68 protein-coding genes, 2 rRNA genes, 1 pseudogene and 2 other annotated features are annotated in these 56,951 nt (G+C 37.0%); all 71 genes and pseudogenes read right to left on the bottom strand.

The window, feature by feature from the left end; translation table 11 throughout:
• Positions 1–221: 221 nt before the first annotated feature.
• A complete protein-coding gene (gene rpsI / locus LC076_RS20775; RefSeq protein ID WP_226671066.1) occupies positions 222–614 on the bottom strand; it encodes a 30S ribosomal protein S9 in 393 nt (130 codons plus the stop codon).
• 20 nt (positions 615–634) lie between these two features.
• A complete protein-coding gene (gene rplM / locus LC076_RS20770; RefSeq protein WP_146950537.1) occupies positions 635–1,072 on the bottom strand; it encodes a 50S ribosomal protein L13 in 438 nt (145 codons plus the stop codon).
• 151 nt (positions 1,073–1,223) lie between these two features.
• Positions 1,224–1,964, bottom strand: a complete 741-nt coding sequence (gene truA / locus LC076_RS20765; protein WP_226671065.1) for a tRNA pseudouridine(38-40) synthase TruA — start codon at positions 1,962–1,964, stop codon at positions 1,224–1,226.
• A gap of 10 nt (positions 1,965–1,974) precedes the next feature.
• Entirely contained in the window at positions 1,975–2,772 is a 798-nt protein-coding gene (locus LC076_RS20760) for an energy-coupling factor transporter transmembrane component T family protein (RefSeq protein ID WP_226671064.1), read from the bottom strand.
• A complete protein-coding gene (locus tag LC076_RS20755) occupies positions 2,769–3,635 on the bottom strand; it encodes an energy-coupling factor ABC transporter ATP-binding protein (protein WP_226671063.1) in 867 nt (288 codons plus the stop codon). Before LC076_RS20755 ends, LC076_RS20760 begins: the two co-directional genes overlap by 4 nt.
• Positions 3,611–4,450, bottom strand: a complete 840-nt coding sequence (locus LC076_RS20750) for an energy-coupling factor ABC transporter ATP-binding protein (RefSeq protein ID WP_413466017.1) — start codon at positions 4,448–4,450, stop codon at positions 3,611–3,613. Before LC076_RS20750 ends, LC076_RS20755 begins: the two co-directional genes overlap by 25 nt.
• 485 nt (positions 4,451–4,935) lie before the next feature.
• Positions 4,936–5,331 (bottom strand): 50S ribosomal protein L17, encoded by a 396-nt coding sequence (gene rplQ, locus LC076_RS20745; RefSeq protein ID WP_146950532.1) that lies wholly within the window; start codon positions 5,329–5,331, stop codon positions 4,936–4,938.
• Positions 5,332–5,437: 106 nt separating this feature from the next.
• A complete protein-coding gene (locus LC076_RS20740) occupies positions 5,438–6,382 on the bottom strand; it encodes a DNA-directed RNA polymerase subunit alpha (RefSeq protein ID WP_226671062.1) in 945 nt (314 codons plus the stop codon).
• Positions 6,383–6,562: 180 nt separating this feature from the next.
• The gene (gene rpsK, locus LC076_RS20735) at positions 6,563–6,952 is read right to left on the bottom strand and encodes a 30S ribosomal protein S11 (protein WP_066330403.1); all 390 of its coding nucleotides are present in this window, start codon (positions 6,950–6,952) and stop codon (positions 6,563–6,565) included.
• 23 nt (positions 6,953–6,975) lie between these two features.
• Complete coding sequence (gene rpsM, locus LC076_RS20730; RefSeq protein ID WP_226671061.1) at positions 6,976–7,341, bottom strand: 30S ribosomal protein S13; 366 nt, start codon at positions 7,339–7,341, stop codon at positions 6,976–6,978.
• A gap of 22 nt (positions 7,342–7,363) precedes the next feature.
• Positions 7,364–7,477 carry a 50S ribosomal protein L36 gene (rpmJ, locus tag LC076_RS20725; protein WP_003156543.1) on the bottom strand — a complete coding sequence of 38 codons (114 nt, stop codon included), beginning with the start codon at positions 7,475–7,477 and terminating at the stop codon, positions 7,364–7,366.
• A gap of 35 nt (positions 7,478–7,512) precedes the next feature.
• Positions 7,513–7,731 carry a translation initiation factor IF-1 gene (gene infA, locus LC076_RS20720; RefSeq protein WP_040372572.1) on the bottom strand — a complete coding sequence of 73 codons (219 nt, stop codon included), beginning with the start codon at positions 7,729–7,731 and terminating at the stop codon, positions 7,513–7,515.
• Positions 7,709–7,852, bottom strand: a pseudogene (locus LC076_RS20715) (RNA-binding protein); the annotation flags it as partial. The pseudogene LC076_RS20715 and the gene infA, both read right to left, overlap by 23 nt.
• A 182-nt stretch (positions 7,853–8,034) precedes the next feature.
• Positions 8,035–8,781 carry a type I methionyl aminopeptidase gene (gene map, locus LC076_RS20710; RefSeq protein ID WP_226671060.1) on the bottom strand — a complete coding sequence of 249 codons (747 nt, stop codon included), beginning with the start codon at positions 8,779–8,781 and terminating at the stop codon, positions 8,035–8,037.
• Positions 8,778–9,431, bottom strand: a complete 654-nt coding sequence (locus LC076_RS20705; protein ID WP_226671059.1) for an adenylate kinase — start codon at positions 9,429–9,431, stop codon at positions 8,778–8,780. The genes map and LC076_RS20705 overlap by 4 nt, the downstream gene beginning before the upstream one ends.
• Before the next feature lie 58 nt (positions 9,432–9,489).
• Positions 9,490–10,782, bottom strand: a complete 1,293-nt coding sequence (gene secY, locus LC076_RS20700) for a preprotein translocase subunit SecY (protein WP_226671057.1) — start codon at positions 10,780–10,782, stop codon at positions 9,490–9,492.
• Positions 10,782–11,222 carry a 50S ribosomal protein L15 gene (gene rplO, locus LC076_RS20695; RefSeq protein ID WP_226671055.1) on the bottom strand — a complete coding sequence of 147 codons (441 nt, stop codon included), beginning with the start codon at positions 11,220–11,222 and terminating at the stop codon, positions 10,782–10,784. Before rplO ends, secY begins: the two co-directional genes overlap by 1 nt.
• Positions 11,223–11,253: 31 nt before the next feature.
• Positions 11,254–11,436, bottom strand: a complete 183-nt coding sequence (gene rpmD / locus LC076_RS20690; protein ID WP_146950525.1) for a 50S ribosomal protein L30 — start codon at positions 11,434–11,436, stop codon at positions 11,254–11,256.
• Positions 11,437–11,448: 12 nt separating this feature from the next.
• Positions 11,449–11,949, bottom strand: a complete 501-nt coding sequence (gene rpsE / locus LC076_RS20685) for a 30S ribosomal protein S5 (protein ID WP_204956136.1) — start codon at positions 11,947–11,949, stop codon at positions 11,449–11,451.
• A gap of 23 nt (positions 11,950–11,972) precedes the next feature.
• Positions 11,973–12,335: a 50S ribosomal protein L18 gene (gene rplR, locus LC076_RS20680; RefSeq protein WP_226671053.1), complete on the bottom strand. Its 363-nt coding sequence runs from the start codon at positions 12,333–12,335 to the stop codon at positions 11,973–11,975.
• A 33-nt stretch (positions 12,336–12,368) separates the two neighbouring features.
• Positions 12,369–12,908: a 50S ribosomal protein L6 gene (rplF, locus tag LC076_RS20675; RefSeq protein WP_204956138.1), complete on the bottom strand. Its 540-nt coding sequence runs from the start codon at positions 12,906–12,908 to the stop codon at positions 12,369–12,371.
• Between the two features lie 29 nt (positions 12,909–12,937).
• The gene (gene rpsH, locus LC076_RS20670) at positions 12,938–13,336 is read right to left on the bottom strand and encodes a 30S ribosomal protein S8 (protein ID WP_146950521.1); all 399 of its coding nucleotides are present in this window, start codon (positions 13,334–13,336) and stop codon (positions 12,938–12,940) included.
• Between the two features lie 31 nt (positions 13,337–13,367).
• A complete protein-coding gene (locus LC076_RS20665; RefSeq protein WP_204956139.1) occupies positions 13,368–13,553 on the bottom strand; it encodes a type Z 30S ribosomal protein S14 in 186 nt (61 codons plus the stop codon).
• 25 nt (positions 13,554–13,578) lie between these two features.
• A complete protein-coding gene (gene rplE / locus LC076_RS20660) occupies positions 13,579–14,118 on the bottom strand; it encodes a 50S ribosomal protein L5 (protein ID WP_204956140.1) in 540 nt (179 codons plus the stop codon).
• 24 nt (positions 14,119–14,142) lie between these two features.
• Positions 14,143–14,454, bottom strand: coding sequence for a 50S ribosomal protein L24 (gene rplX, locus LC076_RS20655; RefSeq protein WP_226671052.1), 312 nt, complete (start codon positions 14,452–14,454; stop codon positions 14,143–14,145).
• Positions 14,455–14,489: 35 nt separating this feature from the next.
• Positions 14,490–14,858 (bottom strand): 50S ribosomal protein L14, encoded by a 369-nt coding sequence (gene rplN, locus LC076_RS20650; protein ID WP_146950518.1) that lies wholly within the window; start codon positions 14,856–14,858, stop codon positions 14,490–14,492.
• A 40-nt stretch (positions 14,859–14,898) separates the two neighbouring features.
• Positions 14,899–15,162 carry a 30S ribosomal protein S17 gene (rpsQ, locus tag LC076_RS20645; RefSeq protein ID WP_146950517.1) on the bottom strand — a complete coding sequence of 88 codons (264 nt, stop codon included), beginning with the start codon at positions 15,160–15,162 and terminating at the stop codon, positions 14,899–14,901.
• A gap of 20 nt (positions 15,163–15,182) precedes the next feature.
• The gene (gene rpmC, locus LC076_RS20640) at positions 15,183–15,386 is read right to left on the bottom strand and encodes a 50S ribosomal protein L29 (RefSeq protein ID WP_098798317.1); all 204 of its coding nucleotides are present in this window, start codon (positions 15,384–15,386) and stop codon (positions 15,183–15,185) included.
• A complete protein-coding gene (rplP, locus tag LC076_RS20635; RefSeq protein WP_003225801.1) occupies positions 15,376–15,810 on the bottom strand; it encodes a 50S ribosomal protein L16 in 435 nt (144 codons plus the stop codon). Before rplP ends, rpmC begins: the two co-directional genes overlap by 11 nt.
• Position 15,811: 1 nt before the next feature.
• Positions 15,812–16,468 carry a 30S ribosomal protein S3 gene (rpsC, locus tag LC076_RS20630; RefSeq protein ID WP_226671050.1) on the bottom strand — a complete coding sequence of 219 codons (657 nt, stop codon included), beginning with the start codon at positions 16,466–16,468 and terminating at the stop codon, positions 15,812–15,814.
• 3 nt (positions 16,469–16,471) lie between these two features.
• Entirely contained in the window at positions 16,472–16,816 is a 345-nt protein-coding gene (gene rplV, locus LC076_RS20625) for a 50S ribosomal protein L22 (RefSeq protein WP_146950515.1), read from the bottom strand.
• An 18-nt stretch (positions 16,817–16,834) separates the two neighbouring features.
• Positions 16,835–17,113 carry a 30S ribosomal protein S19 gene (gene rpsS / locus LC076_RS20620; protein WP_146950514.1) on the bottom strand — a complete coding sequence of 93 codons (279 nt, stop codon included), beginning with the start codon at positions 17,111–17,113 and terminating at the stop codon, positions 16,835–16,837.
• 57 nt (positions 17,114–17,170) lie between these two features.
• A complete protein-coding gene (gene rplB, locus LC076_RS20615) occupies positions 17,171–18,001 on the bottom strand; it encodes a 50S ribosomal protein L2 (protein ID WP_146950513.1) in 831 nt (276 codons plus the stop codon).
• Positions 18,002–18,029: 28 nt separating this feature from the next.
• Complete coding sequence (gene rplW / locus LC076_RS20610; RefSeq protein ID WP_146950512.1) at positions 18,030–18,317, bottom strand: 50S ribosomal protein L23; 288 nt, start codon at positions 18,315–18,317, stop codon at positions 18,030–18,032.
• Positions 18,317–18,940, bottom strand: a complete 624-nt coding sequence (gene rplD / locus LC076_RS20605; protein ID WP_226671048.1) for a 50S ribosomal protein L4 — start codon at positions 18,938–18,940, stop codon at positions 18,317–18,319. The genes rplW and rplD overlap by 1 nt, the downstream gene beginning before the upstream one ends.
• 27 nt (positions 18,941–18,967) lie before the next feature.
• Positions 18,968–19,597 carry a 50S ribosomal protein L3 gene (rplC, locus tag LC076_RS20600; RefSeq protein ID WP_226671046.1) on the bottom strand — a complete coding sequence of 210 codons (630 nt, stop codon included), beginning with the start codon at positions 19,595–19,597 and terminating at the stop codon, positions 18,968–18,970.
• A gap of 43 nt (positions 19,598–19,640) precedes the next feature.
• Complete coding sequence (gene rpsJ, locus LC076_RS20595; RefSeq protein ID WP_026561219.1) at positions 19,641–19,949, bottom strand: 30S ribosomal protein S10; 309 nt, start codon at positions 19,947–19,949, stop codon at positions 19,641–19,643.
• Positions 19,950–20,762: 813 nt separating this feature from the next.
• A complete protein-coding gene (gene tuf / locus LC076_RS20590; RefSeq protein WP_226671044.1) occupies positions 20,763–21,953 on the bottom strand; it encodes an elongation factor Tu in 1,191 nt (396 codons plus the stop codon).
• Positions 21,954–22,070: 117 nt separating this feature from the next.
• Positions 22,071–24,149, bottom strand: coding sequence for an elongation factor G (fusA, locus tag LC076_RS20585; RefSeq protein ID WP_226671040.1), 2,079 nt, complete (start codon positions 24,147–24,149; stop codon positions 22,071–22,073).
• A 59-nt stretch (positions 24,150–24,208) separates the two neighbouring features.
• The gene (gene rpsG, locus LC076_RS20580; protein WP_111618110.1) at positions 24,209–24,679 is read right to left on the bottom strand and encodes a 30S ribosomal protein S7; all 471 of its coding nucleotides are present in this window, start codon (positions 24,677–24,679) and stop codon (positions 24,209–24,211) included.
• A 40-nt stretch (positions 24,680–24,719) separates the two neighbouring features.
• Positions 24,720–25,139: a 30S ribosomal protein S12 gene (gene rpsL, locus LC076_RS20575; RefSeq protein ID WP_146950507.1), complete on the bottom strand. Its 420-nt coding sequence runs from the start codon at positions 25,137–25,139 to the stop codon at positions 24,720–24,722.
• 108 nt (positions 25,140–25,247) lie between these two features.
• Positions 25,248–25,496, bottom strand: a complete 249-nt coding sequence (locus LC076_RS20570) for a 50S ribosomal protein L7ae-like protein (RefSeq protein ID WP_226671031.1) — start codon at positions 25,494–25,496, stop codon at positions 25,248–25,250.
• A gap of 159 nt (positions 25,497–25,655) precedes the next feature.
• Complete coding sequence (gene rpoC, locus LC076_RS20565) at positions 25,656–29,255, bottom strand: DNA-directed RNA polymerase subunit beta' (protein WP_226671027.1); 3,600 nt, start codon at positions 29,253–29,255, stop codon at positions 25,656–25,658.
• 116 nt (positions 29,256–29,371) lie between these two features.
• Positions 29,372–32,950 (bottom strand): DNA-directed RNA polymerase subunit beta, encoded by a 3,579-nt coding sequence (gene rpoB, locus LC076_RS20560; protein ID WP_226671023.1) that lies wholly within the window; start codon positions 32,948–32,950, stop codon positions 29,372–29,374.
• Positions 32,951–33,305: 355 nt separating this feature from the next.
• Positions 33,306–33,905 carry a class I SAM-dependent methyltransferase gene (locus tag LC076_RS20555; protein WP_226671020.1) on the bottom strand — a complete coding sequence of 200 codons (600 nt, stop codon included), beginning with the start codon at positions 33,903–33,905 and terminating at the stop codon, positions 33,306–33,308.
• A 208-nt stretch (positions 33,906–34,113) separates the two neighbouring features.
• Positions 34,114–34,473, bottom strand: a complete 360-nt coding sequence (gene rplL / locus LC076_RS20550) for a 50S ribosomal protein L7/L12 (protein WP_226671014.1) — start codon at positions 34,471–34,473, stop codon at positions 34,114–34,116.
• Between the two features lie 65 nt (positions 34,474–34,538).
• Positions 34,539–35,039 carry a 50S ribosomal protein L10 gene (gene rplJ / locus LC076_RS20545; RefSeq protein WP_226671011.1) on the bottom strand — a complete coding sequence of 167 codons (501 nt, stop codon included), beginning with the start codon at positions 35,037–35,039 and terminating at the stop codon, positions 34,539–34,541.
• Between the two features lie 45 nt (positions 35,040–35,084).
• Positions 35,085–35,222: a sequence feature (ribosomal protein L10 leader region), on the bottom strand.
• A gap of 50 nt (positions 35,223–35,272) precedes the next feature.
• Positions 35,273–35,971: a 50S ribosomal protein L1 gene (gene rplA, locus LC076_RS20540; RefSeq protein WP_146950500.1), complete on the bottom strand. Its 699-nt coding sequence runs from the start codon at positions 35,969–35,971 to the stop codon at positions 35,273–35,275.
• Between the two features lie 111 nt (positions 35,972–36,082).
• Positions 36,083–36,508: a 50S ribosomal protein L11 gene (gene rplK, locus LC076_RS20535; RefSeq protein WP_141549707.1), complete on the bottom strand. Its 426-nt coding sequence runs from the start codon at positions 36,506–36,508 to the stop codon at positions 36,083–36,085.
• Between the two features lie 243 nt (positions 36,509–36,751).
• Positions 36,752–37,285: a transcription termination/antitermination protein NusG gene (gene nusG, locus LC076_RS20530; protein WP_226671009.1), complete on the bottom strand. Its 534-nt coding sequence runs from the start codon at positions 37,283–37,285 to the stop codon at positions 36,752–36,754.
• 162 nt (positions 37,286–37,447) lie between these two features.
• Positions 37,448–37,630 (bottom strand): preprotein translocase subunit SecE, encoded by a 183-nt coding sequence (secE, locus tag LC076_RS20525; protein WP_146950498.1) that lies wholly within the window; start codon positions 37,628–37,630, stop codon positions 37,448–37,450.
• A gap of 56 nt (positions 37,631–37,686) precedes the next feature.
• On the bottom strand, positions 37,687–37,836 hold the full coding sequence (rpmG, locus tag LC076_RS20520; RefSeq protein WP_226670998.1) for a 50S ribosomal protein L33: 150 nt from the start codon (positions 37,834–37,836) through the stop codon (positions 37,687–37,689).
• 94 nt (positions 37,837–37,930) lie between these two features.
• The gene (gene sigH, locus LC076_RS20515) at positions 37,931–38,587 is read right to left on the bottom strand and encodes an RNA polymerase sporulation sigma factor SigH (protein WP_264191630.1); all 657 of its coding nucleotides are present in this window, start codon (positions 38,585–38,587) and stop codon (positions 37,931–37,933) included.
• Between the two features lie 67 nt (positions 38,588–38,654).
• Positions 38,655–39,164 carry an NYN domain-containing protein gene (locus LC076_RS20510; RefSeq protein WP_226670988.1) on the bottom strand — a complete coding sequence of 170 codons (510 nt, stop codon included), beginning with the start codon at positions 39,162–39,164 and terminating at the stop codon, positions 38,655–38,657.
• 6 nt (positions 39,165–39,170) lie between these two features.
• Positions 39,171–39,914, bottom strand: coding sequence for a 23S rRNA (guanosine(2251)-2'-O)-methyltransferase RlmB (gene rlmB, locus LC076_RS20505; RefSeq protein WP_226670985.1), 744 nt, complete (start codon positions 39,912–39,914; stop codon positions 39,171–39,173).
• Positions 39,911–40,339 carry a Mini-ribonuclease 3 gene (locus LC076_RS20500; protein WP_226670984.1) on the bottom strand — a complete coding sequence of 143 codons (429 nt, stop codon included), beginning with the start codon at positions 40,337–40,339 and terminating at the stop codon, positions 39,911–39,913. The genes rlmB and LC076_RS20500 overlap by 4 nt, the downstream gene beginning before the upstream one ends.
• 122 nt (positions 40,340–40,461) lie before the next feature.
• On the bottom strand, positions 40,462–41,859 hold the full coding sequence (cysS, locus tag LC076_RS20495) for a cysteine--tRNA ligase (protein WP_226670983.1): 1,398 nt from the start codon (positions 41,857–41,859) through the stop codon (positions 40,462–40,464).
• Positions 41,810–42,496 carry a serine O-acetyltransferase gene (cysE, locus tag LC076_RS20490; RefSeq protein ID WP_226671080.1) on the bottom strand — a complete coding sequence of 229 codons (687 nt, stop codon included), beginning with the start codon at positions 42,494–42,496 and terminating at the stop codon, positions 41,810–41,812. Before cysE ends, cysS begins: the two co-directional genes overlap by 50 nt.
• A 97-nt stretch (positions 42,497–42,593) precedes the next feature.
• Positions 42,594–42,838 (bottom strand) — a binding site (T-box leader).
• A gap of 49 nt (positions 42,839–42,887) precedes the next feature.
• On the bottom strand, positions 42,888–44,345 hold the full coding sequence (gene gltX, locus LC076_RS20485) for a glutamate--tRNA ligase (RefSeq protein WP_226670981.1): 1,458 nt from the start codon (positions 44,343–44,345) through the stop codon (positions 42,888–42,890).
• A gap of 489 nt (positions 44,346–44,834) precedes the next feature.
• Positions 44,835–45,311, bottom strand: a complete 477-nt coding sequence (ispF, locus tag LC076_RS20480; RefSeq protein WP_226671079.1) for a 2-C-methyl-D-erythritol 2,4-cyclodiphosphate synthase — start codon at positions 45,309–45,311, stop codon at positions 44,835–44,837.
• Between the two features lie 221 nt (positions 45,312–45,532).
• Positions 45,533–46,210, bottom strand: a complete 678-nt coding sequence (gene ispD / locus LC076_RS20475) for a 2-C-methyl-D-erythritol 4-phosphate cytidylyltransferase (RefSeq protein ID WP_226670979.1) — start codon at positions 46,208–46,210, stop codon at positions 45,533–45,535.
• A 163-nt stretch (positions 46,211–46,373) separates the two neighbouring features.
• On the bottom strand, positions 46,374–47,474 hold the full coding sequence (locus LC076_RS20470) for a PIN/TRAM domain-containing protein (protein ID WP_226670977.1): 1,101 nt from the start codon (positions 47,472–47,474) through the stop codon (positions 46,374–46,376).
• Positions 47,475–47,657: 183 nt separating this feature from the next.
• Positions 47,658–48,737: a DNA integrity scanning diadenylate cyclase DisA gene (gene disA / locus LC076_RS20465; protein WP_226670976.1), complete on the bottom strand. Its 1,080-nt coding sequence runs from the start codon at positions 48,735–48,737 to the stop codon at positions 47,658–47,660.
• A gap of 7 nt (positions 48,738–48,744) precedes the next feature.
• The gene (gene radA / locus LC076_RS20460; protein WP_226670973.1) at positions 48,745–50,118 is read right to left on the bottom strand and encodes a DNA repair protein RadA; all 1,374 of its coding nucleotides are present in this window, start codon (positions 50,116–50,118) and stop codon (positions 48,745–48,747) included.
• Positions 50,119–50,307: 189 nt separating this feature from the next.
• Positions 50,308–52,752, bottom strand: coding sequence for an ATP-dependent protease ATP-binding subunit ClpC (clpC, locus tag LC076_RS20455; protein ID WP_226670971.1), 2,445 nt, complete (start codon positions 52,750–52,752; stop codon positions 50,308–50,310).
• The gene (locus LC076_RS20450; RefSeq protein WP_226670969.1) at positions 52,749–53,846 is read right to left on the bottom strand and encodes a protein arginine kinase; all 1,098 of its coding nucleotides are present in this window, start codon (positions 53,844–53,846) and stop codon (positions 52,749–52,751) included. The genes clpC and LC076_RS20450 overlap by 4 nt, the downstream gene beginning before the upstream one ends.
• A 2-nt stretch (positions 53,847–53,848) precedes the next feature.
• Positions 53,849–54,400 (bottom strand): UvrB/UvrC motif-containing protein, encoded by a 552-nt coding sequence (locus LC076_RS20445; protein ID WP_226670968.1) that lies wholly within the window; start codon positions 54,398–54,400, stop codon positions 53,849–53,851.
• A gap of 15 nt (positions 54,401–54,415) precedes the next feature.
• Positions 54,416–54,877 carry a CtsR family transcriptional regulator gene (locus tag LC076_RS20440; RefSeq protein WP_226670967.1) on the bottom strand — a complete coding sequence of 154 codons (462 nt, stop codon included), beginning with the start codon at positions 54,875–54,877 and terminating at the stop codon, positions 54,416–54,418.
• A gap of 124 nt (positions 54,878–55,001) precedes the next feature.
• Positions 55,002–55,700, bottom strand: a complete 699-nt coding sequence (locus tag LC076_RS20435; RefSeq protein ID WP_226670965.1) for an MgtC/SapB family protein — start codon at positions 55,698–55,700, stop codon at positions 55,002–55,004.
• Between the two features lie 795 nt (positions 55,701–56,495).
• A 5S ribosomal RNA gene (gene rrf / locus LC076_RS20430) occupies positions 56,496–56,611 on the bottom strand.
• Between the two features lie 222 nt (positions 56,612–56,833).
• Positions 56,834–56,951: ribosomal RNA gene (locus LC076_RS20425) — 23S ribosomal RNA — on the bottom strand; the annotation flags it as partial.

Genomic DNA, 56,951 nt, shown 5'->3' with positions numbered 1-56,951 from the left:
TGAACATTTATATACTTGTAACAGACACAATCATTTTTATGAGTTAAATTTGTCATTGACAATATGAAGCCCAACAGTGCTGACAGCGGGCATATTTCAGAAGTACATTGAGCTATGTTTTTTCAGGTTGTATGCATTCAAAAAAATCCGTAATCAAAAGGTCTTTGCGAATATAAAAGACCCCCAAGCCAAAAGCCTGAGAGTCTTGAAAATCTTTTGTATTAACGTTTTGAGAACTGAGGTGCTTTACGTGCGCCTTTAAGACCGTATTTTTTACGTTCTTTCATACGAGCGTCACGAGTTAACATACCAGCACTTTTAAGTGAAGCACGGTATTCTGGATCTGCTTCTAATAAAGCACGAGAGATACCATGACGGATAGCGCCAGCTTGACCAGCATATCCACCACCTGTAACATTTACAAGAACATCATAGTTTCCTGTAGTTTCAGTTATGTTTAATGGTTGTTTAATATCTTCGATTAAAGCTGCTGATGGGATATAGTCTTTAATTTCACGACTATTTACAACAATACGACCTTCGCCAGGAACTAAGCGTACACGTGCTACTGAGCTCTTACGACGGCCAGTACCGTAATATTGAACTTGTGCCAAATTAATAACCTCCTTTTTAATTATCCGCGAAGTTCGTAAACTTCAGGTTGTTGAGCTTGGTGTGGATGTTCACTACCAGCATATACATATAATTTCTTACCGATTTGACGACCTAATGAACCTTTTGGAAGCATCCCTTTAATTGCTAATTCAAGCATTTTTTCAGGGTAGTTCGTACGCATTTCCAATGCAGTTCTAGATTTCAATCCACCAGGGAATTGGCTGTGACGGTAGTAAATTTTATCAGTTAATTTTTTACCTGTTAATTCGATTTTCTCAGCGTTGATAATGATCACATGATCACCAGTATCAACATGAGGTGTGAAAGTTGGTTTATGTTTGCCACGTAGAATTGATGCAATTTCACTTGAAAGACGACCTAAAGTCTTGCCTTCAGCATCAACTACGTACCATTTACGTTCGATAGTTGCAGCGTTTGCCATAAACGTTGTACGCATGTTTTTTCCTCCTAAATAAATAATATAAGATGGTTCCTATTCTATTTCATAACACGATAAGTTTCCGGGGCTTATTCGTGGGGTTGAAATACATACCATTAGATATGATATACTTTATATTAGCGAATGTCAAGAACATGTTACACCTGGTTTAGTTGTCATAATAAACTTTCCATAAATATAATCCATGTCCTGGTACTGTCTTTCCACTTAATCTTCTATCTCGACCCTCAAGAATAGCTGGAATATCTTCAAAAGATTTTAATCCCAGGCCTATTTCTAGTAGAGTACCCACTAAAATTCTTACCATATTATACAAAAATCCACTTCCAATAAAACTAAAAACAACATCATTTCCCTCTTTTTTTACATCAATTGAATATAACGTTCTTACCTTATTCTCTACCTCTGTTTTTGCTGCACAAAAACTTGTAAAATCATGAGTACCAGATAATAGTGAGCAAGCTTTCTGTATTGAATGTAAATCTAATTCATAAGGATAATGAAAACAATATTTTCTTTTAAAAACATCCTGAGTTTTTTGCTGATTAATGATATAACGATATTCTTTTTTTACAACATCAAATCGAGCATGAAATTCCTCATCAACATAAGAAGCTGATGTAATGACAATATCCTCTGGTAATAAGCTATTTAATGCATATGGCCATCTTTCTTCAGGGATCGTTAAACTGGTCTCAAAATGAAACACCTGGCCCACAGCATGTACATTTGCATCAGTTCTACCTGATGCAAATATCTTTATACTATTACCTTTATGAAGTTTTGTTAAAGCTTCCTCTATCTCACTTTGAACAGTCCGTTTTTTAGGTTGTACTTGATATCCACTAAATTGTGAACCGTCATAAGATACAATACATTTTACCTTCATATTCTTGCTCCTATGTTCGTAAGTATAGTAAGACTATTCCCAATGCTACTAAGATGACCATCATCATCGTATCTAAACTAGCCCATTTTAGCTGTCGTAGCTTCGTCCGTCCTTCTCCACCTTTATATCCACGTGCCTCCATAGCTGTAGCAAGCTCCTCAGCACGCTTAAAAGCACTAATAAAGAGTGGAACAAGTAATGGAACAATGGCTTTAAAACGGTCCTTTATCGGGCCGCTAGTAAAGTCTACACCTCTAGCCATTTGTGCCTTTAATATTTTATCTGTTTCTTCCATTAGTGTTGGAATAAATCTTAACGATATTGACATCATTAATGCTAGTTCATGAACGGGTAACCCTATTTTTTTAAAGGGAGATAGAAGTCTTTCCATGCCATCAGTAATTTCGATTGGTGTTGTTGTTAGAGTTAAGAGTGTTGTCATTAAAATTAAATATAGAAAACGTAAGGATATAAATATCCCTTGAGTAAGTCCCTCTTCATAAATGGAAATAAAGCCGAGCTCAAACAATAATTCTCCCTCTTTCGTTACAAAGAGATGAAGAACAAATGTAAAAAGAATAATCCATAACACTGGTTTAAGGCCTCTAATTAAAAATCGCAAAGGTAGTTTAGTCAATGTCACAATGCTAAATGTAAATATCCCTAACAACACATATGTGTATAAATTATTTGCAAAAAAGACAATAAAAACAAAAGCAAAGATTAATAATAATTTTGCACGAGCATCCATTCGATGAACAAGTGAATTCCCTGGAACATACTTCCCAATAATCATACTATCCATCATGGCGAGCCCACTCCTTTTATAAGAAGCGTCAGCTGCTGAACTGTCTCATCCAATGTAAGTGGTATACTAGAAAAGGTCATACCCTTATCTACTAACTTATTTTGAAATTTAACCGTTTCAGGTAAATCTAATCCTAATGAAGAAAGTTTTTCTACTTCATTAAATATTTCTCTCGGAGTGCCTCTCATTTCAACAGTTCCTTTATGCATGACAAAAATTTCATCAGAATATTTAGCAGCATCCTCCATACTATGTGTAACAAGAATGATTGTAAGATCTTGTTCCTTCCGTAATCGATAAAAAAGCTCCATCATTTCCTTTCTACCTCTAGGATCGAGCCCTGCTGTAGGTTCATCTAATACCAATACTTTAGGTCCCATTGCTAAAACACCCGCAATTGCCACTCTTCGCATTTGTCCACCACTTAAGTCAAATGGTGACTTTTGCAATATCGAATCTGGTAGCCCTACAATTTTTAAAGATTCTCTTGCCTTCGTTAGTGCTTCCTGCTCATTAACCCCAAAATTTATTGGACCAAAGGCAATATCTCTTTCGACTGTTTCCTCAAACAATTGATGCTCTGGAAATTGGAACACAATACCTACTAACCTTCTGACTTCCTTAAGGTTCTTGTTTTTCTTTCCAGCTTCAATAATATGATCACCAATAGATATTGAGCCTTCAGTAGGCTTTAAAAGTCCGTTCAGATGTTGTAGGATTGTAGATTTCCCTGAACCTGTATGTCCAATAATTGATACATAAGAACCTGTTTTTATAGACAGATTAACATCGTAAAGAGCAAGTCTTTCAAATGGTGTACGAGCTTGATAGCGGTGTTCTACGTTTTTGAGAGTAATGTCCATAGCTCATTAACCAACCCTTCCTCTGTAAGATGATGATCATTTAATGAAATACCAGCTTCTTTTAGCTTTCTACTTAGGAGAAATGGAAAAGGTAAATCCAAACCAATGTCCACTAGCTGTTGATCAAGCTTAAATACCTCATCTGGTGTGCCTTCAGCGAATTTCTTACCAGCATTCATGACAATCATTCGATCAGCTTTAGAAGCTTCCTCAAGATCATGTGTAATTGATATGACTGTTAAAATCCCTTGTTGATTAAGCTCACGAACCGTTTGAATAACCTCTGCTCTTCCAACAGGATCTAACATTGATGTTGCCTCATCCAATATAATTACATCAGGTTGAACAGCAATAACTCCTGCAATAGCCACACGCTGCTTTTGACCACCTGAAAGATGATGTGGCTCATATTCAAGAAATTCTTCCATTTTCACTTTTTTAGTAGCCCATTCAATTCTATTGATCATTTCGTCTCTAGCAACACCATTATTTTCAAGACCAAATGCTACATCGTCCCTCACTGTGGCCCCAACAAACTGGTTATCGGGATTTTGAAATACCATTCCTACATGCTTTCTTATATCCCAGATAGAGTCTGCTGACAATTCTATTCCGCATACACGTACAGTCCCTTTATTAGGAATATAAAGACCGTTTAATATCCGAGCTAATGTTGATTTACCAGATCCATTATGACCAACAACTGCTAGCCATTCCCCTTTATTCACCTTAATTGAAACATTATCTAATGCAGGCTCAGCTTCTTGATGATAATGGAAAGTTATATTTTCTACATTAATTATTGTTTCACTCACAACTCGTCTCTCCTCATCTCTCAACCCATAATAACGCATTCGAAAAAATTTAGGGTTTTGTTGCATGTTTACTATTACATCAACCTTTATATGTTACATAAAAAATCTGTAGTTTGAGAATGTAATTGTTGGCTATGTTAAAACCTTTCTTGAATTTCAGCACTTTGTTGAATGCAGTAATTATCATGAGACTCCTGCTTAGAGAAGCGTGTCGAAGGGAGATCCCATAAGGCGCTCATATTTTGTGTAGGTTTATTAATATCCCTAGGAAAACAAAAGACCTGTAATGAAAATTCAACAAAAAAGCTTTAAAAAGCCAATTACAAAAGAAGGTTAAATACAATAATAGAATGGTTCTATTATAAAGGAGTTAATACCTCACATTGATTTAATAACATGTTACGCAAAAAGATAGATCTATTAAAATCTATAAAAAAAGGGCATTGATCCAGTTCTGCAACTGTCACGCCCTTGTAAAGTATATATTAAACTAATTCAATGATTACCATTGGAGCACCGTCACCGCGACGAGGTCCAAGTTTCATGATACGAGTATAACCGCCTTGGCGATCTTCGTAACGTGGAGCGATATCACTGAAAAGCTTTTCTAAAGCATATTTCGGTTTCTCTTTTTCCTTACCTTCAGCAGTTGTGACAGCTACAACTTCAGCAACTTCATTACGTACATAAGATGCAGCTTGACGACGAGCATGAAGATCTCCGCGCTTACCTAGAGTTATCATCTTTTCAACAGTTGAACGTAGTTCTTTTGCACGAGCTTCTGTTGTTTCGATGCGCTCACTGATAATTAAATCAGTTGTTAAGTCACGAAGCATTGCTTTACGTTGAGCACTTGTACGACCTAATTTTCTGTATGACATGAGATGTCCCCTCCTTCGTTGTATAATGTATGTTTTTAGATAATGTTATTTTAACATATCTATCTATTGAAACATACGAAAACGCTAGTTAATGTCTAACTAGTCGTCAGTCGTCTTTTCGAAGACCTAAACCTAGTTCTTCTAATTTTGCCTTAACTTCTTCAAGAGATTTACGACCTAGATTACGAACTTTCATCATATCTTCTTCTGTTTTGTGAGCAAGCTCTTGTACTGTGTTTATACCAGCACGTTTTAAACAGTTGTAAGAACGAACCGAAAGGTCTAGTTCTTCAATCGTCATCTCAAGAACTTTTTCTTTTTGATCTTCTTCCTTCTCAACCATTATTTCTGCATTCTGAGCTTCATCAGTAAGCCCTACAAAAATATTTAGGTGTTCAGTCAGAATCTTTGAACCAAGAGCAATTGCTTCTTTTGGTCCTGTACTACCATCTGTCCATACATCTAGTGTTAACTTATCAAAGTTAGCAACTTGACCTACACGAGTTTTCTCAACTTGGTAAGAAACACGTGCAACTGGAGTGAAGATTGAATCAATTGGAATCACACCAATAGGTTGATCTTCCCTTTTGTTGGAAACAGCTGGAGTGTATCCACGACCGCGCTTAGCTGTAAGTCTCATTCTAAAGCTAGCGTCTGATGCAAGAGTAGCAATTTGAAGATTCGGATTAAGAATCTCTACATCACTATCATGAGTAATATCTGAAGCAGTTACACTACCTTCACCTTGAACATCAATTTCAAGCGTCTTTTCTTCATCTGAATAGATTTTAAGAGCAAGCTTTTTAATGTTTAAGATAATCGAAGTAACATCTTCAACAACACCTTCGATTGTTGAAAACTCATGAAGTACGCCATCTATTTGGATTGATGTTACAGCGGCACCAGGGAGTGAGGATAATAGGATACGACGTAAGGAGTTACCCAAAGTTGTTCCATATCCACGCTCAAGTGGCTCGACGACGAATTTACCATATTTGGTATCATCGCTGATTTCAACCGTTTCGATTTTTGGTTTTTCAATTTCTATCATCTATAAACCCTCCTTCAAAACGTCGAAACCCCGGCTAGACATATTGTTTGATTAAGAGTCTAACCGAAATTCCCCATTCAAAAGTTCCCGAATGTGCACAACAACTAAGTGATTCTGCTAGAACTTATATACTGTATCATAACCCATTATTGACAGGGATACAAAATCTATACAGAAAATTTATACACGACGACGTTTTGGTGGACGGCATCCATTATGCGGAACTGGTGTAACATCTCTGATTGCAGTTACTTCAAGACCTGCTGCTTGAAGAGAACGGATTGCTGCTTCACGTCCTGCACCCGGTCCTTTAACTGTAACTTCTAGTGTTTTTAAGCCATGTTCCTGTGATGCTTTAGCAGCTGTTTCAGCAGCCATTTGTGCAGCGAATGGAGTAGATTTACGAGAACCTCTAAAACCTAATGCACCAGCACTTGACCATGAAATTGCATTACCATGAGTATCAGTAATAGTAACAATCGTGTTATTGAAAGTTGAACGAATATGTGCGATACCACTTTCAATATTCTTTTTCACACGACGTTTACGAGTATTCGTTTTACGTGCCATTGTGGGCTAACCTCCTTTTTTCCTTATTTTTTCTTGTTTGCTACTGTACGACGTGGACCTTTACGTGTACGTGCATTATTTTTTGTATTTTGTCCGCGAACTGGTAAGCCACGACGGTGACGGATACCACGGAATGAGCCAATTTCGATTAGACGCTTAATATTTAAAGATACTTCACGACGAAGGTCACCTTCAACTTTAAGCTTATCAATTACTTCACGAATTTTTCCTAACTCATCTTCAGTTAGATCACGAACACGTGTATCTACAGAAACACCAGCTTCTGATAAAACTTTCTCAGCAGTTGGGCGTCCGATTCCGAAAATATATGTTAATGAAATGACAACACGTTTGTCACGAGGAATATCAACACCTGCAATACGAGCCATTAAGCTTGCACCTCCTTATAGATTAACCTTGTTTTTGCTTATGTTTAGGATTCTCACATATAACCATGACTTTGCCTTTTCTGCGAATGACTTTACATTTTTCACAAATCGGTTTAACAGATGGTCTGACCTTCATGATTTTAATACCTCCTTAGTAGTACGGAGTGCTAATTATTTAAAACGGTACGTTATTCTGCCACGTGTTAAATCATATGGAGATAATTCTACCGTAACTTTGTCTCCAGGTAAAATACGGATAAAATGCATACGAATCTTCCCAGATACATGTGCTAAAACCGTATGACCGTTCTCTAATTCTACTTTAAACATTGCATTTGGCAATGTTTCTGTAACAGTTCCTTCAACTTCAATTACATCGTCTTTCGCCATTGAACTGTTCTCCCTTCATCAAATCAGTAACTTGCTCATCGACAAACTTAAGAGTTAAATTCCTATTTGTCACACGACCTGCTTCCATTATACTGTTCTGAACTTCCGGAGATACGCTATAAAAGAATTCTTGATGATGAACATCTTTCTAATTGGAGATCTTTAATTTACTTTTCTCCATCAGCTATTAACGAATTCCTTATCAATTTGGCGTATACTTCTTAGCTAACCCAATAATATGCTAGACAAGCTGTAACACACCTGGAATCGAAATTCGGTTCGTTTAAGCAATGTCACCTTCATTTAGGCTTTTGTTAAGATTTCATATCCTGTTTCAGTAATAGCAATTGTATGTTCAAAATGAGCACACATTTTACCATCTACTGTAACAACAGTCCAATCATCTGCTAGTGTTTTAACATAACGAGTTCCTGCATTAACCATTGGCTCAATCGCTAATACCATGCCCGGCTTAAGCCTTGGGCCCTTATTAGGTGGACCATAATGAGGAATCTGCGGGTCTTCATGTAATTCTTGCCCAACACCATGACCCACATATTCTCTTACAACTGAAAAATTATGTTCTTCAACATATGTTTGAATTGCATGAGAAATATTTGAAAGTCTATCACCAGGTTTAGCTTCATTAAGACCTTTATATAAAGACTCTTCCGTTACTTCTAAAAGTCTTTTCGCTCCATCTGAAATTTCACCTACTGCATAAGTCCAAGCTGAGTCTCCATGATACCCATTATATTTAGCACCAATATCAATGCTGATAATATCTCCTTCACTTAATACACGATCTCCCGGTATACCGTGAACGAGTTCTTCATTTACAGAAGCACAAATGCTTCCGCGAAAACCATTATACCCTTTAAAGGATGGGATTGCATCATGAGAACGAATAAACTTTTCTGCAATTGCATCCAATTCCTTCGTCGTGATACCTGGTTTAATATGCTTTTTCAGCTCTTGATGAGTTAACGCCACTATCCGACCAGCTTCTCGCATTATATCAAGTTCACGCTGAGTCTTACAAATGATCATGCATTTAATCCCCCAAGTAACTGGTCTACATCAACAAATACCTGTTTAATATCCTGTTCACCATCAATATTTTTCAAATAACCTTTTTCGTTATAGAAATCTAATAGAGGTTGAGTTTGTTGAAGATTAACTTCTAAACGATTTGCAACCGTTTCTTCGTTATCATCTGCACGTTGGTATAGCTCTCCACCACATTTATCACACTTACCTTCTTCAGTAGGTGGATTAAATACTAAATGGTAGGTTGCTCCACATTGTTTACAGATTCTACGACCAGTTAAGCGCTCCATCAGGATGTCTTTATTGACTTCGATATTGATGACATAATCTATCTGTTTGTTAAGATCTGCTAGAATTCCTTCAAGCGCATCTGCTTGAGCAACAGTTCTAGGGAAACCATCTAAAAGAAAACCTTTTTGACAATCATTCTTTCCCAATCGTTCACGAACAATACCAATGGTTACTTCATCTGGAACAAGTTCACCTTTATCAATAAATGACTTAGCTTGTAGACCTAGTTCTGTTTCTTCTTTCATAGCAGCTCTAAACATATCTCCTGTTGAGATATGAGGGATGTTGTATTTCTCTACAATACGTTCAGCCTGAGTACCTTTCCCAGCACCAGGAAGGCCCATCAATACTAGATTCATTTGTATTCCCCCCCTCAGTCTCTATATAGAAGGAATGGGAAGAGACTCCCACATCCTCTTATTTTATAAAACCTTTATAATGACGTTTCACTAACTGACTTTCTAGTTGTTTCATTGTTTCAAGGGCAACCCCAACAACAATTAGTAAACTAGTTCCACCAATCTGAGCGGATTGAGGAAGATCAGCAAACTTAATAAAGAAAACAGGAAGAATAGCTATAGCTGCTAAGAAAAGAGAACCAACAAAAGTTAAACGATATAATACCTTTGTAACATATTCTTGAGTGCTCTTACCTGGACGAATACCAGGAATATAGCCGCCTTGTTTCTTCAAGTTTTCTGCCATTTGTTCTGGATTAACCTGAACAAAAGTATAGAAGTATGTGAAAGCGATAATTAATGCGACATATATAATCATACCAATAGGTTGTGTGTAATCGAATGTTTTCGATATCCAAGCTGTCACATCGTTAGGACCGAAAAATGCTGCAATGGTTGGTGGTGTAATAATAAATGAAACTGCAAAGATTACAGGAATTACACCAGCTGGATTCACTTTCAATGGTAGATGAGTCGTATGACCTCCACCCATGTTGTTTCCTCCAGAACCTTTAGCATACTGAATCGGGATTTTACGAAGTGCTTGTTGAATAAAGATAACGCCAACTACAACAGCTAATATTGCTAATAAAAGGATGACAACTGTAATAATTCTTAAGAACAGTTGATCACCAGCATCTTCAAACTGTTGCGCATATATTTGGTTAACAGTTGAAGGAATACTAGCAACAATCCCTGCAAAAATGATAATGGAAATACCATTACCCACACCTTTAGAAGTGATTTGTTCTCCTAACCACATTAAAAATGCTGTACCAGCTGTTAATACAATCGCAATTAACAAGTATGTTCCTATACCAGGATTCTTGATTAACATTCCTCCTGATTGAGTGTTAAACCCGTAAGACATACCTAACGCTTGGATAAAACCTAATATTATTGTAAAGTATCTTGTAAATTGAGCTAACTTACGACGCCCAACATCACCTTGTTTAGACCATTCAGTAAACTTCGGAACAACATCCATCTGTAAAAGTTGAATAATGATTGAAGCTGTAATATACGGCATTATACCCATCGCAAGAATTGAGAAGTTATATAATGCTCCACCACCGAATGTATTTAGAATTCCGAACACATTTAATTCATCCTGAGCCTTTAAAACATCAGCATTGACGTTAGGAACTGGAATGAAAGTACCGATACGAAATACTACTAACATTAAAAGGGTGAATATGATCTTACTTCTAATATCACCCACGCGCATAAAATTGGAGATTGTTTTTAACATTAGATCACCTCAGCTGTACCGCCAGCAGATTCAATAGCTTCTTTAGCAGAAGCTGAGAATTTGTTAGCTTTTACAGTAAGTTTTTTCTCTAATTGACCATTACCTAGGATTTTCACACCAGATTTTACGTTGCTAACAGTACCTGTTTCAAGTAAAAGTTCTGGAGTAACCTCAGTACCATCTTCAAAACGATTAAGAGTCTCAAGGTTAACAATTGCAAAGTCCTTGCGGTTAATGTTCGTAAAACCACGTTTAGGTAAGCGTTGGAATAAAGGAGTTTGACCACCTTCGAATCCAGGACGAACTCCACCACCAGAACGAGCGTTTTGTCCTTTATGACCTTTACCAGCTGTTTTACCATTACCAGATCCAATACCACGACCAACACGGTTACGTGTTTTGCGTGATCCTTCTGCAGGTTTCAACTCATGAAGTTTCATCGGGACACCTCCTTATATATTGATGTTTCTTTTATTGTTCTTTAACTGTAACTAAGTGAGCAACTTTATTAATCATACCGCGAATCGCAGGATTATCTTCTTGAACAACAGTTTGGTGTAACTTTTTAAGTCCAAGTGTTTTAACAGTAACTCGTTGATCTTCAGGACGACCAATCACACTGCGAGTGAGGGTAATTTCTAACTTATTCGCCATCTTGTTCCCTCCTTATCCTAACAGTTCTTCGACCGTTTTTCCACGTAACTTAGCAACATCTTCTGCACTTTTAAGTTCACTTAATCCAGAAATAGTAGCACGGATCATATTTATTGGAGTATTTGAACCTAAAGATTTAGATAGGATATCTGCTACACCTGCTAATTCTAATACCGCACGAACAGGTCCTCCAGCGATAACCCCAGTACCTTCAGAAGCTGGTTTTAAAAGAATATTTCCTGCTCCAAATTGACCGATAACTTGGTGAGGAATTGTTGCACCAACCATAGGAACTTCAATTAAGTTCTTTTTAGCATCTTCAATAGCTTTACGGATTGCTTCAGGTACCTCTTGTGCTTTACCAGTACCAAAGCCTACATGACCGTTTTTATCACCTACAACAACAAGTGCTGCAAAGCGGAAACGACGACCACCTTTAACAACTTTAGCAACACGGTTAACGGTAACTACGCGTTCTTCAAGCTCTAATTTGTTTGGATCAATACGACGCATTCTTTATGTCCCTCCTTTTGCGATTAAAATTCAAGTCCAGCCTCGCGAGCAGCTTCAGCTAGAGCCTTAATACGACCATGATATAAGTATCCACCGCGATCAAAAACGACAGATTTAACACCTTTTTCAATAGCACGTTTTGCTACTAATTCACCAATATTTTTCGCTGCTTCAACATTGCTCTTAGAATCAGAATTATAATCTTTTTCTAATGTAGAAGCACTTACTAGAGTAACTGAATTAGTATCATCAATTACTTGAGCGTAAATGTGTTGGTTTGAACGATATACGTTTAGACGTGGACGTGTTGTTGTACCAGTTAATTTAGAACGAACACGAGCATGTCTTTTTTTACGTACAGCATTTTTATCAGCCTTAATAATCATTTAGGTCACTCCTTTCTTATCATCTAAGCGATATTACTTCGCAGTTTTACCCTCTTTACGACGAACTTTTTCGCCTTCATAGCGAATACCTTTACCTTTGTAAGGCTCTGGTGGACGAACGTCACGGATATTTGCAGCAATAGCACCTACGCGTTCTTTATCAGTACCTTTAACAAGCACTTTTGTTTGTGTTGGTACTTCAATTTCGATACCAGTTTCTGGTGTGATCTCAACAGGGTGAGAGTAACCAACGTTAAGAATTAATTTATCGCCAGATTTAGAAGCACGGTAACCGACACCGATAAGCTCTAATCCTCTTTCAAATCCTTTAGAAACGCCTTCTACCATGTTACCTAATAAGCTACGAGTAGTACCGTGAAGAGCACGGTGTTCTTTCGCATCTGAAGGACGAGATACTGTTAAAATATTCTCTTCGATAGAGATTTTCATATCAGGGTTGAATGTACGAGTTAATTCCCCTTTAGCACCTTTAACTGTTACTGTGTTATCTTCAGCGATATCAATAGTAACACCAGCAGGGATTTCAAGTAGTTTTTTACCAATACGAGACATTCATTACACCTCCATTCATTTTAAACTTATTACCAAACGTATGCTAATACTTCTCCACCAGCTTGTTTTGCACGAGCTTCTTTGTCAGTCAAAACACCTTGAGAAGTTGAAACGATCGCGATTCCTAAACCGTTAAGTACACGTGGTACTTCATCAGATTTAGCATAAACACGTAAACCTGGTTTACTGATTCTTTTAAGACCAGTAATTACACGCTCATTATTTGATCCGTATTTAAGGAAAATACGAATGATACCTTGTTTGTTATCTTCTACATATTCAACGTCACGTACGAAACCTTCACGCTTAAGAATTTCAGCAATTTCTTTCTTGATTTTTGATGCAGGAAACTCAAGTTTCTCGTGACGTACCATATTCGCATTACGAATGCGAGTAAGCATATCTGCAATAGGATCTGTCATAACCATTACTAAATAACCTCCTTCCCGTTTTACGGTTTTACCAGCTAGCTTTTTTCACGCCTGGAATTTGACCTTTGTAAGCAAGTTCACGGAAACAAATACGGCAAAGTTTAAATTTGCGTAGTACAGAGTGTGGACGTCCGCAACGTTCGCAACGAGTGTACTCTTGTACTGGGTGTTTTTGCGTGCGCTTTTGCTTAGCAATCATTGATTTTTTAGCCACAATTTCGCCTCCCTTTACTTAGCGATTATTTTTGAAACGGCATTCCGAACTGTGTTAATAGTTCACGTGCTTCTTCATCAGTATTCGCAGTTGTAACAATAACGATATCCATACCACGAACTTTGTTTACTTTATCATAATCAATCTCAGGGAAGATTAATTGCTCTTTAACACCTAATGTGTAGTTACCGCGACCGTCAAATGATTTCTTTGAAACTCCACGGAAATCACGTACACGTGGTAATGAAACAGCGATTAACTTATCTAAGAATTGGTACATACGCTCACCGCGTAATGTAACTTTTGCACCGATTGGCATACCTTCACGAAGACGGAAACCAGCGATTGATTTTTTAGCTTTAGTAACAACTGGTTTTTGTCCAGTGATTTGAGTTAACTCTTCAACAGCAACATCTAATGATTTAGAGTTTGAAACTGCATCACCAACACCCATGTTGATTACGATTTTTTCTAATTTAGGAGCTTGCATTACTGATTTGTAAGAAAACTTTTTCACTAATGCAGGCGTAATTTCATTTTGATACTTTTCTTTAAGGCGGTTCATACAAATACCTCCCTTCCTGATTTACTATTTATCTAAAGTTTCACCAGATTTTTTAGCTACACGTACCTTTTTACCGTCTACCACTTTAGAACCAACACGAGTCGGCTCACCTGATTTTGGATCAAGTGGCATAACATTTGATACATGGATAGGTGCCTCTTGGCTTAAGATTCCACCTTGTGGATTAGCTTGAGATGGTTTAGCGTGTTTTTTCACAACGTTAATACCTTCTACAAGCACACGATCTTTTTTAGGATAAGAAGCAAGTATTACACCTTGTTTTCCTTTATCCTTACCAGAGATAACCATTACTTTATCACCTTTTTTGACATGCATCCTGTCGCACCTCCTTAGTAACGCAATGATATTTATTATAGAACTTCCGGAGCTAAAGAAACGATTTTCATGAAATTGTTTTCACGTAATTCACGTGCAACAGGTCCGAAAATACGAGTACCACGCGGGCCTTTATCGTCACGTATAATAACACATGCATTTTCGTCAAATTTGATGTAAGAACCATCAGAACGACGTGCACCACTCTTAGTACGAACGATTACAGCTTTAACAACTTCACCTTTTTTGACAACGCCACCTGGTGTTGCTTGTTTTACCGTACATACGATTACATCACCGATGTTAGCAGTCTTACGACCAGAACCACCTAATACTTTAATTGTAAGTACTTCACGAGCACCAGAGTTGTCAGCAACTTTTAAACGAGACTCTTGTTGGATCACTTATGTTACCTCCCTTCGGAATTAACTATCCGAACAAATATTAAATGATAATAGCTTCTTCTACGATTTCTACTAGACGGAAACGCTTAGTAGCTGATAATGGACGAGTTTCCATTACTCTTACAATATCACCAGTTTTTGCTTGGTTGTTTTCATCATGTGCTTTGAATTTCTTAGAGTATTTTACACGTTTGCCGTATAGTGAATGTGTTTTATAAGTTTCTACAAGAACTGTGATTGTTTTATCCATTTTGTCAGAAACAACACGACCAGTATACACTTTACGTTGGTTACGATCACTCATTCGGTAAACCTCCTCTCTTATTAACGATTATTAGCAGCGAGTTCTCTTTCACGTATAACAGTTTTCATACGAGCGATAGATTTACGAACTTCACGAATGCGAGCAGTATTTTCTAATTGTCCTGTCGCTAGTTGAAAGCGAAGGTTGAATAATTCTTCTTTAAGAGACTTTACTTTTTGTTCAATTTCAGCAGTGGTAAGGTCACGAATTTCATTAGCTTTCATTAGATTCACCACCAATTTCTTCACGTTTTACAAATTTCGTTTTAATCGGTAATTTATGAGAAGCTAAACGTAATGCTTCACGAGCTACTTCTTCAGAAACACCTGAAATTTCAAATAAAACTTTACCTGGCTTTACTACTGCTACCCAACCTTCTGGAGCACCTTTACCAGATCCCATACGCACCTCAAGAGGTTTTGCTGTATAAGGCTTAGAAGGGAAGATTTTAATCCAAACTTTACCGCCACGTTTCATGTAACGTGTCATCGCAATACGAGCAGCCTCGATTTGACGGTTTGTAATCCATGAAGCTTCTAGAGCTTGAATACCAAATTCACCGAAATGAACCTCAGTACCGCCTTTAGCACGACCGCGCATTTTTCCACGGTGCTCTCTGCGATATTTTACGCGTTTTGGCAATAACATATTATTTTCCTCCTTCCTCAGTTTTCTTCTTAGTAGGAAGAACCTCTCCACGATAGATCCATACTTTAACGCCTAATTTACCGTAAGTTGTATCAGCTTCAGCTGTTCCGTAATCGATATCAGCACGAAGCGTGTGAAGTGGAACTGTTCCTTCGCTATAATGTTCTGCACGTGCGATATCTGCTCCACCTAAACGACCAGATACTTGTGTTTTAATACCTTGTGCACCAGAACGCATTGCGCGTTGAATAGTTTGTTTTTGAGCACGACGGAATGAGATACGATTCTCTAATTGACGTGCGATATTTTCAGCAACTAATTTAGCATCTAAATCAGCTTTTTTGATTTCTAAGATATTGATATGCACACGTTTACCAGTTAACTGATTTAGTGCTTTACGAAGTGCTTCTACTTCCGTACCACCTTTACCGATAACCATACCTGGCTTAGCAGTGTGGATAGTAATGTTTACACGGTTAGCTGCACGTTCGATCTCAATTTTAGATACAGATGCATCACTAAGACGCTTAGTAACGTATTCACGAATTTTGATATCTTCATGTAAAAGAGTTGAGTAGTCTTTTCCAGCGAACCATTTTGACTCCCAATCACGAATAACCCCAATACGAAGACCGACTGGATTTACCTTTTGACCCACAGTTTATCCCTCCTTCTTTTCTGTTAAGATGATTGTGATGTGACTTGTACGCTTGTTGATAGCACTTGCACGACCCATAGCACGTGGACGGAAACGTTTAAGAGTTGGACCTTCATTTGCAAAAGCTTCAGTTACAACTAAGCTATTAATGTCCATTTCATAGTTATGCTCAGCGTTTGCCACTGCTGATTTTAAAACTTTCTCTATGATTGGAGAAGCAGCCTTTGGCGTATGTGTTAAAATCGCTACTGCTTCGCCTACTTGCTTACCTCGAATAAGATCTAAAACTAAACGAGCTTTACGAGGAGCAATGCGAACTGTTCTTGCGACAGCTTTAGATTGTTGCATGTAAAATGCCTCCTCTCATTAACGTCTTGTTTTTTTATCGTCATTTGCATGACCTTTGTAAGTACGTGTAGGTGCAAACTCACCAAGTTTGTGTCCTACCATGTCCTCAGTTACATATACAGGAACATGTTTACGTCCATCATAAACTGCAATTGTGTGACCAATGAATTGTGGGAAAATTGTAGAACGACGAGACCAAGTTTTAATTACTTGCTTCTTTTCAGTTTCATTCAATTTTTCAACTTTGCTTATTAAATGTTCATCCACGAATGGTCCTTTTTTCAAGCTACGGCCCATGATTGTACCTCCCTTCGCGATCGTGCTACGGTTCGAATGAACCGTAGTTCAACCACGTTATTTTTTACGACGACGTACGATAAATTTATCTGATTTGTTCTTCTTCTTACGAGTTTTAGCACCAAGAGTTGGTTTACCCCATGGAGACATTGGTGATTTACGTCCGATTGGAGAACGTCCTTCACCACCACCGTGTGGATGGTCATTAGGGTTCATTACAGATCCACGAACTGTTGGACGTTTACCTAACCAACGAGAACGACCTGCTTTACCAATGTTGATTAATTCATGTTGCTCGTTACCTACTTGACCTACAGTCGCGCGGCATGAAGAAAGAATCATACGAACTTCACCAGAATTTAAACGAACTAGTACGTATTTACCTTCCTTACCAAGAACTTGAGCAGATGTTCCTGCAGAACGAACTAATTGTCCGCCTTTTCCTGGTTTTAATTCGATGTTGTGTACTACTGTACCAACAGGGATATTAATTAATGGAAGTGCATTTCCTACTTTAATGTCGGCTTCAGGACCAGACATAATCTCTAAACCTACTTTAAGGTTTTTAGGAGCAAGGATGTATCTTTTTTCACCATCAACATAATTGATAAGTGCAATGTTTGCAGAACGATTTGGATCGTACTCGATTGTAGCAACGCGTCCTGGTATACCATCTTTGTCGCGTTTAAAATCGATCACACGATATTGGCGTTTGTGTCCGCCCCCTTGGTGACGAACTGTAATTTTACCTTGGTTATTACGTCCACCTTTTCTATGAACAGGTGCAAGTAATGACTTTTCAGGTTGGTCCGTAGTAATTTCAGCAAAATCTGATACTGTCATTCCACGACGACCGTTTGAGGTTGGTTTGTATTTTTTAATCGCCATATCGATATCCCTCCTTTTCTATTAAAATTTATACTTCAAATAATTCGATTTCTTTGCTATCCGCAGCAAGCTTAATGATTGCTTTGCGTCGACGGTTAGTTAAACCGCTGTAACGACCTACGCGTTTAAATTTACCTTTATAGTTCATGATGTTAACTTTTTCAACTTTAACGCCAAAGATTGATTCGATCGCATCTTTAACTTCAGTTTTATTAGCTCTAACATCAACTTCAAAAGTATATTTTTTCTCAGTCATAAGATCAGTTGAACGTTCAGTAATTACGGGGCGCTTAATAATATCACGAGGATCTTTCATTACGCAAGCACCTCCTCTACTTTTTGCACTGCAGCTTTCGTCATAATAAGTTTATCATGGTTAAGCACATCAAGAACGTTAACTCCATTAGCAGTAACAACTGTTACTCCAGGGATATTACGTGCTGATAATGCAACATTTTCGTTAATGTCAGCTGTTACGATTAATGCTTTCTTCTCTACAGAAAGGCCTTTAAGGACTGAAGACATTTCTTTCGTTTTAGGTGCATTAAGCGCTAAATCCTCTAACACAACGATACTGTTGTCAACTACTTTTGATGATAAAGCTGATTTGATCGCTAAGCGGCGAACTTTTTTAGGTAATTTATATGCATATGAACGTGGAGTTGGTCCGAATACGATACCACCACCGCGCCATTGTGGCGAACGGATTGATCCTTGACGAGCACGACCAGTTCCTTTTTGACGCCAAGGTTTGCGTCCTCCGCCTGCTACTTCAGAACGACCTTTTACTTTGTGAGTTCCTTGACGTAAGGAAGCTCTTTGCATGATAACCGCATCAAATAATACATGCTGATTAGGTTCGATACCAAATACAGAATCATTAAGTTCGATTTCTCCAACGTTTGATCCAGCTTGGTTTAATAATGCTACTTTAGGCATTACCCAATTCCTCCTTTCCTACTGAAATTATTTAGATTTTACTGCACTTTTCACAGTAATAAGAGCTTTTCTAGGTCCAGGTACATTACCTTTGATTAATAATAGATTGCGTTCAGCATCTACTTTAACGATTTCTAAGTTTTGAACAGTAATACGTTCTCCACCCATACGACCTGGTAAAAGTTTGTTTTTAAATACACGGTTTGGTGCTACAGGTCCCATTGAACCTGGACGACGATGGTAACGAGAACCATGAGACATAGGCCCACGAGATTGGTTGTGGCGCTTGATAGAGCCTTGGAAACCTTTCCCTTTAGATACTCCTGTTACATCAACTGTTTCACCAGCAGTGAATATATCAACTTTGACTTCTTGACCAACTTCGTATTGCTCTAAGCTAGCTTCACGAAGTTCTTTAACGAAGCGCTTAGGTGCAGTATTAGCTTTAGCTACGTGGCCTTTTTCTGGTTTGTTAGATAACTTCTCACGTTTGTCTTCAAATCCTAATTGAACTGCTGTGTATCCATCAGTATCAACAGATTTCTTTTGAAGTACAACGTTTGGAGTAGCTTCGATAACAGTTACCGGAATTAAATCACCATTTTCAGCAAATACTTGCGTCATACCTACTTTTCTTCCTAAGATTCCTTTGGTCATGAGTCACACCTCCTATTAAAATTCATTAATTTATTTTTTAAAATTATAGTTTGATTTCAATGTCAACACCAGACGGTAAGTCTAAACGCATTAGCGCATCAACAGTTTGTGGTGTTGGGCTGATGATATCAATTAAACGTTTATGTGTACGCATCTCAAATTGCTCACGAGAATCTTTGTACTTATGAACCGCACGTAGGATTGTGTATACCGATCTTTCGGTTGGTAACGGAATTGGACCAGATACATTTGCACCAGAACGTTTTGCAGTTTCTACGATTTTTTCAGCTGATTGATCAAGAATTCTATGATCATAAGCTTTTAAACGAATACGAATCTTTTGTTTTGCCATTATTTTCCCTCCTTTTCGCCTATTTTTAAAATAGACATTTTCTCCGCAAGAATTTTCCCTACACACGCCATGGCAAAGCGGCCGTGTGTATCGGCAACCTCTTGCTTCATCGCAGTCAAAGACCAACATTGTCTATTATACAAAAAACCTAAGTTATATGCAAGAGCTAATTTATATTTATTAGTAATCTTGAGCACTTTTACTATTATACATAGATTGTATAGCAATATCAACAAAAGCCTATATGGATTTTATTTCTAGTACATTAAGAATTAGAGATTAAAATAGTTGTACATTGTTAAAGACTAAATTCTTTTTCAATCTCTAAGAGAAAAAAAAAGAAGCATTAATCTGTTATCATTATCTTTATATATAAGATCATTAGATATTAGATTATTGACTTATATTACAAAATGGACCTATATATATAGAAGGAAAACTATTAAATTGTTTGGAGTACATATTATAATGGCTCTTATCTAAAGGATTCTTTCTTATTGACGTTTCTATTTATTAGAACCAATTATTTTCAAATTAAAGGTGCGATCTGTAGAAGAAAGATGCGACTAGACTTTATACAGAGTTGTTACCTTCATTATTCTAAAATCAAACTTTAAAAATAAAAGATAAACTTGCCTATTCATAAGTTTTTATTAACCACCCTTGTTTTTTTAAATATATGGAACAAAGTAAAGCTTCAATAGATGAGATAAACTAAAAGGAATATTAGAAAGAACATATCAATAAGTTAAAGCACAAAAAAGCGAGCATGTTAATATGCTCGCTTTTTATTTCTTCTATATAGAAGATATATTATTTTTGGATAGAAGCAACTACGCCAGCGCCTACTGTACGTCCACCTTCACGGATTGAGAATTTAGTACCTTCTTCAATCGCGATTGGAGCAATAAGTTCAACTGTCATTTCTACGTTATCCCCAGGCATAACCATTTCTACGCCTTCAGGAAGTTGACAGATACCAGTTACATCAGTTGTACGGAAGTAGAACTGAGGACGGTAGTTAGTGAAGAATGGAGTATGACGTCCACCCTCTTCTTTAGATAATACATAGATTTCTGCTTTGAAGTTTGTGTGTGGAGTGATTGTACCTGGTTTAGCAAGTACTTGTCCACGTTGGATATCGTCACGAGCAACTCCACGAAGAAGTGCACCGATGTTATCTCCAGCTTCAGCATAATCAAGAAGTTTACGGAACATTTCAACACCTGTTACAGTAGTTGATTTTGGCTCTTCAGTAATACCGATGATATCGATTGTGTCACCAACTTTAACTTGTCCACGCTCAACACGACCTGTAGCTACTGTTCCACGACCAGTGATTGAGAATACATCCTCAACTGGCATCATGAATGGTTTTTCAGTGTCACGTTCTGGAGTTGGGATGTATTCGTCAACTGCGTTCATAAGTTCAACGATTCTTTCTTCCCAGTCAGCTTCACCCTCAAGAGCTTTAAGAGCAGAACCTTTGATTACTGGTACATCATCACCAGGGAATTCGTACTCAGATAGTAAGTCACGAACTTCCATTTCTACTAATTCTAATAATTCTTCGTCATCAACCATGTCACATTTGTTTAAGAATACAACAAGGTAAGGAACACCTACTTGACGAGATAAAAGGATGTGCTCACGCGTTTGTGGCATTGGGCCATCAGCAGCAGATACTACTAAGATACCACCATCCATTTGTGCTGCACCAGTGATCATGTTTTTAACATAGTCAGCATGTCCTGGGCAATCTACGTGTGCATAGTGACGAGTGTCAGTTTCATACTCAACGTGTGCAGTTGAAATTGTGATTCCACGCTCACGCTCTTCTGGAGCTGCATCGATCATATCATATGCCATCGCTGCACCTTTACCACTGCGCTTAGCAAGTACAGTTGTGATTGCAGCTGTTAAAGTTGTTTTACCATGGTCAACGTGTCCAATTGTACCAATATTAGCATGCGTTTTGGAACGGTCGAATTTTTCTTTACCCATTCTAAATTCCTCCTCAGAGTTTTAATTATTGTTTTAAAATATATGTAACAGAAAGTGATAACTTCACTTTCTGTTCTCACATAAGTAGTTATACTTCATTAAAGGGAGAAAAATCAATTACTCACCTTTATTTTTTTTGATAATTTCTTCAGAAATTGATTTTGGTACTTCTTCATAGTGATCAAAGTGCATTGTAAATACTCCACGACCTTGAGTGTTAGAACGTAATGAAGTAGCATATCCAAACATTTCAGAAAGTGGAACCATCGCACGAACAACTTGCGCGTTACCACGAGCTTCCATTCCTTCTACACGTCCACGACGAGATGTTACTCCCCCCATGATATCTCCCATGTATTCTTCTGGAATAACAACTTCAACCTTCATAACAGGCTCAAGAATTACTGGACTACATTTTGACACTGCATTTTTAAGAGCTAAAGAAGCAGCGATCTTAAATGCCATTTCACTTGAGTCAACATCATGGTAAGATCCATCAACAAGTGCAGCTTTAACATCAACTAATGGGTAACCAGCAAGAACACCATTGCCCATTGCATCTTCAAGACCAGCTTGAACTGCAGGCACGTATTCACGAGGAACTACACCACCAACGATTTTGTTTTCGAACTCAAAACCTTTTCCTTCTTCATTAGGTGCAAACTCAATCCAAACGTGACCAAATTGTCCACGTCCACCAGATTGACGAGCAAACTTACCTTCAACTTTTGCTCCTTGACGGAACGTTTCACGGTAAGCAACCTGAGGAGCACCAACATTAGCTTCAACTTTGAATTCACGTTTCATACGATCAACTAAGATATCTAAGTGAAGTTCACCCATACCTGCGATGATTGTTTGACCCGTTTCAACATCTGTGTGAGCACGGAATGTTGGATCTTCTTCTTGAAGTTTCACTAAAGCAGTTGTCATTTTATCTTGGTCTGCTTTAGATTTTGGTTCAACAGAAAGTTGGATTACTGGTTCTGGGAATTGCATAGACTCTAAGATAACAAGGTTTTTGTCATCACATAGAGTGTCACCAGTAGTTGTATCTTTTAAACCTACTGCTGCAGCAATATCTCCAGAGTGAACTTCTGAAATTTCCTCACGGCTATTTGCATGCATTTGAAGGATACGACCTACACGTTCACGTTTACCTTTAGTAGAGTTTTGGATGTATGATCCAGAACTTAACGTACCTGAGTATACACGGAAGAATGTAAGTTTACCAACGTAAGGATCTGTCATTACTTTGAAAGCTAATGCAGAGAATGGTGCAGTATCGCTAGATTCACGAGTAACTTCTTCTTCAGTCTCAGGAACAATACCTTTAATAGCAGGTACATCAAGAGGTGATGGAAGGTAGTCTAGTACTGCATCCAACATTTTTTGAACACCTTTGTTTTTGAAAGCAGATCCACAGATTACAGGATAAAACTCAACGTTTAGTGTACCTTTACGAATTGCAGCTTTTAGCTCATCGTTAGAGATTTCTTCTCCACCAAGGTATCTTTCCATTAAATCTTCATCAAGTTCTGATACTGCTTCTACTAACTTTTCACGGTATTCATTAGCTTGATCTAAGTATTCTTCAGGTATCTCTTTATCAACGATATCAGTACCTAAATCATTACCATAGAACGTTGCTTTCATTTCTACTAAATCAATGATACCTTCAAACTGATCTTCAGCACCAATCGGTAATTGGATTGGGTGAGCATTAGCTTGAAGACGATCATGGATAGTTCCTACAGAATATAAGAAATCTGCACCGATTTTGTCCATTTTATTAACGAACACAACACGAGGAACTCCATAAGTTGTAGCTTGACGCCAAACTGTTTCAGTTTGTGGCTCAACACCTGATTGTGCATCAAGTACAGCTACTGCACCATCAAGTACACGTAAAGAACGTTCAACTTCAACAGTGAAGTCTACGTGTCCTGGTGTATCAATGATGTTAACGCGGTGACCTTTCCACTGCGCAGTTGTCGCAGCAGAAGTAATCGTGATTCCACGCTCTTGTTCTTGCTCCATCCAGTCCATCTGAGATGCACCTTCATGAGTTTCGCCGATTTTATGAATTCGACCAGTGTAATAAAGTACACGCTCAGTTGTAGTTGTTTTACCAGCATCAATGTGAGCCATGATACCAATATTACGAGTATTTTCTAAGGAGAACTCTCTTGCCATTGGGTAATTTCTCCTTCCAAATTGGAATTTTTTTGTTTTATTTTAGTTTTGTCTAATGATTACCAACGATAGTGAGCAAATGCTTTATTTGCTTCAGCCATCTTGTGTGTATCTTCACGTTTCTTAACTGCTGCACCAGTATTGTTAGCAGCATCAAGAATTTCGTTAGCTAAACGCTCTTCCATCGTCTTTTCTCCACGAAGACGAGCGTAGTTTACTAACCAACGAAGACCTAAAGTTGTACGACGATCAGGACGCACTTCAACAGGTACTTGGTAGTTAGCTCCACCAACACGACGTGCTTTAACTTCAAGAACTGGCATGATGTTTTTAAGTGCTTGTTCAAACACTTCCATAGCATCTTTACCTGAACGTTCTTTAATTAAATCGAAAGCATTATAAAGTACAGATTGTGCTTTACCTCTTTTTCCGTCGATCATAATTCTGTTTACTAAACGTGTAACAAGCTTTGAATTGTAAAGTGGATCTGGTAATACATCTCTTTTTGTAACAGGACCTTTACGTGGCATGTTATGTCCTCCCTTCATTTCAGTTTAATTTATTTGATGATTATTTTTTTACTTTAGGGCGTTTCGTACCGTATTTAGAACGACCTTGCATACGGCCATCAACTCCAGCAGTATCTAACGCTCCACGAACGATGTGGTAACGTACCCCCGGTAAATCTTTTACACGACCGCCACGGATAAGAACAACACTATGTTCTTGTAAGTTGTGACCAATACCAGGAATATAAGCTGTTACTTCAATTCCGTTAGTTAAACGTACACGAGCATATTTACGAAGCGCTGAGTTAGGTTTCTTCGGCGTCATCGTACCTACACGAGTACAAACACCACGCTTTTGAGGTGATGATAAGTTCGTTTGCTCTTTTTTGAAGCTGTTGTAACCTTTGTTTAATGCAGGTGATTTAGATTTCTCAACTTTGCTTACGCGACCTTTACGCACTAATTGGTTAATAGTAGGCATTTTGGTTTTCCTCCCTTCATTTCTTCAATACCACACATCCAGGTGGTTCATATTTAGGCAAAAACAAAGTTCCTGCAACATATCATATATAAATTGCAAAAACAGTTTTTACTGTATTATAGCTACAGCTGCAGCTCCAACTTCAATTCCACAAGCTTTACCAAGCTCTTTCATAGAAGTAACCTTCGTTAAAGGAACTTGCTGTTGATCTGCTGTATGAATTATCTTTTGGACAATTCGATAATCAGCATCTTCAGCAATGATGATCTCTCTAACTTCATTGTTTAATAGAGCTTTGACTGATTGCTTAGTACCAACAATTATTTTGGTTGCCTGTGATACTTTTTCATAAGACATAATTCTATATCCTCCAAAGCAACAGGTTTAAGATTGAGCACCTTGAATATAGTAACATTGGAAGAGATGGATGTCAACATAACTCCAGAAAATTATTTATCCATCCATCTCAATCCAATCTATTCATTTAGTAAAGATCAATTTGGAGCAATTTAAAACTTAATCGACTGTAACAACCTCTTCGGTTTGTTGCACTTTAGAAATTGGTTCAGCTTGTCGGTATCTTGGCATACCCGTTCCAGCTGGAACAAGTTTACCAATGATAACATTCTCTTTAAGTCCTAATAGCTCATCACGTTTTCCTTTAATTGCTGCATCCGTAAGAACACGAGTTGTTTCTTGGAATGATGCTGCAGATAGGAATGAATCAGTTTCTAGTGATGCTTTAGTAATACCAAGTAATACAGGTCTACCTGTTGCTGGACGTTTACCATCTAGCAATACTTGTTTATTAGCATCAGTAAATTGATGAACATCTAGTAATGTACCAGGTAATACATCTGTGTCACCAGCATCCATTACTCTTACTTTTCGAAGCATTTGACGTACCATAACCTCTACGTGCTTATCTCCAATTTCTACCCCTTGCATACGGTATACTTTTTGAACTTCACGTAATAGATATTGTTGTACTGCTTGTAAATCTTTTACTTTCAGTAACTCTTTAGGATCAATTGAACCCTCTGTTAAGACTTGACCACTCTCAACTTTATCACCTTGAGTAACTTTAAGTCTTGCATTATATGGCGCTGTGTAAGAACGGGACTCTACTTCACCTTGAATAACAATTTCTTGTTGTTTATCACGTACTTCGTTTATTTCTGAAACTACCCCAATGATTTCTGAGATAATTGCTTGACCTTTAGGGTTTCTAGCTTCAAATAACTCTTGGATACGTGGTAAACCTTGAGTGATATCGTCTCCAGCAACTCCACCTGTATGGAATGTACGCATCGTTAACTGTGTTCCTGGCTCACCGATTGATTGAGCTGCAATAATTCCAACTGCTTCACCAACTTCAACCTCTGTTCCTGTAGCAAGGTTACGACCGTAACATCTTTTACATACACCATGTCTAGTATTACATGTAAATGCAGAACGGATCCATACTTTATCAATTCCTGCTTCAATAATTTCAACAGCAATATCCTCTGTAATTAACTCGTTCTCATTAACGATGATTTCATCTGTTTCAGGATGTTTAACCACCTTACGACAGTAACGTCCGATTAGACGCTCATCTAACTTTTCAATGATCTCAGTACCTTCTCTGATTGATTCGGCAAGAATACCACGATCTGTACCACAATCATCATCACGAATGATAACATCTTGAGCAACATCTACAAGTCGACGTGTTAAGTAACCTGAGTCAGCCGTTTTAAGTGCCGTATCAGCAAGACCTTTACGCGCACCGTGAGTAGAGATAAAGTACTCTAATACTGTTAAACCTTCACGGAAACTAGATTTGATTGGTAATTCAATGATTCGTCCAGCCGGATTGGCCATTAGTCCACGCATACCAGCAAGCTGTGTAAAGTTAGATGCATTACCACGAGCTCCTGAATCACTCATCATAAAGATTGGATTGCGCTTATCTAGTGACGCCATTAACTTACCTTGAATTGTATCTTTAGCTGCACTCCAAATGGAAATAACACGTTCATAGCGCTCGTCTTCAGTGATTAAACCTCTTCTGAACTGCTTTAGAACATTGTCAACTTTTGTTTGTGCTTCACTAATGATCTCTTTCTTCTCTGGTAAAACGATAATATCAGATACACCAACTGTGATACCTGCTTTAGTTGAATATCTAAATCCAAGATTTTTCATGCGATCTAGCATTTTTGAAGTTTCAGTAATATGGAACTTCTTGAAAATCTCAGCAATAACATTTCCAAGTATACCCTTTTTAAATGGTGCAATTTCCTCTTGAGCTTCAATAAACTCTTTCACATCAGCCGATGTCTCAAGGAAATATTTATCAGGAGTCTTCTCTTCAATATTTTGTTTAGTCGGTTCATTCATATAAGGGAATGATTCCGGTAAAATTTCATTAAAGATCAGCTTTCCAACAGTTGTAACAAGTAACATCTTGTTCTGTTTTTCAGTAAAGCTTTGCTTATTTAATGAACCAGCGTTTACAGCTACACGTGTATGTAAGTGTACATAACCGTTTTGATAAGCAAGTAATGCTTCACTAGTATCATTGAAGATCATTCCTTCACCAATTGTTCCAGAACGTTCTAATGTTAAGTAGTAGTTACCTAAAACCATATCCTGCGAAGGAGTAACAACTGGTTTACCATCTTTAGGGTTAAGGATGTTTTGAGCAGCAAGCATTAATATACGTGCTTCTGCTTGAGCTTCTGCTGAAAGTGGAACGTGAACAGCCATTTGGTCACCATCGAAATCTGCATTGTATGCAGTACATACTAGAGGGTGAAGACGAATTGCGCGCCCTTCCACTAAAGTAGGTTCGAAAGCTTGAATTCCTAGTCTATGAAGAGTAGGTGCACGGTTAAGTAGTACTGGATGCTCTTTAATAACTGATTCTAATACATCCCAAACTTCAGGTTGTACTCGCTCAATTTTGCGTTTTGCACTCTTAATATTATGAGCAAGACCTTTTTCAACTAATTCCTTCATGACAAATGGTTTGAATAGCTCAAGTGCCATCTCTTTCGGTAATCCACATTGGTACATTTTTAAGTTCGGACCAACAACAATTACAGAACGACCAGAATAGTCAACACGTTTACCCAGAAGATTTTGACGGAAACGACCTTGTTTACCCTTCAACATATGTGAAAGAGATTTTAACGGACGGTTACCTGGACCAGTTACTGGACGGCCACGACGACCATTATCAATTAAAGCATCAACTGCTTCTTGAAGCATACGCTTTTCATTTTGAACAATAATACTTGGTGCTCCTAGATCTAATAAACGCTTTAGACGATTATTACGATTAATAACACGTCTATATAAGTCATTTAAATCCGAAGTAGCAAAACGACCACCATCAAGTTGTACCATTGGACGTAACTCAGGTGGGATAACAGGTAACACATCTAAAATCATCCATGAAGGTTCGTTACCAGAGTTACGGAATGCTTCAAGAACTTCTAAACGTTTAATTGCACGAGTTCTACGTTGTCCCTGTGCAGTCTTCAGCTCTTCTTTTAAGCCTTCTACTTCTTTATCAGCATCAATATCAGCAAGAAGCTTTTTAATCGCTTCTGCACCCATTGAAGCTTGGAATGTATTACCATATTTTTCACGATAAGCACGGTATTCTTTTTCAGATAATAGTTGTTTCTTTTCAAGTGGCGTATCACCAGTTTCAGTAGTGACATAGGAAGCAAAGTAAATAACTTCTTCCAATGCACGAGGAGACATATCTAATACTAAACCCATACGACTTGGAATACCTTTAAAGTACCAAATATGTGATACAGGAGCAGCTAATTCAATATGACCCATTCTTTCACGGCGAACTTTTGCACGTGTAACTTCAACTCCACAACGATCACAAACTACACCTTTATAACGTACTCTTTTATATTTCCCACAATGACATTCCCAGTCTTTTGTTGGACCAAAGATACGTTCACAGAACAAACCATCTTTTTCTGGCTTTAACGTTCGGTAATTAATTGTTTCTGGTTTCTTAACCTCTCCAAATGACCAAGAACGAATCTTGTCAGGTGAAGCTAAGCCGATGCTCATATATTCAAAATTATTAACATCTAACAAGGGGCCTACCTCCCTTTTCGTCTTCAGGTTATACCCTATTTTAAAAAGTTATAGCTTCAGTGCTATAACTCAATGAACATTCGTTCATTGAGTTATAGACAACTTTGCTTAAAAACTTATTCTTTTACTACTGGATCTTTATCTAAATCAGCTGACTGTGGTTCTGGTTCAACCGTTTCGTTAACTGATAATCCTTCTGCTTGTTGAGAGTCTTCTTCATCATCAAGGTCTCTCATTTCAATCTCTTGCTCATCACTTGAAAGCATCTTAACGTCCATACCTAAACTTTGAAGCTCTTTAATTAATACTTTAAATGATTCCGGAACACCTGGTTCAGGTACATTCTCACCTTTAACAATTGCTTCATAAGTTTTCACACGACCTACAACATCATCAGATTTAACAGTTAAGATTTCTTGAAGAGTATATGCAGCACCATATGCTTCAAGTGCCCATACCTCCATCTCACCAAATCGCTGACCACCAAATTGTGCTTTACCGCCAAGTGGTTGCTGTGTAACTAATGAGTATGGTCCTGTAGAACGAGCATGTAATTTATCATCAACCATATGTGCAAGTTTGATCATGTACATGATCCCAACTGATACACGGTTATCAAATGGTTCTCCACTGCGTCCATCATATAATACTGTTTTCGCATCGCGAGCCATGCCTGCTTCTTCTAAAGTTGACCAAACATCTTCCTCACGTGCTCCATCAAATACTGGTGAAGCAACATGAATACCTAACGTACGAGCAGCCATACCTAAGTGGAGCTCTAATACTTGACCGATATTCATACGTGAAGGAACTCCAAGTGGATTTAACATGATATCAACTGGTGTACCATCTGGTAAATATGGCATATCCTCTTCAGGAAGGATACGAGAAATTACACCTTTGTTACCATGTCGTCCTGCCATTTTATCACCTTCAGAAATCTTACGCTTCTGAACGATATAAACGCGAACTAACTGATTCACACCTGGTGGTAATTCATCTCCATCCTCACGGTTAAATACTTTAACATCAAGGATGATTCCTCCACCACCATGAGGTACACGTAATGAAGTATCACGAACTTCTCGAGCTTTTTCACCGAATATTGCATGTAACAGACGTTCTTCAGCAGTTAATTCTGTAACACCCTTAGGAGTTACTTTACCAACTAATAAATCTCCATCTTTTACTTCAGCACCAACGCGAATGATTCCACGTTCATCTAAGTTTCTTAAAGCATCTTCCCCAACGTTAGGGATATCACGAGTGATTTCTTCAGGTCCTAACTTTGTATCACGTGATTCAGACTCATATTCTTCGATGTGGATAGAAGTATACACATCGTCTTTAACAAGTCTTTCACTCATGATAATAGCATCTTCATAGTTATAACCATCCCAAGTCATGAATGCTACCATTACGTTTCTACCTAATGCTAGTTCCCCTTGTTCCATTGATGGTCCGTCTGCAAGGATTTCACCTTTTACAACTTCATCACCTTCACTAACGATCGGGCGTTGGTTGTAGCATGTTCCTTGGTTAGAACGGATAAACTTTAACATGCTATATTTATCTAAATTACCTTTAACTTTTTGTCCATTCACTTCTTCATAGCGGCGAACATATACATTCTTAGCTTCTACACGCTCTACGATACCAGGGTGTTTACAGATCACAGCAGCACCTGAATCTTTACCAGATACATATTCCATACCAGTTCCTACTAAAGGAGCTTCTGGATTCATTAATGGTACTGCTTGACGTTGCATGTTTGCACCCATCAATGCACGGTTAGAGTCATCATTTTCTAAGAAAGGAATACATGCTGTTGCAGCTGAAACTACCTGTTTAGGAGATACATCCATGTAATCGATGCGGTCTCTGTTAATAACAGTATTTTCCCCACGGAAACGAGCAACGATATCTGTATCAATAAATGATCCATCATCTGCAAGTCGTGCGTTTGCTTGTGCTACAACATAGTTATCTTCTTCATCAGCTGTTAAATAGTCAATTCGAGCTGTTACTTTACCTGTTTCAGGATCGACTCTACGATAAGGAGTTTCAATAAATCCAAATCGGTTAACTTTCGCATATGAAGATAATGAGTTAATTAATCCAATGTTCGGTCCCTCAGGAGTTTCAATTGGACACATACGACCATAGTGAGAATAATGTACGTCACGTACTTCAAATCCTGCACGTTCACGTGTTAATCCACCAGGCCCTAATGCTGATAAACGACGTTTATGTGTTAACTCAGCCAGAGGATTCGTTTGATCCATGAACTGAGATAACTGAGAACTACCAAAGAATTCTTTGATTGAAGCAATAACAGGGCGAATATTAATTAACTGCTGTGGAGTAATTGTATTCGTATCCTGGATTGACATTCTTTCACGAACAACACGTTCCATTCTTGATAAACCAATTCTAAATTGGTTTTGTAGTAATTCACCAACAGAACGAAGTCTACGATTCCCAAGATGATCAATATCATCTGTATCGCCCACACCATGTAATAAGTTAAAGAAATAACTAATAGAAGATAAAATATCTGCTACTGTAATATTCTTTACACTCTCTTCTACATAAGCGTTACCTAATACATTGATAACTTTCTCACCTTCAGGATCGTTAGGTGCAAAAATTTTGATAGATTGGATAGTTACTTCATCATCCGTAACTCCACCAGAAGGTTGCTCTTTTACGAAACCAACTCCACTTTCGAGGTTAGGGATAATTCGATCCAATGTTCTTCTATCAATCATCGTGCCTTTTTCAGCAATAATTTCGCCAGTTTCTGGATCAACTAGAGTTTCAGCTAATCTTTGATTAAATAGGCGGTTTTTAATGTGAAGCTTTTTATTAATCTTGTAACGTCCAACATTTGCTAAATCATAGCGTTTTGGATCAAAAAATCTAGAGTCTAATAAACTCTTCGCATTATCTACTGTTGGAGGCTCACCAGGGCGAAGTCTCTCATAGATTTCAAGCAATGCTTTCTCAGTAGTTTCTGTATTATCTTTATCAAGTGTATTACGTAAGTACTCGTTTTCACCTAATAAATCGATGATTTCTTGATCAGAGCCAAACCCAAGAGCACGTAATAAAACCGTTACAGGTAATTTACGTGTACGATCTATACGTACATAAACAACATCTTTTGCATCTGTTTCGTACTCTAACCAAGCTCCACGGTTTGGAATAACAGTTGCAGTAAAGCCTCTTCTACCATTTTTGTCGACCTTACCACTGTAATATACACTTGGTGAACGGACTAATTGCGATACAATAACGCGCTCTGCTCCGTTGATAACAAATGTACCTGTCTCTGTCATGAGAGGAAAATCTCCCATAAAGACATCCTGATCCTTTACTTCACCAGTTTCCTTGTTAATTAAACGCACCTTCACACGTAATGGTGCAGAATAGGTAACATCGCGTTCTTTTGATTCCTCTACAGGATACTTAGGGTCTCCTAAGCTATAATCAATAAACTCTAGCGAGAGGTTACCAGTGAAATCCTCAATAGGAGAAATATCTTGGAACATTTCTCTCAAGCCCTCATCAAGAAACCATTGATAGGAAGAGGTTTGAATTTCGATAAGATTTGGTAATTCTAACACTTCACTAATGCGTGCATAACTTCTGCGTTGGCGGTGTCGTCCATACTGAACTAGTTGACCTGTCAACTCATTCACCCCTCAAATCAAGCGTAATAGATCTTACGTTGTACTGTTATGTATACCTTTAATTTTTAGACAGACGAATAAGAGAACTCACATATGATCATTCTCTTGAAAATCAATATCTAATATACTACCAATAAAATCTGAAATAAAAACAAAGGAAAATCAAGTACTAACGCAAGGAAAAAACAAAAAATAAAAAGGGTTTCTAGTAAGAAAACCACAATTTGAAACGTACTATTGATTTTATAATTATCTCCATCTATTCTAATTTTATACACCTTTTTTCACAAAAATTAGATAGTTATGGAAATTATATATTGGCATTTTATAATGTTAACACATTGAAAAATTAGAGTCAACATTTTTTAGCTTTAATGATATAATAGCCTTTTTTCTTTACAACAACCTCTACTTCAGAGAACAATTCCTGTAGCAACTCAATTGTTGAAGGTGCTCCCTGCTTTTTCTGAATAACAACCCATAATTCACCTTCGTTAACCAAATGGTTGAAGCTTTCTCTAAATATACTATGAACCACAACTTTTCCAGCACGTATAGGTGGATTTGTTAAAATAGCAGCATATGATTTTCCTTCTATCTTTTCAAAAAGATTACTCTGAAAGATATCGACATTTCGAATTGAATTTAAATCTGCATTTTCCTTCGCTAATTCAACTGCCCTCTCATTAATATCAATCATATCAACGTGTCTATCATAATATTTTGCCATAGATAAACCTATAGGACCATATCCACATCCAACATCTAAAATGTCTCCTTCAACTTCTGATAAAGAGAATGAATCTATTAAAAGACGGGATCCAAAGTCTACTTCATTTTTTGAGAATACTCCTCGATCACTTTGAAAGGTGAAATTGTGACCTTTCAGCGTAAAAGACCATTTCTTACGATCGCTTTCTACAGTGGGCTTTTCAGAATAATAATGATTACTCATATTGCTCCTCCTCTTTCAAAGAATTAGGCTTCACACTTTTTGGTCATTTTATACAATAATTTTATAAAAATTAAAGTCTCTAGCGCATGGTGCCCGGACACAATTAATTCCAAACTAAAAAACCATAGATATATAATCAGAAAAAATAATAGATCCTAAATAATAAAAAGCTCGCCATAAACCGGCGAGCTTTCATAAGTTGGTGATATTACTTAACTTCTACAGAAGCTCCAACTTCTTCAAGTTTAGCTTTTAATTCTTCAGCTTCTTCTTTAGATACGCCTTCTTTGATTGCTTTAGGAGCGTTATCTACAACTTCTTTAGCTTCTTTTAATCCAAGACCAGTAGCTTCACGTACTACTTTGATAACTTTGATTTTTTGTCCGCCAGCACTTGCAAGTACTACGTCAAATTCAGTTTGCTCAGCAGCAGCTTCTCCACCAGCAGCAGCAGCAGCTACAGGAGCTGCAGCAGTTACACCAAACTCTTCTTCGATTGCTTTAACTAAGTCGTTTAATTCTAAAACAGTCATACTTTTAACTGCTTCAATGATTTGTTCTTGAGTCATTATAATTTCCTCCTTGTTTTTCCTATTAATAGTTTTCTTACATTACAAAAGTTAGTTCTAATAAATTATGCGCCTTGTTCTTCTTTTTGATCTGCAACAGCTTTTGTAGCAAGTGCAAGATTACGGATTGGAGCTTGAAGAACGCTAAGCAACATAGAAAGTAAACCTTCGCGTGATGGAAGTTCAGCAAGAGCTTTAACTTCTTCAACTGAAGCGATATTTCCTTCGATTACACCAGCTTTGATTTCAAGTGCTTCATGCTTTTTAGCGAAGTCATTTAAAATTTTAGCTGGAGCTACAACATCATCACCACCAAAAGCAATTGCGTTTGGACCAGTTAATGCGTCGTTAAGACCAGTAAGTTCAGCAAGTTCTACCGCACGACGAGTCATCGTGTTTTTGTAAACTTTAAATTCAATTCCTGCATCACGTAATTGTTTACGTAATTCAGTCACTTCACCTACAGTTAATCCACGGTAATCTACAACGATAGTAGATTTACTTTCACGGAACTTAGTAGAAATTTCTTCTACGATCTGTTTTTTCTTTTCGATAATTGCGCTCATTGTTACACCTCCTGTAGATTCATGTAACACTAGTACCGTTCGGTGATGGCCGTAAAAAAACCTCCACTAGACATGGAGGTTTGTATATACAACAATAAGCAAAATGCTTTATTCGTAAATACACCTCGGTAGGAAATTAAGCTCTAGAGCACCTACGGTCTACGGTATAGCGATATTTGTTTTAAACAACATTGGTAATTATATATTAAACTTCATAGTGAAGTCAATAGTTATTATTTTACAGAAAAGCTTGATGTGTCAACTTTCACGCCAGGTCCCATTGTTGAAGTAGCGTTAACACTCTTCATGTAAGTACCTTTTGCTGCAGCTGGCTTAGCTTTTAATAATGTTTCAAATACAGTAGTGAAGTTCTCTACTAATTTGCTATCATCAAAAGAAACTTTCCCGATAGGAACATGGATAATTCCAGCTTTGTCTAAACGATATTCAACTTTACCAGCTTTAATTTCGTTTACAGCTTTCGTTACATCAAATGTTACTGTTCCTGTTTTAGGGTTTGGCATTAAACCTTTTGGTCCTAATACACGACCTAATTTACCAACTTCACCCATCATATCAGGTGTTGCTACGATTACATCAAATTCAAACCAACCTTGTTGGATTTTGTTGATATAGTCAGCATCTCCAACATAATCAGCACCTGCAGCTTCAGCTTCTTTCGCTTTTTCACCTTTAGCAAATACTAATACACGTTGAGTTTTACCAGTACCATTCGGAAGTACTACTGCTCCACGAATTTGTTGGTCAGCTTTCTTAGGATCTACTCCTAAACGAAAAGCTACTTCTACAGTTGCATCAAATTTAGCAACGCTAGTCTTTTTAACTAGTTCTACTGCGTCATTAACTGGGTAGAACGTTGAACGATCTACAAGTTTCGCAGCTTCTTGAAACTTCTTACCTTTTTTAGCCATTTTTATTTCCTCCTTAGTGGTTTTAGCGGAATAACCTCCCACGAATAAAGGTTGCGAACTTGTTTTTAAGCAAACTCGCAACCCCAAAAAACATTCCCAACTAATCAGAGATTAGTCTTCGATAACGATACCCATACTACGTGCAGTACCTTCAACCATACGCATTGCTGATTCAACGCTAGCAGCGTTTAAATCAGGCATTTTTGTTTCAGCGATTTCACGTACCTTGTCACGTTTAACAGTCGCTACTTTATTACGATTTGGTTCACCAGAACCAGACTCAATACCAGCTGCTTTTTTAAGAAGAACAGCAGCAGGAGGAGTTTTTGTAATAAATGTAAATGAACGGTCTTCAAATACCGTGATTTCAACCGGAATGATTAAACCAGCTTGTTCAGCTGTACGAGCGTTAAACTCTTTACAGAATCCCATGATATTAACACCAGCTTGACCTAATGCAGGACCAACTGGTGGTGCTGGATTAGCTTTCGCTGCAGGAATTTGCAATTTTACTATTTTAATTACTTTTTTAGCCACGAGACACACCTCCTTAAGTCCGTGATGTGGTAAATGGGTTAATAACCCTCCCACTCATCTAATCCAATTGTTATACAAATGGATAAAATTCGGGCAACTCATGATGAGCATACCTACCCTTATGCATTCAGAAATACTTCAATTTCTGATCAGCGTAACATCTTATTTCTGCCTCAAGTCTTTGAGACATACTGACCTATGAAATATTACCACTTTTCTAGATCGATTTCAAGTTTTTTTACATTATAATTTAGTTACTTGAGAAAAATCCAATTCAACCGGTGTTTCACGACCAAACATATTAACAAGAACTCTTAACTTGCTTTTGTCAGAATCGATCTCTTCGATGGATCCAGTAAAGTTTGCAAACGGTCCTTCTGTAACCTTAACGGTTTCTTTTAATTCATAATCAATTTCCACTCTTTGTTCGTCCATACCCATACGTTTTAGAATGAACATGATTTCTTCATCTAATAAAGGTGTTGGTTTCGAACCATGTCCAGCAGATCCAACAAACCCAGTAACTCCAGGAGTGTTACGAACAACATACCAAGAGTCGTCAGTCATTACGATCTCCACTAGCACATAACCAGGAAATACTTTTTTCTTTACTACTTTCTTTTTCCCGTCCTTAAAATCTGTTTCTTCTTCCTCAGGTACAACTACACGAAAAATCTTGTCTTCCATGCCCATTGATTCAACACGTTTTTCAAGATTTGCCTTCACTTTGTTTTCATAACCTGAATATGTGTGTACAACATACCAATTCTTTTCCATAGTGTCAGGACAACTTGTCCTTCCCTCCCCACGATAGGTTTATATAAATCTATATTAATTTACATAAAAACTTACTCTTTTTTTATACAATGAAAAAACCCGTTTAACGGGTTTCAAAGACAAAGAATTTATATTTTCTATTATAGCACGATTTTCCATCTGTTATTCAAAAAATAAACGAATTAAAGAGGAAATCCCTAAGTCAGTGATTGCAAAGAACACAGCTACAAACGTCACAGTTGATACAACTGTTACAGTATATTTCGTAAGTTCTTTACCTTTAGGCCAACTAACCTTCTTCATTTCACGAGAAACATCTCGGAAAAAATTAATTAAACGCTGCATGTATGCCTACCTCCAGGAATAATAGGGAAATTCATAATGAAATAGTATAAATAAAATTATTTCGTTTCACGGTGGTTCAAATGCGAATTACAAACTTTACAGAATTTCTTCACTTCTAACCGATCGTTTGTACTAGAAACATTCTTCATTGTCGTATAATTTCGACTTCCACAAGATGTACAAGCCAATGTTACTTTCTTTCGCATAACCTCACCTGCCGCTACATTATTCCTTAAAACTGTATCATAGTGAGGTTTTTTCGTCAATAAACGATGAAATTCAACGCTTATTGACGGATTATCATAAACTAATCTCTCTAATTTCTAGATAACGTTCAAGTTTTCTTTTTACACGTTGCAATGCGTTGTCTATCGATTTCACATGCCTATTTAGCTCTTCAGAGATCTCATGATAAGATCTTCCATCAAGGTATAAAACTAATACCTTTTGTTCTAGGTCACTTAGCAATTCTCCCATTTTCACTTCAATATCATCAAATTCCTCTTGATTGATAATGAGTTCCTCAGGGTCCAATGCTTTTGCACCAGAAATCACGTCCAATAATGTTCGATCTGACTCTTCATCATAAATTGGCTTGTCCAACGAAACATAGGAATTTAGAGGAATATGCTTTTGACGAGTAGCAGTCTTAATAGCGGTAATGATTTGCCTTGTAATACACAATTCAGCAAATGCTTTAAAAGAAGTGAGCTTGTCCTCTTTAAAATCTCGTATCGCTTTGTATAATCCAATCATTCCCTCTTGGATGATATCTTCTCGATCTGCACCAATTAAAAAATATGACCTTGCTTTCGCTCTAACAAAATTACGATATTTATTGATAAGGTAATCCAACGCTTCACTTTCTCCACGATGAACGAGTTCAACTACTTGTTCATCCTCCATTAATACTAAATCTTCTCTGTTGACCTTGTCTTTGTTGAATGATGAATTCAAGCCGATCCCCCCGACCGCACACAAGATAACAATATTATACAGTATTGGTTTTGAAAGCGTCAACCAACTATAAATTTCCTCTGCGCCATTTTTCTAGCTTTTCCATCACATCATCCGGAAATGATATTTTTGAAGATGGACGATCTTTTTCGATTTTTTTCACTCTGTGTTTGATCCTATTTTCAATGGAGTTCATTTCATTTAAGAGCTCTCTTGCTGACTTCCTAAGAGCTCCTTGACCAAAAATAGCCCATTGCTCAGTAAAATCTGAAGTGGCCACATGTACCTGTGTCTTTATATTGCCCATTGATTTCGCTAACTTTTCTATCCGTTCATCAGCTGTTTCATTTTCTCTTGTGAAAATAACTTCAACACGGTAGTTTTTTTGTTTTTTCTCGATTCCTTTAACCATATGTGCATCAAAAACCACAATCACTCTATAACCGGTATATGCTTGATATTCAGCCATTTTCTCAATTAAAAGGTTTCTTGCCTCTGAAAGATTATTTTTCTTAAGACTTTGTAAATCTGGCCATGCTCCAATAATGTTATATCCATCAACTAGTAGGATATCCATTTCCTTCTATTCCCCTAAAGGATTTCGTTTCCGGTATACCTCATACATTAAAAGACTTGCGGCAACTGACGCATTAAGTGATGTTACATGACCAACCATTGGCATTTTAATTAAGAAATCACATTTCTCTTTAATCAATCGACCGATTCCCTTACCCTCACTACCAATAATTAACCCCAACGGCATATTACCATCTAAGTTCCGATAATCATCCGCTCCCTTGGCATCTGTTCCAACAATCCAAACTCCTTTTTCCTTTAGTTCGTCAATTGTTCGAGCCATATTAGTAATACGAGCTACAGGGATGTGTTCAATTGCACCAGTAGATGATTTGGCAACAGTCGCTGTTAAACCAACTGCTCTTCTTTTAGGGATAACGATACCATGTGCACCAACAGCATCAGCTGTTCGCATAATTGAGCCCAAGTTATGAGGATCTTCAATTTCATCCAAAAGTAAAAGAAATGGCATCTCATTCCGTTTCTTGGCAATTTGCAGGATGTCATCTATATGAACATATTCATAGGCCGCTACTTGAGCAACAACACCTTGGTGATTTCCTTCAACCATTTGATCTATTTTCTTCTTAGGAACAAAATTGATCGTTATTCCTCGTTCTTTTGCAAGCCTTGTTATTTCTTGGGCTTGTCCTTTTAAAGAGTTTTCCGCAACCCATATTTTATTAATATCTCTAGAAGACTTTAGTACTTCTATAACTGTATTGCGACCAATAATATAATCTTGACTCATCGTCTTCCCTCCTTTCCTTCCCTATCAATAAATTGAAATGCCTTTTCTATAAATTCTTCTAAACGATCATGGCTTTTTTCCAAATATAAATAACCTAGCAATGCTTCAAAAGCAGTACTATAACGGTATGTTTGAACATCCGTGTTTTTAGGTATTGTGCCTGATTTTGCGTTTCTTCCTCGTCTAATTACACCCTCCTCTTCTTCAGAGAAAAGCTCTAATGAAAACAAGTGGTGTAATATACTTGCTTGGGCTTTAGCAGAAACAAATCTTTTTGCTTGATTATGAAGCTGATTTGGCCTTATATTCCCTTTTGATAAAAGGTGATGTCTTACATATATCTCAAAAACAGCATCTCCAACATACGCTAACGCTAAGCTATTTAACAGCTTTGTGTCTTTAATTGTTTTTAAATCTAGAAACATATTGCTCCTCATTTCCTATAGAAAAAGGTGACAAAGCTATAAAAAGCTTTTAAACAATTATTGCTTTGTCACCTTTAGAACCTTTTTTATCTTTATTCCCTCAATTCAATAGACGTAATCAATTAACTACGTTTCCACCTTGTTCCTTGTGGAGTATCTTCTAAAATGATGTTTAAATCTTTTAATTTGTCACGAATCTCATCTGATAAAGCGAAATTCCGCTCTTTTCTCGCTTGTATACGTTGTTGAATCATCTCTTCAATCTCCTCATCTAGAAGTTGATTCGTCGCAAACTTAATTCCTAAAACATCCCCTAACTTATCTAACTCATCCAGAAATGCTGTAATCACTTCTTCTGATGTATTTTGTTCCTGTATATAGTAGTTTGCTTGTTTTGCAAGATCAAATAAAACAGAAATGGCATTCGCTGTATTAAAATCATCATCCATCTCTTTTTCAAATTGCACGCGAAACTCTTTTATTTTATTTAGCCATTCATCATTATTTTCTGTTAAATTCGTACTACTATTCTTTCGGTGTTGTAAATTCACGTATGAAGTGGTAATACGTTCAAAGGCATTTTTAGTACTTTCTAATAAATCTTGTGAAAAGTTAATAGGATGTCGATAATGAACAGATAACATAAAGAAACGAACGATTTGTGGATTAATCTCTTTAATAATATCGTGCACTAACACGAAGTTTCCAAGTGACTTAGACATTTTTTCATTATTGATATTAATATAGCCATTATGCATCCAATATTTCGAAAAGATTTTTCCAGTCACTGCTTCAGATTGAGCAATTTCATTTTCATGATGTGGAAAAGTTAAATCCTGACCACCGGCATGAATATCAATTGTATCTCCCAAGTATTTCTTTGCCATTGCTGAACATTCAATATGCCAGCCTGGTCTTCCTTCACCCCAAGGACTTTCCCAGGAAATTTCGCCCTCTTTCGCTGATTTCCAAAGAACAAAATCTAATGCATCCTGTTTCTTTTCACCTACATCAATTCGATTACCAAGCCTAAGTTCCTCAATTGATTGATGAGAAAGCTTCCCATAACCTTCAAATTCCCTTGTCTTATAGTAAACATCCCCACCAGCTTCATACGCATAACCTTTATCAATAAGAGCTTGAATGAAATCAACGATAAGATCAATGTTTTCTGTTACGCGTGGATGCATATTCGCACGTTTACAACCTAGAGCAGTTACATCATCAAAGTAAGCATCTATGAAACGATTTGCTATTGTTGGGACATCTTCACCAAGTTCATTCGCTGCTTTAATTAATTTGTCATCTATATCTGTAAAGTTAGAGACAAAATTCACATCATAGCCTTTGTATTCTAAATATCTTCGCACTGTGTCATAGACAATTGCTGGCCTAGCATTTCCTATATGAATATAATTGTAAACCGTTGGACCACAAACATACATTTTCACCTTACCTGGTTCTAGTGGTTCAAATGTTTCCTTTTGCCTTGTTAGCGTATTGTACAACTTTATTGTCATATTCACTCGTTCCTTTCCTTAACTGTTGGACTTCATCTCTTAATCCTTTAACTTCAGCTTCCAATTCCTTAAATCGATCTGCAACTGGATCAGGTAGATCACAATGATTTAAGTCTTGGTCAACTCTTTTGCCGTTCTGAATGACGACCCTACCTGGTATACCAACAACAGTTGAATGATCGGGAACCTCTTTCAGAACAACTGATCCTGCACCTATTTTAGAGTACGCACCAACAGTGATTGATCCTAAAACCTTTGCTCCAGTTGCTATTAATGCATGATCTTTAATGGTTGGATGTCGTTTTCCTTTTTCTTTACCAGTTCCACCGAGAGTAACTCCTTGGAATACTGTCACATCATCACCTATTTCACAAGTTTCACCAATAACTACACCCATACCATGATCAATAAAAAAGCGGCGACCGATCTTTGCAGCCGGATGGATTTCCACACCAGTAAAAAAGCGACTCACCTGGGAAACAGCTCTAGCTAAGAAAAAGAGCTTTCTTTTATATAACACATGGGCTATTCTGTATCCCCAAATAGCATGTAAACCAGAGTAAGTTAAGATGACCTCAAAATAGCTTCTTGCAGAAGGATCTTGTTCAAATACCACGTCTACATCTTCTTTCATCATTTTTAACACTTATATCCCTCCAATCATCACCTTTATTAGTCTATATAAGAAGAAGAAATTGCTTTTTTTACATATAAAAAAGCGCCTCTGTATATGATACAGAGACGCTTAAATGCGCGGTTCCACTCTGTTTAGGTATGAGAGGAACATAACCTCGAGACACCTCAACTTTTGACTCTGTAACGTAGAGTAATACGCTTTTACTTACTAATCTATATTAGACGTTTAGCAAAAGACTCTAAGGTGCATTTCAAGCCTAATTTCTCTTAAACCTCTTTCAGCCAGTGGAGGTTCTCTCTATAAAAGGAAATTAAACTTTACTCTCCTTATCAACGCTTTACTTATTTAAAATAATGTATTAACCATACTATATTACATTTTTATCAAAAAGTTAACTAATTACACTATTTAATCTAGATATTACAATATTCTTACCTAATACTGCAATTGATTTTGGTAAATCAGGACCATGAGTCTGACCTGTAATTGCCACACGGATTGGCATAAATAGATTTTTACCCTTCTGACCAGTTGCTTTTTGAACAGCTTTTATTGAAGATTTAACTTGCTCAGCAGAGAAGTCCTCTACATTTTCTACCTCATTTAAGAAGGCCTTCAAAACCTCTGGTACACTTTCGCCTTCAAGAACAGTTTCTGCTTCTCTGTTATATGAAATATCCTCTTTAAAGAATAATTCTGTAAGCTCCACAATTTCCGCTCCATAACTCATTTGTTCTTGATACAGTGCAATCAATTGATGAATTCGCTCTATTGCTTCTTCATTCATGTCTTCTGACACTCTACCTGCCTTCACTAAATGTGGTAATGCAAGTGGGATAAGCTGTTCTACCTCTAACTGTTTAATATATTGATTATTCATCCATGCTAATTTTTGTGTATCAAAAACAGCTGGTGATTTAGATAACCTCGCTGAATCAAAGATCTCAATCAACTGATCCTTTGTATAAACTTCCTCTTCTCCACCTGGAGACCATCCAAGAAGGGAAATAAAGTTAAATAGAGCATTTGGAAGATAGCCTAGCTCCTCATATTGTTCAATAAACTGGATAATTGATTCATCACGCTTGCTTAATTTTTTACGATTTTCATTAACAATTAACGTCATGTGGCCAAATACAGGTATATCCCAACCAAATGCTTCATAAATCATCATTTGTTTTGGTGTATTTGAAATATGGTCTTCTCCACGAAGAACATGCGATATTTTCATTAAGTGATCATCAACAGCTACCGCAAAATTATATGTAGGTGTTCCGTCCTTTTTTACAATAACAAAGTCACCCATGCCTTCAGATTCAAAAGAAATATCACCTTTTACCATATCATTAAATCGATATTCTTTCTTATCCGGAACTCTGAAGCGAATACTAGGTTTCAATCCTTTCCCTTCTAGCTCTAGCTGTTCTTCCACAGTTAGATTTGCATGCTTTCCAGAATATTGAGGAGTTTCACCACGTTCCATTTGTTCCTCACGTTCTTTTTCTAACTCTTCTTCTGTGCAAAAACATTTGTAGGCTAGTCCTTTTTCTACTAACTCTTCGTAATATTTTTTATAAACATCTGTTCTTTCAGACTGACGATAAGGTCCATATTCTCCCCCAACATCAACACTTTCATCCCAGTTTATTCCTAGCCAATTTAAATACTTTAATTGACTTTGCTCTCCACCCTCGATGTTTCGCTTCTTATCGGTATCTTCAATCCGAATAATGAATTTACCACCCTGGTTTTTTGCAAATAAATAGTTAAATAATGCCGTTCTTGCATTTCCAATATGTAAATGTCCTGTTGGACTTGGTGCATAACGCACTCTCACTTCGTTTGTCATTTGTTAACCTCCACTAATTAGTAGTTATTATATTTTAGATGCTGTAAAACATTGTTATTGGTTTTCGTTACAGGCATTTGCTTTCCAGGTGGAAATATTAAAAAATCCCAACTGCTGACTTTTTTCAAGGCTCTTTTCTGAAAGATTGTTGCTAATTGACCTAATTCACTGTTAGAAAAAGTATTTTCTTCGCATAAAAGAGACTATTCTAGAAGAAAAGATGCCACTAGACTTTATATAGTGCTGTTTCCATCAAGTATTAAAAAGCAACAAAGTATAGGAATACAGCCTTTTTCAAAAAAACGAAGCCTATTGCGACCCGGAGGCCTTCTCGGCGCTAGTATCTGTGGGCTCTTTAGAGTTTCCCCGAGTCAACTTGAAGTCAAGTAATAAGACCTAATTTTACCATCAATATGAAAGAGACACAAAACAATTATAACCAGAAACAATCGTCCAATTCTTTGTCTCCTTAGACACAGAAAGATACATTTAGCGTTTTTGTATCAATACTGTGGCTTGAGAAGCAATTCCTTCTTGTCTGCCCGTAAAGCCTAGTTGTTCAGTTGTTGTAGCCTTTACATTTACTTGTGATATATCCGCTTCTAATAACTCCGCTATTTTTTCTCTCATCTTTTCAATATGTGGAGCCATCTTAGGTTTCTGCGCAATAATTGTACAATCGATATTACCTAATTCATATCCTCGGTCTTTCACTAGCTTCCAAACATGTGTTAATAGCTTTGCAGAATCAGCATCTTTAAAAGTGTGATCTGTATCAGGAAAGTGTTTTCCGATATCACCTTCTGCTATTGCACCTAAACAAGCATCTGCCACAGTGTGTAATAAAACATCTGCATCTGAATGACCTAGTAAACCCTTTTCAAATGGGATTTCAATTCCACCTATAATGAGTGGTCTTCCTTCAACTAATTGATGTACATCAAATCCTTGTCCAACTCTAATCATCATCGTTTCCCTCTTTCTCAATCTTTTCAAGTACAAAAGCACAAGCGCTTTGATTAGCCCCAACAAGCATAAGACAATTAGGAATATAAGTGTGTTTCTTTACATTAAATTTCTAATTAGCTTATGACCCGGTAGCCTCATTTAATAAGTAATATGAACTCTTTGGCTTATATAAGTTGGCTTATCAAGCTTTCCCATATAAACATTTCAAGACATGGTATTTATTTTCTTTTTACTATCGCTTCAGCTATTAATAAATCATCAGGAGTGGTTATTTTTAAATTTGTATAATCACCCATCACAATCGACACAGGTTGTCCTACTCTCTCTAAAAGACTAGCATCATCTGTCCCAAGAAAACCTTCTGCTATTGCTTGTTCATGGGCACTTAAAATTAATCCTAGTCGAAATGCTTGAGGTGTTTGAATACCCCAAAGATTAGAACGATCAAGGGTTTGACTAACAATTCCATGATCAACCACCTTAACAGTATCCTTTAAAGGAACACCCAAGGTTGCTGCACCCGTAATCTCTACTTTACGAATTAGTTCTTCTATACTCTTATGAGAAACAAATGGACGTGCACCGTCATGAACAAGAACATAGTCCTCATTATGACAACTCTTTAATCCGTTATAAACACTATTTTGTCTCTCGGCACCGCCATAAACCATTTTTTTCACTTTTGTGATTTTATACTTAAGCAATAACTCTTCAAAATCATTCGTTTCCAATTCGTTTATCACAAGAATAATCGCTGAACAAAGTGAGTGGTTCTCAAAAACCCTTAGCGTATGTATAATAAGTGGTATTTCATCAACTTCTATAAATTGTTTATTTTTCCCAGCCTTCATTCGCTTACCTTGACCTGCTGCTGGTATGACAACTTGATAGTTCATTTGGAGGTACTCCTTTTATTATTTCAATTAAGACATGTATAACAACATAATAAAAGATTACACTTCATATGTAAAACAGCCCATGAACATTGTATATGTTGTTCATGGGCTGTTCACTTATTCCACTTGGTAACACCAGTTATTCTAAGTGAAACTTAACTCACTATAAAGCTGCTTTTTCTAATAACTTAGGCTTGGCAAAAATCATTCTACCCGCTGAGGTTTGAAGGACACTTGTTACTAATACCTCAATATGCTTCCCAATATAATTACGACCATCTTCTACAACAATCATTGTGCCGTCATCTAAATAAGCAACACCTTGATTATGTTCTTTTCCATCTTTAATGACTTGAACTTTCATTTCTTCCCCGGGAAGAACAACCGGTTTAACTGCATTAGCTAAGTCATTTATATTTAACACATGAACTTTTTGAAGTTCACACACTTTATTTAAGTTGAAATCATTTGTTACAACAACACCTGATGTGAGCTTTGCTAGTTTAACTAGCTTGCTATCTACTTCTTGAATTTCTTCAAAATCACCTTCGTAGATCTCCACATTAATTGAAAGCTCTTTTTGGATTCTATTAAGGATATCTAATCCTCTTCGTCCCCTATTTCTCTTTAATACATCTGATGAGTCGGCTATATGCTGAAGCTCTTCTAGAACAAATTGTGGAATAACAATTGTTCCTTCTAAAAAGCCTGTTTGGCATATATCAGCAATTCTCCCATCTATAATCACACTTGTATCTAAGATTTTGAGCTTCTTATCCTCTATCTCATTTTCCTCTTCTGCTATACCCTTTTTCTTACCAATTTTATTAGGTACAGTAAACAAATTGACAAGCTCATCTCTTTTCTTAAATCCTACTTGAAAACCTAAATAACCAAGTAATAATGTTAGGAAAATTGGGATGATTGTATTAAACACCTGATATTGTATATCTTTTAAAGGGATAACAATAAGAAAAGCTACTATAAGACCGAAAATTAAACCTAAACTCCCAAATAATACATCTGTAACAGGCGCTTTTACTACAGCTTCTTCTAGAACCTTTATCCAGTTTACAACATAATCAACTAACCAAAATGTTGCGACAAAAAATATTATTGCACCTAGTACTGCTAACGTATAAGGTGTATTAATAAAAGGTATGTCCTGCATATTTAATAGTTCTAGCAATTCTGGTATGAATAGAATACCTAACATCCCACCCACACTTAGAAATAAAAGTTGAATTATGCGTTTAATTAACATACCTTCACCTCCTTCTTAGGTAATTACTACTTTATCCTAATTTTGTTAAATAGAAAATAGATATTTAAAAATGTAAATAGATTGACATAAGGCTGTAATCTCAAACCACAATAAAAACAATTCTAATATACCCTATTTTCCCCTAATTAAAACAAAATTATTAAAAGTTTCATTAAAAATTAATTATATGTGACGATCGATCAGGAGTTGTTCCTTTAGCCTTTTAAGGCCCTCCTTAATTTTTCTTGCTCTAACCTCCCCAATACCATCCACCTCATCTAACTGTTCTACGGTTGCTTGCAAAATAAGTTTCAAATTTTTATATTTTGTCACTAAATTTTCAATAATAATTGATGGAAGTCTTGGTATTTTATTTAATGTTCGATAACCTCTAGGAATAACAGGGCTATCAATATTCGTAAATGATGAGTGACCTAATAACTTAAATAAAACAGAATCCTCTAATAGCTCAAAGCTAGACAAATCTTGTAATTGCTTAATAATCGGGTAAGGATCTACAGCTTTGTCATTAGCATAATCTTTTATTAAAAGCGCAGCCTCACCTTCTAAGCCAGTTAGAAGTTCAGCTAATTGAAGTCTTATTAAATGTCCTTCTGCTCCAAGTTCATTAACATAATCATTTATTTCATCCTTTATTCTGAGAACCATTTCAAACCGATGCAACACTTGAAGAACTTCTTTAAATGTAACAAGTTCTTCGAGCTCTAATGCCCCTAGCGTTCTAATAGACTGATCTAGAACAATCTTATACTTTTCTAATGTTTGTATCGCTTGATTAGCCTTGGTTAAGATAACCCCGATATCTCTAAGTGCATATCTTAATTCACCATGATATAAGGTAATGACATTTCTCCGCTGCGATATCGCAATAACTAAATTTCCAGTTTGTTTAGCCACTCTTTCGGCCGTCCGATGTCTCATACCTGTTTCTGAAGAATAAATCGTTGGATCTGGAACCAGTTGGGCATTGGCAAACAAAATCTTATTACCCGAATCACTTAACACTATAGCTCCATCCATTTTTGCTAATTCGTATAGATGAGCAGATGAAAATGCACATTGAATAGAAAAACCACCATCAATAACTTCTTTCACTACTTCGTTATGTCCTACAACAATTAGCCCACCTGTTTTTGCACGAAGGACATTTTCTATACCTTCTCTAATAGGAGTGCCTGGTGCCACAAATTGTAGAATCTCATTCAATGACTTTTCTCCTGTTTTACTTTCTATGTTGGTCATCGATCTGTTAACCCCCTAATGTTTTATGAAGGGCCTCTGCAACATTTTTAACTCCTACAATTTCAATATCAACTGGTGGATTCCATCCTCCTATATTTGCCTCTGGTATGACTGCCCTCTTAAAGCCTAGCTTTGCTGCTTCCATGACTCTTTGCTCAATTCTTGAAACTCTTCGCACCTCTCCTGTTAAACCAACTTCACCAATAATTACATCTGTAGGCTTTGGTGGTGCATCTTTAAAGCTTGAAGCTATGCTTACTGCAATTGCTAAATCAATGGCAGGTTCATCAAGCTTCACACCACCTGCAACTTTTAAATACGCATCTTGATTTTGCAATAAGAGTCCTACACGTTTCTCTAATACAGCCATTAGCAATGGAACGCGATTATGATCAATTCCTGTTGCCATCCTTCTTGGATTACCAAAACTAGTTGGTGAAATCAGCGCTTGAATCTCAACCAAAACGGATCTAGTACCTTCCATAGAAGCCACAACAGTTGATCCAGCAGCACCCTTTGAACGTTCTTCAAGGAAAATTTCAGATGGATTCTGAACTTCTTCTAAACCAGACTCTTTCATTTCAAAAATTCCCATCTCATTTGTTGAGCCAAATCGATTCTTAACAGCTCTTAAAATCCGAAAAGTATGGTGTCGTTCGCCTTCAAAATAAAGAACAGTATCAACCATATGTTCTAAAATCCTTGGTCCTGCAATCGATCCCTCTTTTGTTACATGACCAACAATGAAAATCGCAATTCCTTTTGTTTTAGCAATTCTCATTAGTTCAGCTGTTGACTCCCTAACTTGTGAAACACTACCTGGTGCTGAGGTTATTTCACTATGAAAAACTGTTTGTATCGAATCAACCACAACAAATGTGGGATTTACTTCTTCAATAGCTTTTGATATATAACTTAAATCTGTTTCAGATAAAACTAATAACCTATCAGATTTTACGCCAAGGCGATCCGCTCTAAGCTTTGTTTGTTTAACCGATTCTTCACCTGATATATATAAAACATCATTCCCATTATCAGCTAGTTGAGAAGACACCTGTAATAAAAGTGTAGATTTACCTATACCCGGATCTCCACCAATTAACACTAAAGAACCCTTAACAATACCGCTACCTAACACTCGATTAAATTCCTCTGAGTTCGTGAAAATTCTTGGTTCTTGGGCTGTTTCGATGCTTGTAATGGGAGAAGGTTTTTGTAATGTTTGACTTGAATGTGCAAAAACTGCTCTACGTGAAGAGGCTGGTTTTGAAACCTCCTCTGTCATTGTATTCCACTCACCACAACCAGGGCACTTCCCCATCCATTTTGGTGATTCATAACCACATGATTGACAGATAAACTTCACCTTTGCTTTAGCCATTAAATAGTTCCTCTCTTATTAGATTACCAAGTAGACAAGTTCTTTATGATACTTATCCTATAATTATATTTAAATAATGTGAAAAACCCTATGTAAATTGTGAAATAAACGACTGTTTGAAATAAAGAAAGCGAGGCACACAATTCTTGTATGCCTCTACTTCCTTCTTCATTCTATCTAATTTTATTACTATTGTTTTACTTCTTCTTTTTCAGATGTTCTGACAATAAATTCCCCATCTTCAACATCTAAAACGATTTTCTGACCTTTATTTATTGTTCCTTTTAAAAGTTCTTCAGATAATCGATCTTCAACATTCTTTTGAATTGATCGACGTAAAGGTCTTGCACCGTATTCTAGATCTACACCTTCTTCAGCTATTTTCTCTTTTGCTGGATCAGTAAGCTCTAGTGATAGATCTTGTTCCATTAATCGCTTCGTTAATTGATCTGACATGAGTGAAACAATTTCTTTTAAATGTTTCTTTTCTAATGCATGGAACACAATAATTTCATCGATACGGTTAATGAACTCAGGTCTGAACGCCTTTTTCAACTCGTTCATTACCTTGCCTTTCATATCTTTATGGTTTTGTGTTTCATCTTGAATATTGAAACCAACATATTTATTTCTCTTTAATTCACTTGCTCCAACATTAGAAGTCATAATTAAAATAGTATTTCTAAAGTCGACAGTTCGACCTTTAGAATCTGTTAAACGCCCATCTTCTAATACTTGTAATAATATATTAAATACGTCAGGATGAGCTTTTTCAATTTCATCTAAAAGAACAACCGAATATGGCTTTCTTCTAACCTTCTCAGTTAATTGGCCACCTTCTTCATAACCAACATATCCTGGAGGTGATCCTACTAGACGAGAAGTTGAATGCTTTTCCATGTATTCGGACATATCAATTCGAATCATAGAATCTTCGTCACCAAAAATTGACTCTGCAAGAGCTCTTGCTAGTTCTGTCTTACCAACACCAGTAGGTCCTAAGAAAACGAATGATCCAATTGGTCGCTTAGGATCCTTAAGTCCTGCACGTGCACGACGAACTGCTTTAGCAACAGCTACAACAGCCTCTTCTTGACCAACTACTCTTGAATGTAAAAGACTTTCCATATTCAGCAATTTATCAGTTTCAGTTTGTGCTAGTCTTGAAACAGGAACACCAGTCCAGCTTGATACAACCAATGCGATATCTTCAACAGTTACTTCAGTGTTTTCCTGCCCTTGTTTTTCTTTCCATGTTTTCTTTGTTTCTTCTAATTGTTCACGTAAACGTTGCTCAGTATCTCGTAAAGATGCCGCTTTTTCAAACTCTTGACTTTGTACTGAAGCATCTTTTTCATTACGTATTTCCTCAAGCTTTTGCTCAAGCTCTTTTAAATTAGGCGGTGTTGTGAATGAGCGTAAGCGCACCTTTGAACCTGCTTCATCTATTAAATCAATTGCTTTATCTGGTAAAAAGCGATCAGAAATATATCGATCTGACAACTTAACAGCAGCATCAATAGATTCATCTGTAATTGACACTCTATGATGAGCCTCATATCGATCTCTTAGCCCTTTTAAGATTTGGATGCTTTCATCCACTGTTGGCTCATCCACTTGAATTGGCTGGAATCTTCTTTCTAACGCAGCATCTTTTTCAATGTATTTTCTATATTCATCTAGAGTTGTAGCACCGATACATTGTAGTTCACCTCTAGCTAATGATGGTTTTAAAATATTTGATGCATCAATTGCACCCTCTGCACCACCGGCACCTATTAATGTGTGAAGCTCATCGATGAACAGAATGATATTACCTGCTTGACGAATTTCATCCATAACTTTCTTTAGACGATCCTCAAACTCTCCACGATATTTTGTACCCGCAACAACTGTACCCATATCTAAAGTCATTACTCGTTTGTCACGTAGAATTTCCGGCACTTCATTTTGTACGATTTGCTGTGCTAACCCTTCGGCAATAGCTGTTTTACCAACACCTGGTTCACCAATTAATACAGGGTTGTTTTTAGTACGTCGACTAAGAACCTCAATTACACGCTGAATTTCTTTACTTCTTCCGATAACAGGATCCAGGCTGCCTTCTCTTGCAATAACAGTTAAATCTCTAGCTAAACTATCTAGTGTAGGCGTGTTCGCATTTGTCATACTTCCACCTTGATGGTTTGCAGAAGATTCATTACTTCCTAATAACTGAAGAACCTGCTGTCTTGCTTTATTTAAACTGACTCCTAAGTTGTTTAATACCCTAGCTGCAACTCCTTCACCTTCACGAATAAGTCCTAATAAAATATGCTCGGTTCCAACATATGAGTGCCCAAGCTTTCTAGCTTCATCCATTGATAATTCAATCACTTTTTTCGCTCTAGGAGTGTAGTGAATTGTTTGAGAAGCATCTTGCCCTCTCCCAATTAACCCTTCAACTTCTTTTTGGATTTTTTCAGGTCCTAAGCCTAACGCAATTAATGCTTTAGCAGCAATGCCTTCTCCTTCACTCACAAGACCTAGAAGAATATGTTCAGTACCTATATTGTTATGCCCTAAACGAACTGCTTCCTCTTGTGCTAAAGCAAGTACCTTTTGAGCGCGTTCTGTAAATCTTCCAAACATCATAATTCATCATCCTCCATCCGATTATTGCTTTCCTTCTCTAAGTTCAAACGTTCTCTAATCAATGCTGCTCGTCGAATATCTCGATCATTAGGACGTAAAGGACCTCCAAAATATTGTTGGAGAAACCCTGGCTGGGTTAACACCATCAGCTCATTTAAAATATTTCGAGAAATATCTTTTATAATACCTAAATCAATGCCAAGCCTAACATCAGATAAACATTTTGCCGTTTCATTTGATTCAATAATTCGGCTATAAGCTAAGGTTCCAAATGAACGATAAACTCGGTCCTCTACCTGTATCTGTGAAGAGTTATACAGTGCTTCACGAGTATTTCTTTCTTGTGTAATGAGCTGCTGAACAACACTGATTAAATCATCCACTATGTCTTTCTCTGACTTACCTAGTGTAATTTGATTTGAGATTTGAAATAAGTTACCTACAGCTTCGCTTCCTTCACCATATATTCCTCTAACAACAAGACCTAATTGATTAATGGCAGGAATAATTCGATTAATCTTTTGGGTGAGTACTAACGCAGGTAAATGCATCATAACAGATGCTCTTAAACCGGTTCCTACATTTGTTGGACAGCTTGTTAAGTAACCTCTTTGTTCATCAAATGCATAATCAACCTCTTCTTCAATCCAATCATCTAGTTGATTAGCCATGTTCAAGGCTTCTTCAAGTTGAAGACCTGGATAAAGACATTGAATACGGATATGATCTTCCTCGTTAAGCATTATGCTAACTTCCTCATTTTCCGATAATAAGCACCCACCGAAAACAGATTGATCAGCGAGATTTGGGCTTATTAAATGTTTCTCTACCAAAACCCTTTTTTGTATCGCCTGCAGATCATTCATTTTTAATAACTCTAACTGACCTATTTTTTCAAGTGTCTTATTTGCATATGTTTGTTCGAAAAAATCTAGAACCTTTTGTGAATCTTTATCCGAAGAAACAGTTGGAAATTTATATTGCTCCATGTTTCGAGCTAAACGAATTCGACTACTTAATACAATGTCCGAATCCGGACCTTCCTGACTCATCCATGCACTCATTGCTTTACTCATGAAATTCTGGAGTGACATAATTAAGATCCCTCCTCACGAATATTACTTAGTTCTTTTTCGAGTGACCTTATTTCGTCCCTAACTTTTGCTGCTTCTTCAAACTCTTCTTGTTCAATAAAATTATGAATACTAGTCTTTAATTCATCAATTTTCTTACGTATATGAATATCTCCACCACTTCTAGTCGGAATCTTTCCTGAATGGACTGTATTGCCGCCATGAACCCTTCTAAGGACAGGTGTAATATAATTTTTAAATGTAGAATAACAATTTGAACAGCCAAACCTACCTACCTTTTTAAACTGGTGAAGTGTCATATTACAACAATCACACTTAGGGACATCTTCTGCTTTAAAAACATTATGTTCTTCTGTTTTTGCTATACCCTGCTCCATATTAAGTAACCCTGTTAATAAGTTATTTAAAGAGAAGCCTGCATTGCCGTTGAACATAAAAAGCTCACTGTTCTCTTTTGCACAATGTTCACAAATATGAAACTCCGTTTTTTCACCATTTATCACTTTTGTAAAGTGAAACGTTGCCGGTCTTTCATTACATTCCTGGCAAATCATTCGTCTCCCCTACCTTTACTTATATTTCAATGATGTTATCATAGCTTTAAACATTCTTGCCCTTAGTTCGTCTCTATGTGGGAGTTCAATATAAAGGACTGAACGATCTATTACACTTAACATCAATTTAGCTTCACGGGAAGATATCACATCTTCTGTCACTAAGCGGCCAATAATATCTTCTGCAGCAGCTTGGGAAAGGCGTTGGCTAATTAAGTGTAGTATCTGATCAAGAAGGTGTGCTTGATTATTTGCCCGCACCTTAATAATCCGGATATATCCTCCACCACCACGCTTACTTTCAACAGCATAGCCTCTCTCAATTGTAAATCTTGTATTAATAACATAGTTAATCTGTGAAGGAACACATTGAAATTTATCTGCTATTTCACTGCGTTTAATCTCTACAATTTCTCTCCCACTATTGTCTAGTACATTTTTTAGGTACTGTTCAATAATGTCTGAAATATTCCTCACTCAACCTCCCCCTCACTGACTTTGACTATATTTGACTATAACCTAACTATAAATGGAACAGAAAAATTTTTCAACTTTTCTGTTCCATTTAAATATTGCCAAATTCAAAGAAAGTGAAACCTATTTAAAATATTTTTTCCACCTCATCTATTTCTACTAATACCTTTTCTAAATGAGTATGTGTTACAGAAGATATATCTATATCTAATTGGTAATAAAAAGTAACATAATTCTCCCTTACTTTTCGACAAGATGTCATGACAACCTTATTCGTATCGATATCAAAAGTTCTTAATTTCTTTATCACATCATCAATAGTAGATTTATTAGAATGAACAGTAACCTTCATTTTCTTTCTAGCTTTTTTAACATACATAAACTTCTCTAATTTGTTTAAAAAAATTAACGACATTAATACTATAGTAGTAGTGAAAATGGCTAATGTATACATTCCAGTGCCAATAATCAACCCCAGACCAGCAACAATCCAGATTGAAGCAGCAGTTGTTAATCCTCTAACTGTAGCTCCCTTAACTAAAATTGTTCCTCCACCTAAAAATCCTATCCCACTAATAACATATGAGGGTATCCTTGAGGGATCAAACTGCACTCGACTATTACCCTTAATATATTCATCAAATCCATATAGAGATAAGATCATCATTAGACATGATCCAATTCCTACTAGTAAATGAGTACGAAAACCTGCTGGATGGTTCTTAAACTCCCTTTCTAGCCCAATAACACCGCATAATAGAGTAGCTATTAGAATTCGAGTAAACATTATATATGTATCATGATCAATAAAATCAAGTAGATTCATTTTAATCTCCTATATAAATAGATTAGGGGGTTATATATATATATACGCAAATTCATTTGTTAAAACACAATTTTCATAAAAATTAAATTAAATCTTTTTCTTATTCTATATCTCTGTTTCATTTATATGAGTTTAACTGTGATTCTATAGATTAAAATGTTATATAAAAAAAGTAAAAGGTGGAATTAGAATTAAAAACTAGAGAATATTTATAAGGGAAAAATCAGTCGTCTTTGGTCAGAACTGACAGGCATAAGACGATCTTTGCCTGTCATTCCTGAGTCCTTATTAATCCAACTCAAGAGGCTAGGTGGTAAAGCTAGACTCCTAAACTAGGTGACGGCTTTACTTTTTTATCATATCTTGTTCTAAGTTTTTTCAATGGTATCTTTTATGTTCTTTATGTATGCACAAAAAAAAAGACCAGTATCTCTACTGATCTTTCTACTCTTTACTTGGCGACGCCCTACTCTCACAGGAGGCCCCCCCCAACTACCATCGGCGCTAGAGCTTAACTTCCGCGTCCGGATTTCGTCTTGCGATAAGCGGCGAATCTCCGCGTCAGCTTGTTCATTCAGATCCTCATGTGCCAACTACGCACATTCCGGTCTTCACTCTCGGCGCTCCCTTGAACTTCTTGCTTCTCCCAAGCCTCAGGCTAGTAGTTCCTTTTAGTCTCTACCTCCTATACATATCTTCGATATAACCAATATCATGTATAGAATCTGCCTTTATATCTTTTACCTTTTTCTCCACAAAAAAAGACCAGTATCTCTACTGATCTTCCCTCTTTTTACTTGGCGACGTCCTACTCTCACAGGGGGAAACCCCCAACTACCATCGGCGCTGAAGAGCTTAACTTCCGTGTTCGGCATGGGAACGGGTGTGACCTCTTCGCCATCATCACCAAATAATTGGTTTACGGCTTCCGATGAACTTCACATTTCTGCGTCATCGATGCTCGTCAACATCCTCACGTACTAAAGTACGCTCCGGTGTCTCCTAGGGTCGATTCCTTGAACTGTTCGTTCCTCGAAACCCTTTTACTCTATATAGAGTTTTCAGGAATAATATATTCCTTCAAAACTAGATAACGATTATACAATTCAATTCACTGACGTTCGCTTAAATATTAGGTTAAGTCCTCGATCGATTAGTATCTGTCAGCTCCACACGTCACCGCGCTTCCACCTCAGACCTATCAACCTGATCATCTTTCAGGGATCTTACTAGCTTACGCTATGGGAAATC

Source organism: Metabacillus litoralis (genome assembly GCF_020524045.1).
GTDB classification, from domain to species: Bacteria; Bacillota; Bacilli; order Bacillales; family Bacillaceae; genus Metabacillus; species Metabacillus litoralis_C.
Note: the sequence above shows the minus strand (reverse complement) of the source record. Positions and strands in the feature narration are given on the sequence as shown.

What these genes read in the sequence shown, in the direction of transcription:
- rpmD (WP_146950525.1), bottom strand. Translation starts at nt 11,436, where the DNA reads ATGGCGAATAAGTTAGAAATTACCCTCACTCGCAGTGTGATTGGTCGT.
- LC076_RS20445 (WP_226670968.1), bottom strand. Translation starts at nt 54,400, where the DNA reads ATGATTTGCCAGGAATGTAATGAAAGACCGGCAACGTTTCACTTTACA.
- LC076_RS20510 (WP_226670988.1), bottom strand. Translation starts at nt 39,164, where the DNA reads ATGGATATCCTACTAGTTGATGGATATAACATTATTGGAGCATGGCCA.
- radA (WP_226670973.1), bottom strand. Translation starts at nt 50,118, where the DNA reads ATGGCTAAAGCAAAGGTGAAGTTTATCTGTCAATCATGTGGTTATGAA.
- rplV (WP_146950515.1), bottom strand. Translation starts at nt 16,816, where the DNA reads ATGCAACAATCTAAAGCTGTCGCAAGAACAGTTCGCATTGCTCCTCGT.
- rplB (WP_146950513.1), bottom strand. Translation starts at nt 18,001, where the DNA reads ATGGCGATTAAAAAATACAAACCAACCTCAAACGGTCGTCGTGGAATG.
- cysE (WP_226671080.1), bottom strand. Translation starts at nt 42,496, where the DNA reads ATGATGAAAGAAGATGTAGACGTGGTATTTGAACAAGATCCTTCTGCA.
- secE (WP_146950498.1), bottom strand. Translation starts at nt 37,630, where the DNA reads ATGCAGCGTTTAATTAATTTTTTCCGAGATGTTTCTCGTGAAATGAAG.
- rplA (WP_146950500.1), bottom strand. Translation starts at nt 35,971, where the DNA reads ATGGCTAAAAAAGGTAAGAAGTTTCAAGAAGCTGCGAAACTTGTAGAT.
- infA (WP_040372572.1), bottom strand. Translation starts at nt 7,731, where the DNA reads ATGGCGAAAGACGATGTAATTGAAGTTGAAGGAACTGTTACAGAAACA.
- rplD (WP_226671048.1), bottom strand. Translation starts at nt 18,940, where the DNA reads ATGCCTAAAGTAGCATTATTAAACCAAGCTGGATCAAACGTTGGAGAA.
- rplC (WP_226671046.1), bottom strand. Translation starts at nt 19,597, where the DNA reads ATGACCAAAGGAATCTTAGGAAGAAAAGTAGGTATGACGCAAGTATTT.
- rpsE (WP_204956136.1), bottom strand. Translation starts at nt 11,949, where the DNA reads ATGCGTCGTATTGATCCAAACAAATTAGAGCTTGAAGAACGCGTAGTT.
- rpmG (WP_226670998.1), bottom strand. Translation starts at nt 37,836, where the DNA reads ATGCGAAAGAAAGTAACATTGGCTTGTACATCTTGTGGAAGTCGAAAT.
- rplF (WP_204956138.1), bottom strand. Translation starts at nt 12,908, where the DNA reads ATGTCTCGTATTGGTAAAAAACTACTTGAAATCCCTGCTGGTGTTACT.
- rplW (WP_146950512.1), bottom strand. Translation starts at nt 18,317, where the DNA reads ATGAAAGATCCTCGTGATATTATTAAGCGCCCCGTAATTACTGAACGT.
- LC076_RS20570 (WP_226671031.1), bottom strand. Translation starts at nt 25,496, where the DNA reads ATGTCTTATGAAAAAGTATCACAGGCAACCAAAATAATTGTTGGTACT.
- LC076_RS20760 (WP_226671064.1), bottom strand. Translation starts at nt 2,772, where the DNA reads ATGATGGATAGTATGATTATTGGGAAGTATGTTCCAGGGAATTCACTT.
- rplO (WP_226671055.1), bottom strand. Translation starts at nt 11,222, where the DNA reads ATGAAACTTCATGAGTTGAAACCTGCAGAAGGATCACGCAAAACACGT.
- LC076_RS20705 (WP_226671059.1), bottom strand. Translation starts at nt 9,431, where the DNA reads ATGAATCTAGTATTGATGGGCCTTCCTGGTGCTGGGAAAGGTACTCAG.
- rplL (WP_226671014.1), bottom strand. Translation starts at nt 34,473, where the DNA reads ATGACTCAAGAACAAATCATTGAAGCAGTTAAAAGTATGACTGTTTTA.
- LC076_RS20755 (WP_226671063.1), bottom strand. Translation starts at nt 3,635, where the DNA reads ATGGACATTACTCTCAAAAACGTAGAACACCGCTATCAAGCTCGTACA.
- nusG (WP_226671009.1), bottom strand. Translation starts at nt 37,285, where the DNA reads ATGGAAAAGAATTGGTATGTTGTACACACATATTCAGGTTATGAAAAC.
- rpsS (WP_146950514.1), bottom strand. Translation starts at nt 17,113, where the DNA reads ATGGGCCGTAGCTTGAAAAAAGGACCATTCGTGGATGAACATTTAATA.
- rpsQ (WP_146950517.1), bottom strand. Translation starts at nt 15,162, where the DNA reads ATGAGTGATCGTAACCAACGTAAAGTGTATACTGGTCGTGTTGTTTCT.
- rplX (WP_226671052.1), bottom strand. Translation starts at nt 14,454, where the DNA reads ATGCATGTCAAAAAAGGTGATAAAGTAATGGTTATCTCTGGTAAGGAT.
- secY (WP_226671057.1), bottom strand. Translation starts at nt 10,782, where the DNA reads ATGTTAAAAACAATCTCCAATTTTATGCGCGTGGGTGATATTAGAAGT.
- ispD (WP_226670979.1), bottom strand. Translation starts at nt 46,210, where the DNA reads ATGAACTATCAAGTTGTCATACCAGCAGCAGGTCAAGGTAAGCGAATG.
- cysS (WP_226670983.1), bottom strand. Translation starts at nt 41,859, where the DNA reads ATGACAATAAAGTTGTACAATACGCTAACAAGGCAAAAGGAAACATTT.
- rpmC (WP_098798317.1), bottom strand. Translation starts at nt 15,386, where the DNA reads ATGAAAGCTAATGAAATTCGTGACCTTACCACTGCTGAAATTGAACAA.
- map (WP_226671060.1), bottom strand. Translation starts at nt 8,781, where the DNA reads ATGATCATTTGTAAGACTCAGCGTGAACTTGATATAATGCGAGAAGCT.
- disA (WP_226670976.1), bottom strand. Translation starts at nt 48,737, where the DNA reads ATGACCAACATAGAAAGTAAAACAGGAGAAAAGTCATTGAATGAGATT.
- LC076_RS20435 (WP_226670965.1), bottom strand. Translation starts at nt 55,700, where the DNA reads ATGAATCTACTTGATTTTATTGATCATGATACATATATAATGTTTACT.
- rplP (WP_003225801.1), bottom strand. Translation starts at nt 15,810, where the DNA reads ATGTTATTGCCAAAACGCGTAAAATATCGCAGAGAGCACCGTGGAAAA.
- rplE (WP_204956140.1), bottom strand. Translation starts at nt 14,118, where the DNA reads ATGAACCGCCTTAAAGAAAAGTATCAAAATGAAATTACGCCTGCATTA.
- LC076_RS20450 (WP_226670969.1), bottom strand. Translation starts at nt 53,846, where the DNA reads ATGTCACTCCAGAATTTCATGAGTAAAGCAATGAGTGCATGGATGAGT.
- rplQ (WP_146950532.1), bottom strand. Translation starts at nt 5,331, where the DNA reads ATGTCATACAGAAAATTAGGTCGTACAAGTGCTCAACGTAAAGCAATG.
- rpsM (WP_226671061.1), bottom strand. Translation starts at nt 7,341, where the DNA reads ATGGCTCGTATTGCAGGTGTTGATATTCCTCGTGACAAACGTGTTGTC.
- rpsL (WP_146950507.1), bottom strand. Translation starts at nt 25,139, where the DNA reads ATGCCTACTATTAACCAATTAGTGCGTAAAGGTCGCGTAAGCAAAGTT.
- rplJ (WP_226671011.1), bottom strand. Translation starts at nt 35,039, where the DNA reads ATGAGCGCAATTATCGAAAAGAAAAAACAGATCGTAGAAGAAATTTCT.
- fusA (WP_226671040.1), bottom strand. Translation starts at nt 24,149, where the DNA reads ATGGCAAGAGAGTTCTCCTTAGAAAATACTCGTAATATTGGTATCATG.
- clpC (WP_226670971.1), bottom strand. Translation starts at nt 52,752, where the DNA reads ATGATGTTTGGAAGATTTACAGAACGCGCTCAAAAGGTACTTGCTTTA.
- rlmB (WP_226670985.1), bottom strand. Translation starts at nt 39,914, where the DNA reads ATGAGTCAAGATTATATTATTGGTCGCAATACAGTTATAGAAGTACTA.
- rpsG (WP_111618110.1), bottom strand. Translation starts at nt 24,679, where the DNA reads ATGCCACGTAAAGGTCCTGTTACAAAAAGAGATGTATTACCAGATCCA.
- rpsJ (WP_026561219.1), bottom strand. Translation starts at nt 19,949, where the DNA reads ATGGCAAAACAAAAGATTCGTATTCGTTTAAAAGCTTATGATCATAGA.
- LC076_RS20555 (WP_226671020.1), bottom strand. Translation starts at nt 33,905, where the DNA reads ATGAGTAATCATTATTATTCTGAAAAGCCCACTGTAGAAAGCGATCGT.
- rplR (WP_226671053.1), bottom strand. Translation starts at nt 12,335, where the DNA reads ATGATTATTAAGGCTGATAAAAATGCTGTACGTAAAAAAAGACATGCT.
- rpmJ (WP_003156543.1), bottom strand. Translation starts at nt 7,477, where the DNA reads ATGAAGGTCAGACCATCTGTTAAACCGATTTGTGAAAAATGTAAAGTC.
- LC076_RS20740 (WP_226671062.1), bottom strand. Translation starts at nt 6,382, where the DNA reads ATGATAGAAATTGAAAAACCAAAAATCGAAACGGTTGAAATCAGCGAT.
- rpsK (WP_066330403.1), bottom strand. Translation starts at nt 6,952, where the DNA reads ATGGCACGTAAAACGAATACTCGTAAACGTCGTGTGAAAAAGAATATT.
- rpsH (WP_146950521.1), bottom strand. Translation starts at nt 13,336, where the DNA reads ATGGTTATGACAGATCCTATTGCAGATATGCTTACTCGCATTCGTAAT.
- truA (WP_226671065.1), bottom strand. Translation starts at nt 1,964, where the DNA reads ATGAAGGTAAAATGTATTGTATCTTATGACGGTTCACAATTTAGTGGA.
- ispF (WP_226671079.1), bottom strand. Translation starts at nt 45,311, where the DNA reads ATGATTAGAGTTGGACAAGGATTTGATGTACATCAATTAGTTGAAGGA.
- tuf (WP_226671044.1), bottom strand. Translation starts at nt 21,953, where the DNA reads ATGGGTAAAGAAAAATTCGACCGTTCCAAAACGCATGCTAATATTGGT.
- LC076_RS20500 (WP_226670984.1), bottom strand. Translation starts at nt 40,339, where the DNA reads ATGTTTCTAGATTTAAAAACAATTAAAGACACAAAGCTGTTAAATAGC.
- rplM (WP_146950537.1), bottom strand. Translation starts at nt 1,072, where the DNA reads ATGCGTACAACGTTTATGGCAAACGCTGCAACTATCGAACGTAAATGG.
- LC076_RS20470 (WP_226670977.1), bottom strand. Translation starts at nt 47,474, where the DNA reads ATGTTAATTAAACGCATAATTCAACTTTTATTTCTAAGTGTGGGTGGG.
- gltX (WP_226670981.1), bottom strand. Translation starts at nt 44,345, where the DNA reads ATGACAAACGAAGTGAGAGTGCGTTATGCACCAAGTCCAACAGGACAT.